Source organism: Actinomycetospora flava (genome assembly GCF_037400335.1).
In the GTDB taxonomy this organism is placed as follows: Bacteria; Actinomycetota; Actinomycetes; order Mycobacteriales; family Pseudonocardiaceae; genus Actinomycetospora; species Actinomycetospora flava.
On record NZ_JBBEGM010000007.1, the window covers coordinates 169,904 to 224,445 of the forward strand.

General features: G+C 73.2%; 60 protein-coding genes and 3 tRNA genes (1 of these 63 cut by a window edge). 20 read left to right on the top strand and 43 right to left on the bottom strand.

Annotation, left to right across the window (positions count from 1 at the left end):
• From WCD58_RS17910 to WCD58_RS17940, 7 genes are all read left to right on the top strand, one after another.
• On the top strand, window positions 1-592 hold the 3' end of the coding sequence (locus WCD58_RS17910; protein ID WP_337704409.1) for a cupin domain-containing protein. The gene continues 686 nt to the left of window position 1, outside the view; the window shows 592 of its 1,278 coding nt (coding positions 687-1,278); its start codon lies beyond the left edge, outside the window; its stop codon occupies window positions 590-592.
• Between the two features lie 66 nt (window positions 593-658).
• A complete protein-coding gene (locus WCD58_RS17915) occupies window positions 659-1,609 on the top strand; it encodes a ferredoxin family protein (protein ID WP_337704410.1) in 951 nt (316 codons plus the stop codon).
• 105 nt (window positions 1,610-1,714) lie between these two features.
• Window positions 1,715-1,984 (top strand): GlsB/YeaQ/YmgE family stress response membrane protein, encoded by a 270-nt coding sequence (locus WCD58_RS17920; protein ID WP_337704411.1) that lies wholly within the window; start codon window positions 1,715-1,717, stop codon window positions 1,982-1,984.
• A 37-nt stretch (window positions 1,985-2,021) separates the two neighbouring features.
• Entirely contained in the window at window positions 2,022-2,501 is a 480-nt protein-coding gene (locus WCD58_RS17925) for a MarR family winged helix-turn-helix transcriptional regulator (RefSeq protein WP_337704412.1), read from the top strand.
• A gap of 26 nt (window positions 2,502-2,527) precedes the next feature.
• Window positions 2,528-2,965: an OsmC family peroxiredoxin gene (locus tag WCD58_RS17930; protein ID WP_337704413.1), complete on the top strand. Its 438-nt coding sequence runs from the start codon at window positions 2,528-2,530 to the stop codon at window positions 2,963-2,965.
• Window positions 2,966-3,076: 111 nt separating this feature from the next.
• Window positions 3,077-3,277, top strand: coding sequence for a hypothetical protein (locus WCD58_RS17935; protein ID WP_337704414.1), 201 nt, complete (start codon window positions 3,077-3,079; stop codon window positions 3,275-3,277).
• Between the two features lie 12 nt (window positions 3,278-3,289).
• Entirely contained in the window at window positions 3,290-4,786 is a 1,497-nt protein-coding gene (locus tag WCD58_RS17940) for a hypothetical protein (protein WP_337704415.1), read from the top strand.
• A 4-nt stretch (window positions 4,787-4,790) separates the two neighbouring features.
• On the opposite strand, the gene WCD58_RS17945 is transcribed toward WCD58_RS17940, so the two are convergent.
• From WCD58_RS17945 to WCD58_RS17985, 9 genes are all read right to left on the bottom strand, one after another.
• On the bottom strand, window positions 4,791-5,177 hold the full coding sequence (locus WCD58_RS17945) for a trypco2 family protein (RefSeq protein ID WP_337704416.1): 387 nt from the start codon (window positions 5,175-5,177) through the stop codon (window positions 4,791-4,793).
• Between the two features lie 36 nt (window positions 5,178-5,213).
• Window positions 5,214-5,627, bottom strand: coding sequence for a hypothetical protein (locus WCD58_RS17950; protein WP_337704417.1), 414 nt, complete (start codon window positions 5,625-5,627; stop codon window positions 5,214-5,216).
• Between the two features lie 181 nt (window positions 5,628-5,808).
• Window positions 5,809-6,033 carry a hypothetical protein gene (locus WCD58_RS17955; protein WP_337704418.1) on the bottom strand — a complete coding sequence of 75 codons (225 nt, stop codon included), beginning with the start codon at window positions 6,031-6,033 and terminating at the stop codon, window positions 5,809-5,811.
• A gap of 102 nt (window positions 6,034-6,135) precedes the next feature.
• Complete coding sequence (locus tag WCD58_RS17960) at window positions 6,136-7,038, bottom strand: helix-turn-helix transcriptional regulator (protein WP_337704419.1); 903 nt, start codon at window positions 7,036-7,038, stop codon at window positions 6,136-6,138.
• 141 nt (window positions 7,039-7,179) lie between these two features.
• Complete coding sequence (locus WCD58_RS17965; RefSeq protein ID WP_337704420.1) at window positions 7,180-8,169, bottom strand: hypothetical protein; 990 nt, start codon at window positions 8,167-8,169, stop codon at window positions 7,180-7,182.
• A gap of 85 nt (window positions 8,170-8,254) precedes the next feature.
• A complete protein-coding gene (locus tag WCD58_RS17970; RefSeq protein ID WP_337704421.1) occupies window positions 8,255-8,980 on the bottom strand; it encodes a hypothetical protein in 726 nt (241 codons plus the stop codon).
• A 226-nt stretch (window positions 8,981-9,206) separates the two neighbouring features.
• Window positions 9,207-9,974 carry a GAF and ANTAR domain-containing protein gene (locus WCD58_RS17975; protein ID WP_337704422.1) on the bottom strand — a complete coding sequence of 256 codons (768 nt, stop codon included), beginning with the start codon at window positions 9,972-9,974 and terminating at the stop codon, window positions 9,207-9,209.
• A 212-nt stretch (window positions 9,975-10,186) separates the two neighbouring features.
• On the bottom strand, window positions 10,187-10,930 hold the full coding sequence (locus tag WCD58_RS17980) for an ANTAR domain-containing protein (RefSeq protein ID WP_337704423.1): 744 nt from the start codon (window positions 10,928-10,930) through the stop codon (window positions 10,187-10,189).
• 450 nt (window positions 10,931-11,380) lie between these two features.
• Entirely contained in the window at window positions 11,381-11,947 is a 567-nt protein-coding gene (locus WCD58_RS17985) for a hypothetical protein (RefSeq protein WP_337704424.1), read from the bottom strand.
• A gap of 915 nt (window positions 11,948-12,862) precedes the next feature.
• On the opposite strand from WCD58_RS17985, the gene WCD58_RS17990 reads away from it, so the two are divergent.
• Window positions 12,863-13,882, top strand: coding sequence for a hypothetical protein (locus WCD58_RS17990; RefSeq protein WP_337704426.1), 1,020 nt, complete (start codon window positions 12,863-12,865; stop codon window positions 13,880-13,882).
• A gap of 105 nt (window positions 13,883-13,987) precedes the next feature.
• A complete protein-coding gene (locus WCD58_RS17995) occupies window positions 13,988-14,644 on the top strand; it encodes a hypothetical protein (protein WP_337704427.1) in 657 nt (218 codons plus the stop codon).
• Window positions 14,645-15,143: 499 nt separating this feature from the next.
• Here the strand turns inward: WCD58_RS17995 and WCD58_RS33685 are convergent, their stop codons facing one another.
• The 8 genes from WCD58_RS33685 to mshA all read right to left on the bottom strand — a co-directional run bounded on the left by WCD58_RS33685 (window position 15,144) and on the right by mshA (window position 21,842).
• Window positions 15,144-15,842 carry a mobilome CxxCx(11)CxxC protein gene (locus WCD58_RS33685; RefSeq protein ID WP_373696240.1) on the bottom strand — a complete coding sequence of 233 codons (699 nt, stop codon included), beginning with the start codon at window positions 15,840-15,842 and terminating at the stop codon, window positions 15,144-15,146.
• A complete protein-coding gene (locus WCD58_RS18000; protein WP_337704428.1) occupies window positions 15,820-16,200 on the bottom strand; it encodes a hypothetical protein in 381 nt (126 codons plus the stop codon). The genes WCD58_RS33685 and WCD58_RS18000 overlap by 23 nt, the downstream gene beginning before the upstream one ends.
• 636 nt (window positions 16,201-16,836) lie before the next feature.
• A complete protein-coding gene (locus tag WCD58_RS18005) occupies window positions 16,837-17,388 on the bottom strand; it encodes a GNAT family N-acetyltransferase (RefSeq protein WP_337704429.1) in 552 nt (183 codons plus the stop codon).
• Window positions 17,385-17,519 (bottom strand): hypothetical protein, encoded by a 135-nt coding sequence (locus WCD58_RS18010; RefSeq protein WP_337704430.1) that lies wholly within the window; start codon window positions 17,517-17,519, stop codon window positions 17,385-17,387. The genes WCD58_RS18005 and WCD58_RS18010 overlap by 4 nt, the downstream gene beginning before the upstream one ends.
• A 40-nt stretch (window positions 17,520-17,559) precedes the next feature.
• A complete protein-coding gene (locus WCD58_RS18015) occupies window positions 17,560-17,688 on the bottom strand; it encodes a hypothetical protein (RefSeq protein ID WP_337704431.1) in 129 nt (42 codons plus the stop codon).
• 510 nt (window positions 17,689-18,198) lie between these two features.
• The gene (locus tag WCD58_RS18020; protein ID WP_337704432.1) at window positions 18,199-19,785 is read right to left on the bottom strand and encodes an AMP-binding protein; all 1,587 of its coding nucleotides are present in this window, start codon (window positions 19,783-19,785) and stop codon (window positions 18,199-18,201) included.
• Window positions 19,786-20,079: 294 nt separating this feature from the next.
• Entirely contained in the window at window positions 20,080-20,586 is a 507-nt protein-coding gene (locus WCD58_RS18025; RefSeq protein WP_373696247.1) for a type III secretion system chaperone family protein, read from the bottom strand.
• A gap of 2 nt (window positions 20,587-20,588) precedes the next feature.
• Window positions 20,589-21,842 (bottom strand): D-inositol-3-phosphate glycosyltransferase, encoded by a 1,254-nt coding sequence (gene mshA / locus WCD58_RS18030; protein WP_337704434.1) that lies wholly within the window; start codon window positions 21,840-21,842, stop codon window positions 20,589-20,591.
• A gap of 165 nt (window positions 21,843-22,007) precedes the next feature.
• On the opposite strand from mshA, the gene WCD58_RS18035 reads away from it, so the two are divergent.
• Window positions 22,008-22,781, top strand: coding sequence for an SDR family NAD(P)-dependent oxidoreductase (locus WCD58_RS18035; RefSeq protein ID WP_337704435.1), 774 nt, complete (start codon window positions 22,008-22,010; stop codon window positions 22,779-22,781).
• Between the two features lies 1 nt (window position 22,782).
• On the opposite strand, the gene WCD58_RS18040 is transcribed toward WCD58_RS18035, so the two are convergent.
• The 3 genes from WCD58_RS18040 to WCD58_RS18050 all read right to left on the bottom strand — a co-directional run bounded on the left by WCD58_RS18040 (window position 22,783) and on the right by WCD58_RS18050 (window position 26,446).
• Window positions 22,783-23,928 carry a L,D-transpeptidase gene (locus WCD58_RS18040; protein WP_337704436.1) on the bottom strand — a complete coding sequence of 382 codons (1,146 nt, stop codon included), beginning with the start codon at window positions 23,926-23,928 and terminating at the stop codon, window positions 22,783-22,785.
• A 60-nt stretch (window positions 23,929-23,988) separates the two neighbouring features.
• On the bottom strand, window positions 23,989-25,173 hold the full coding sequence (locus WCD58_RS18045; protein WP_337704437.1) for a L,D-transpeptidase: 1,185 nt from the start codon (window positions 25,171-25,173) through the stop codon (window positions 23,989-23,991).
• A 139-nt stretch (window positions 25,174-25,312) separates the two neighbouring features.
• Entirely contained in the window at window positions 25,313-26,446 is a 1,134-nt protein-coding gene (locus WCD58_RS18050; RefSeq protein WP_373696248.1) for a UDP-N-acetylmuramate dehydrogenase, read from the bottom strand.
• Here WCD58_RS18050 and WCD58_RS18055 point away from each other — a divergent pair.
• A complete protein-coding gene (locus tag WCD58_RS18055) occupies window positions 26,433-26,948 on the top strand; it encodes a DUF2505 domain-containing protein (RefSeq protein ID WP_337704439.1) in 516 nt (171 codons plus the stop codon). The genes WCD58_RS18050 and WCD58_RS18055 overlap by 14 nt on opposite strands.
• Complete coding sequence (gene purU, locus WCD58_RS18060) at window positions 26,945-27,841, top strand: formyltetrahydrofolate deformylase (RefSeq protein WP_337704440.1); 897 nt, start codon at window positions 26,945-26,947, stop codon at window positions 27,839-27,841. Before WCD58_RS18055 ends, purU begins: the two co-directional genes overlap by 4 nt.
• Here the strand turns inward: purU and WCD58_RS18065 are convergent.
• Complete coding sequence (locus WCD58_RS18065; protein ID WP_337704441.1) at window positions 27,838-28,803, bottom strand: pirin family protein; 966 nt, start codon at window positions 28,801-28,803, stop codon at window positions 27,838-27,840. The two genes, purU and WCD58_RS18065, sit on opposite strands and share 4 nt — an antisense overlap.
• A 148-nt stretch (window positions 28,804-28,951) precedes the next feature.
• Between WCD58_RS18065 and WCD58_RS18070 the strand changes: the two genes are divergently transcribed.
• Window positions 28,952-30,535 (top strand): hypothetical protein, encoded by a 1,584-nt coding sequence (locus WCD58_RS18070; RefSeq protein WP_337704442.1) that lies wholly within the window; start codon window positions 28,952-28,954, stop codon window positions 30,533-30,535.
• A 15-nt stretch (window positions 30,536-30,550) separates the two neighbouring features.
• Here the strand turns inward: WCD58_RS18070 and WCD58_RS18075 are convergent, their stop codons facing one another.
• The 4 genes from WCD58_RS18075 to WCD58_RS18090 all read right to left on the bottom strand — a co-directional run bounded on the left by WCD58_RS18075 (window position 30,551) and on the right by WCD58_RS18090 (window position 32,827).
• Entirely contained in the window at window positions 30,551-31,111 is a 561-nt protein-coding gene (locus WCD58_RS18075; RefSeq protein WP_337704443.1) for a YbaK/EbsC family protein, read from the bottom strand.
• On the bottom strand, window positions 31,108-31,407 hold the full coding sequence (locus WCD58_RS18080; protein ID WP_337704444.1) for a DUF2516 family protein: 300 nt from the start codon (window positions 31,405-31,407) through the stop codon (window positions 31,108-31,110). Before WCD58_RS18080 ends, WCD58_RS18075 begins: the two co-directional genes overlap by 4 nt.
• 152 nt (window positions 31,408-31,559) lie before the next feature.
• Complete coding sequence (locus WCD58_RS18085; RefSeq protein ID WP_337704445.1) at window positions 31,560-32,285, bottom strand: hypothetical protein; 726 nt, start codon at window positions 32,283-32,285, stop codon at window positions 31,560-31,562.
• A gap of 53 nt (window positions 32,286-32,338) precedes the next feature.
• On the bottom strand, window positions 32,339-32,827 hold the full coding sequence (locus WCD58_RS18090) for a helix-turn-helix domain-containing protein (RefSeq protein WP_373696241.1): 489 nt from the start codon (window positions 32,825-32,827) through the stop codon (window positions 32,339-32,341).
• A 206-nt stretch (window positions 32,828-33,033) separates the two neighbouring features.
• On the opposite strand from WCD58_RS18090, the gene WCD58_RS18095 reads away from it, so the two are divergent.
• The gene (locus WCD58_RS18095) at window positions 33,034-33,492 is read left to right on the top strand and encodes a fluoride efflux transporter FluC (protein WP_337704447.1); all 459 of its coding nucleotides are present in this window, start codon (window positions 33,034-33,036) and stop codon (window positions 33,490-33,492) included.
• Entirely contained in the window at window positions 33,489-33,851 is a 363-nt protein-coding gene (locus WCD58_RS18100) for a fluoride efflux transporter FluC (protein WP_337704448.1), read from the top strand. The genes WCD58_RS18095 and WCD58_RS18100 overlap by 4 nt, the downstream gene beginning before the upstream one ends.
• Window positions 33,852-33,902: 51 nt before the next feature.
• Here the strand turns inward: WCD58_RS18100 and WCD58_RS18105 are convergent, their stop codons facing one another.
• From WCD58_RS18105 to WCD58_RS18130, 6 genes are all read right to left on the bottom strand, one after another.
• Window positions 33,903-35,111, bottom strand: a complete 1,209-nt coding sequence (locus tag WCD58_RS18105) for a DUF445 domain-containing protein (protein ID WP_337704600.1) — start codon at window positions 35,109-35,111, stop codon at window positions 33,903-33,905.
• Between the two features lie 653 nt (window positions 35,112-35,764).
• Entirely contained in the window at window positions 35,765-37,621 is a 1,857-nt protein-coding gene (gene asnB, locus WCD58_RS18110) for an asparagine synthase (glutamine-hydrolyzing) (protein WP_337704449.1), read from the bottom strand.
• 83 nt (window positions 37,622-37,704) lie between these two features.
• Window positions 37,705-39,186, bottom strand: coding sequence for an ATP-binding protein (locus tag WCD58_RS18115; protein ID WP_337704450.1), 1,482 nt, complete (start codon window positions 39,184-39,186; stop codon window positions 37,705-37,707).
• Window positions 39,183-40,847: an NAD(P)/FAD-dependent oxidoreductase gene (locus tag WCD58_RS18120; RefSeq protein WP_337704451.1), complete on the bottom strand. Its 1,665-nt coding sequence runs from the start codon at window positions 40,845-40,847 to the stop codon at window positions 39,183-39,185. The genes WCD58_RS18115 and WCD58_RS18120 overlap by 4 nt, the downstream gene beginning before the upstream one ends.
• A gap of 60 nt (window positions 40,848-40,907) precedes the next feature.
• Window positions 40,908-41,825: a hypothetical protein gene (locus WCD58_RS18125; RefSeq protein WP_337704452.1), complete on the bottom strand. Its 918-nt coding sequence runs from the start codon at window positions 41,823-41,825 to the stop codon at window positions 40,908-40,910.
• Window positions 41,822-42,784 (bottom strand): hypothetical protein, encoded by a 963-nt coding sequence (locus WCD58_RS18130; protein WP_337704453.1) that lies wholly within the window; start codon window positions 42,782-42,784, stop codon window positions 41,822-41,824. The genes WCD58_RS18125 and WCD58_RS18130 overlap by 4 nt, the downstream gene beginning before the upstream one ends.
• A 288-nt stretch (window positions 42,785-43,072) precedes the next feature.
• Between WCD58_RS18130 and mycP the strand changes: the two genes are divergently transcribed.
• Both mycP and WCD58_RS18140 read left to right on the top strand, forming a co-directional pair.
• On the top strand, window positions 43,073-44,443 hold the full coding sequence (mycP, locus tag WCD58_RS18135; protein ID WP_337704454.1) for a type VII secretion-associated serine protease mycosin: 1,371 nt from the start codon (window positions 43,073-43,075) through the stop codon (window positions 44,441-44,443).
• Between the two features lie 68 nt (window positions 44,444-44,511).
• On the top strand, window positions 44,512-45,369 hold the full coding sequence (locus tag WCD58_RS18140) for a nitrilase-related carbon-nitrogen hydrolase (protein WP_337704455.1): 858 nt from the start codon (window positions 44,512-44,514) through the stop codon (window positions 45,367-45,369).
• Here WCD58_RS18140 and WCD58_RS18145 read toward each other — a convergent pair.
• Both WCD58_RS18145 and WCD58_RS18150 read right to left on the bottom strand, forming a co-directional pair.
• Window positions 45,366-46,115, bottom strand: a complete 750-nt coding sequence (locus tag WCD58_RS18145; protein ID WP_337704456.1) for a GIDE domain-containing protein — start codon at window positions 46,113-46,115, stop codon at window positions 45,366-45,368. The genes WCD58_RS18140 and WCD58_RS18145 overlap by 4 nt on opposite strands.
• Window positions 46,116-46,189: 74 nt before the next feature.
• Window positions 46,190-47,029 carry a PhzF family phenazine biosynthesis protein gene (locus WCD58_RS18150; protein ID WP_337704457.1) on the bottom strand — a complete coding sequence of 280 codons (840 nt, stop codon included), beginning with the start codon at window positions 47,027-47,029 and terminating at the stop codon, window positions 46,190-46,192.
• A gap of 258 nt (window positions 47,030-47,287) precedes the next feature.
• Here WCD58_RS18150 and WCD58_RS18155 point away from each other — a divergent pair, with 258 nt between their 5' ends.
• The 3 genes from WCD58_RS18155 (at window position 47,288) to WCD58_RS18165 (ending at window position 50,032) form a co-directional block, all read left to right on the top strand.
• Window positions 47,288-48,304 (top strand): NAD-dependent epimerase/dehydratase family protein, encoded by a 1,017-nt coding sequence (locus WCD58_RS18155; RefSeq protein WP_337704458.1) that lies wholly within the window; start codon window positions 47,288-47,290, stop codon window positions 48,302-48,304.
• 29 nt (window positions 48,305-48,333) lie between these two features.
• Window positions 48,334-49,107, top strand: a complete 774-nt coding sequence (locus tag WCD58_RS18160) for a coniferyl-alcohol dehydrogenase (RefSeq protein ID WP_337704459.1) — start codon at window positions 48,334-48,336, stop codon at window positions 49,105-49,107.
• A gap of 85 nt (window positions 49,108-49,192) precedes the next feature.
• The gene (locus WCD58_RS18165) at window positions 49,193-50,032 is read left to right on the top strand and encodes a serine protease (protein WP_337704460.1); all 840 of its coding nucleotides are present in this window, start codon (window positions 49,193-49,195) and stop codon (window positions 50,030-50,032) included.
• A 4-nt stretch (window positions 50,033-50,036) separates the two neighbouring features.
• On the opposite strand, the gene WCD58_RS18170 is transcribed toward WCD58_RS18165, so the two are convergent.
• From WCD58_RS18170 to WCD58_RS18215, 10 genes are all read right to left on the bottom strand, one after another.
• Window positions 50,037-50,228: a hypothetical protein gene (locus tag WCD58_RS18170; RefSeq protein ID WP_337704461.1), complete on the bottom strand. Its 192-nt coding sequence runs from the start codon at window positions 50,226-50,228 to the stop codon at window positions 50,037-50,039.
• A 135-nt stretch (window positions 50,229-50,363) separates the two neighbouring features.
• Window positions 50,364-50,900, bottom strand: coding sequence for a 2'-5' RNA ligase family protein (locus WCD58_RS18175; protein WP_337704462.1), 537 nt, complete (start codon window positions 50,898-50,900; stop codon window positions 50,364-50,366).
• A 19-nt stretch (window positions 50,901-50,919) separates the two neighbouring features.
• On the bottom strand, window positions 50,920-51,114 hold the full coding sequence (locus WCD58_RS18180) for a hypothetical protein (RefSeq protein WP_337704463.1): 195 nt from the start codon (window positions 51,112-51,114) through the stop codon (window positions 50,920-50,922).
• 46 nt (window positions 51,115-51,160) lie between these two features.
• Window positions 51,161-51,379 carry an ANTAR domain-containing protein gene (locus WCD58_RS18185; RefSeq protein ID WP_337704464.1) on the bottom strand — a complete coding sequence of 73 codons (219 nt, stop codon included), beginning with the start codon at window positions 51,377-51,379 and terminating at the stop codon, window positions 51,161-51,163.
• 179 nt (window positions 51,380-51,558) lie between these two features.
• Window positions 51,559-51,632, bottom strand: a tRNA-Phe gene (locus WCD58_RS18190).
• A gap of 32 nt (window positions 51,633-51,664) precedes the next feature.
• A tRNA-Asp gene (locus tag WCD58_RS18195) sits at window positions 51,665-51,738 on the bottom strand.
• A 21-nt stretch (window positions 51,739-51,759) separates the two neighbouring features.
• A tRNA-Glu gene (locus WCD58_RS18200) sits at window positions 51,760-51,832 on the bottom strand.
• Window positions 51,833-51,906: 74 nt separating this feature from the next.
• Complete coding sequence (locus WCD58_RS18205; RefSeq protein ID WP_337704465.1) at window positions 51,907-52,644, bottom strand: ScbR family autoregulator-binding transcription factor; 738 nt, start codon at window positions 52,642-52,644, stop codon at window positions 51,907-51,909.
• 99 nt (window positions 52,645-52,743) lie between these two features.
• Window positions 52,744-52,914 (bottom strand): hypothetical protein, encoded by a 171-nt coding sequence (locus WCD58_RS18210; protein WP_285648988.1) that lies wholly within the window; start codon window positions 52,912-52,914, stop codon window positions 52,744-52,746.
• A 375-nt stretch (window positions 52,915-53,289) separates the two neighbouring features.
• Complete coding sequence (locus WCD58_RS18215; RefSeq protein WP_337704466.1) at window positions 53,290-54,534, bottom strand: serine hydrolase domain-containing protein; 1,245 nt, start codon at window positions 54,532-54,534, stop codon at window positions 53,290-53,292.
• Between the last annotated feature and the right edge of the window lie 8 nt (window positions 54,535-54,542).

The window sequence follows — 54,542 nt, forward strand, 5'->3', positions numbered from 1 at the left end:
GCGCGGCTACCTGCACTCGGCGACCGCGCAGGGCGAGGTCAGCGCGCACCTGACGATCGGCGTGCACGTCCTCACCCGCTGGGCGGTCGTGGACGCGCTGGTCAACGCGCTCACCGCCGACCCCGAGCTGCGCGGGTCGCTGCCGCTGGGGATCGACGCGTCCGACCCGGCGGCGCTCGCCCCGCACGTCGAGACGATCGCCGCGCGGCTGGCCGAGACCCTCGCGACGCCGGACCCCGCGCGCGCCGAGGGCGTCGCCCGCCGCCTGCGCCGCCGCGCCTGGACGGGCAACCGCCCCGAGGCGGTCGCCCCGCTGGTCCAGGCCGCCGCGGCGACCTCGGCGGACGCGACGACCGCCGTGCGCCTGCGGCGCGGCCTGCACCACCGGCTCCGGCCGGGGGCCGACGACGAGAGCGTCGTGCTCGAGCTGGCCGACCGCACCCTGACCCTCCCCGCGGGCACCCGCGCCGCGGTCGGGCGCCTGCTCGACGGGCGCACGGCCACCGCCGGCGAGCTGCCGGGGGTCACGCCCGAGGACGGCGCGGTCGTCGTCCGCCGGCTGCTCAAGGAGGGCGTCCTCGTCCCGGAGTGAGGTCACCCTCACCTCGGTGCCCCGCGACGGGTGTCCACCGGCGCCCGCGCGGGGTATGACTTGGAGATGACCTCGACCGAGTCCGGTGGCTTCCGCTGTTCGGACGCCGCCCGGGACCGCGACGACCCGTTCGTCGCGACCGCACCGCCGGCCCGGTGCTGGCTGCTCGTCGAGCATCCCGGACCGTGGGGCCACCAGGCGCTCGGCGACGCGGGCTACGCGCCGGAGGTCGTCGACGCGATCGACGCCTTCTGCCGTGCCCGCGGCGCGCGCTTCCAGCTGATCCGCCGCCCGCGCCTGCGCGGCGAGCCGCTCGCCGACCGCGGCCGGTTCGCCGTGGTGGACACGACGCCCGGGGCGGAGTCGGTCCGCTGGGGCCGGGTCGGCTCGCCCGACGAGCTGCCGGCGGCCCTCGCGGATGTCGAGGCGGTGACCACGCCGTCGCCGGAGCCGATCTACCTCGTCTGCGCGCACGGCCGCCACGACGCGTGCTGCGCGATGCGCGGGCGCCCGGTCGCCGCGGAGCTCGCCGGCCCCTACCCGGAGCGCACCTGGGAGACCACGCACACCGGCGGCGACCGCTTCGCCGCCAACGTCGTCCTGCTCCCCCACGGCCTGGTGCTCGGCCGCGTGCCCGCCACCGAGGCGGTCGCGGTCGTCGAGCGCTACGCCGCGGGCGAGGTCGACACGGTCTGGGTTCGCGGGCGGTCGTTCCTCACCCCGCCGGCCCAGGCGGCCCAGCACCACGCCCGGTTGGTGCTCCGGGAGCCGCACATCGACGCGCTGCGCGTCCTCGGTGTCGAGGCGCGGGACGACGGCGCGACCGCGGTGCGCCTCGACGGCGGCCCGGAGCGGGGTCCGGTCACCGTGGTCGTGCGCGAGCGGTGGGTCGCCTCACCCACGCCGCTGACCTGCTCGGCCGGGCGCGCGGCGTCGATGCGCGTGTTCGACCTCGTGGATCTGACGACCGAGGCGGGCGCGGCGGCCGGTGTCCCCGTCACGGGCGCCGTCGGATGAAGAACAGGCAAACGTCGAAAACCGGCTGACGACACTGGTTGAGCCCGCGGATACCCGGGAAAGTGGCCGTCGCACGGCTCGTACTCCCGGAACGGAGCAGGACACATGATCCTCACCATCCTCGGCTGGATCGTCTTCGGACTCATCGTCGGTTTCATCGCCCGCGCGCTGGTCCCCGGCAAGGACAACATCGGCATCCTCGCCACCATCGGGCTGGGCATCCTGGGCTCGGTCGTCGGCGGCCTGGTGTTCTCGCTGTTCAGCGGCCGCATCGAGCTGTCCAACCCGCTCGGGTGGATCGGCTCGATCATCTTCGCGATCATCCTGCTGGTGATCTACAACAAGGTGACCGGCCGCAAGCAGGTCCGTCGATAAATTGTGCACGATGTGATCGTGCGCTAGGTTCAGCGTGATGAGCACCGACGAGGGCGCGCAGGACGACCTGCTCCTGTCGGAGCAGGCCTGCTTCGCGCTCTACTCGGCGTCCCGCGCGGTCACCGACGTCTACCGCCCCCTGCTCGCCGAGCTGGGGCTGACCTACCCGCAGTACCTCGTCCTCCTGATCCTCTGGGAGTCCGAGCCGCGGACGGTCCGGGACGTCGGTGCCGCGCTGGCGCTCGACTACGGCACCGTCTCGCCGCTGCTCAAGCGGCTGGAGGGTGCCGGTTTCGTCGAGCGGCGCCGCGATCCCCGCGACGAGCGCACGGTCACGGTGCACCTGACCGACACCGGTCGCGCCCTGCGCGAGCGGGTCGCCCACGTGCCCACCACGATCGGCTGCGCCCTCGGTCTCGACGACCGCGCGCGCCACGAGCTCATCGTTCTCCTCCGGACGATCACCGCCTCGACGGTCGCGTTCCGCGGCGTCGACGGGGAGTCGTCCGCCAGCTGACACCCACGCACCCTCAGGAGGCGACGATGCCGAGCCGCGACGCGACCACGCACTGGGAAGGCGGCCTGCAGGACGGGACGGGTCACGTGACCCTGGACTCGTCCAACGCCGGCCAGTTCAACGTCTCGTTCCCGACCCGCGCCGAGGACCCGAACGGCCAGACCAGCCCCGAGGAGCTCATCGCCGCGGCGCACTCCTCGTGCCTGGCCATGAACCTCTCCGGGGTGCTCGGCGGCGAGAAGCTCACCGCGAACTCCATCGACGTCAGCGCCGAGGTCACCCTGTCGCCCGCCAAGGGCGGCGGCTTCGAGATCAGCGGCATCGCGATCACGCTGCGCGCCGACGTCGACGGCCTCGACGACGCGAAGTTCCAGGAGCTGGCGAAGACCGCCGAGCAGACCTGCCCGGTCTCGAAGGCGCTCGCGGGCACCACGATCACGCTGGACGCCTCGCTCGGGAAGTGAGCCCGGGGCCGTCGGGGGCCGCGGCTACGGTGACGCCGTGCTCGTCGTCCCGTATCCGCGGTGCCCCCGCGCCGGTAGCCTGGGGACGGACGACATCCCCCGGGAGACGCCATGGCCCACGACACGGGCGACGGGACACCCCGCACCGGACGCCGCCGCATCGTCGAGCCGGGCGAGCCGGCGGGCGACCTCGCGGCGCGGCTCCACCTCGACGATCCGACGTTGCAACAGCGCTACCGGGCCGACCTCGCGCGGGTGCGTGACGCCGAGCTGCGCGCGGAGGTCGACACCGAAGGCGTCCGCCTGCACTAGGACGGCGGCGCGGTGACCTGGTCGTTCCTGTCCTGGTCGCCCGACGACTCGGCGGGCGCGGTCTACGACGTCACCGTGCCCGGTGCCTGGGACGAGCTGGTCGACTTCTACGCCGGCGCCGAGGGCAGCCGCCCGCTGCGGCGCATCGTCGCGATCGCGCGCGAGCACGGGGTGCGCAGCGTCGTGGTCGAGCAGCGCCACCTCGACCCGGACTGGCGCAGCGAGCACGGCGCGTTCCACGGGCAGCTGTTCCGCCGCCGGCCGTCGGTCTGCCACCGCTGGCACCTGTTCACCGACGACGTGCCCGAGGACCTCTCCCGGCTGCGCCAGGAGGCCTACCGCGGCTACGTCGTGCTGCGCCCGCTCCCCTCGACGCCGGTGGGGCGCACGATGATCGCGCCGCCGCGCGGTCTCGAGGACGCGATCCGCTGCGAGGCGACCGAGCGGGTGTCGCTGTTCGGGACGCCGCTGTGGATCAGCGCGATGCCCTTCCTCAGCCAGGACGCCGAGTACCTGCGCTGCGCGCACGCGACGCTCTGGATGGTCCTGCGCCACGCGCACCTCGCCCACGGCCTGCCGCGGCGGCTCACCGCCGAGGTCCACGACGCGGCGCTGGGCGGCGTCATCGTCGGGCGGCAGATCCCCAGCGAGGGGCTCTCGGTGCAGCAGATGCTCGCGGGCGCCACGCGCCTCGGGCTCTCACCGGGGCTGATGCACCTGCCGGCCACGCCCGACGAGGACGCGGCGGCCGACGAGGTCACCGCGCCGGGGACCCCCGGCCGGCGCGCCGACCCGCAGGCCGGGCGGCTGTCGCTGCGGGCGGTGCTCTGCCGCTACGTCAACAGCCAGCTCCCGCCGATCGTGATCTCCACCAGCCACGCCTGGGTCGTCGTCGGCTACCGCCGCGAGCCCGGGAACGACCGGCGCGTCACCCTGTGGCGCCACGACGACGCCCGCGGCCCCTACCTCGAGGTCGACGACCCCTTCGCCGAGCCCGAGGACGCCCACCGGCCCTGGCAGACGGCGATCCTGCCGCTCCTGCCCGCCGTCTACGTGACCGCCGAGCGCGCCGAGGCGGCCGGGCGCCTGTGGTTCGCGGGCTACCTGCGCCGCGCCGACGACGACGAGCCGGTGTCGCGGGCCGCGGCGGCGGGCGAGCTGACGTTCCGCACCTACGTCGTGCGCAGCGACGACTACCTGGAGGGCCTGGGCGCGCGGGGCGTCGACCCGGCGCTGGCCGACTTCTACCGCCTCGCCGCCCTGCCCGAGCACCTCTGGGTGGTGGAGGCCGTCGACCGCGCGGCCCGGCGCGACGCGCGCCCCGACGTGCTCGGCGAGGCCCTCGTCGACGCGACCGCCTCGACCCACCACGAGCCGCTGCAGGAGGGCCTGGTCGCGCTGCACGGCGGGCGCCTGGCCCACCGCATCGGCCCGGACCACGGCACCCGCCGCGACCTGCGCCTCGCCGAGCCCGGGCGCTACCGCACCGGACGGCCGGGACGGCGCTGAGCCCTCACGCGTCCTCGGGCAGCGCGCCCGCGATCGCCGGGCCGACCACCCCGTCGGCGGTCTCCGTGCCGCCGTCGACGTCCTCGTCCGGAGACACCGGACCGAGGGTGAGCCGGATGCGGTGGCTGTCGCTGCGCTCGCGCTCGCCGCGCCCGGAGACGTCGCCGGAGAGCACGAACCACTTCGCGCCCACCGACCCCTCCGCCGCGCGCCGGCGACGCACCTCGACCGCGAGCTCGATCTCGACCTCGCGGACGCCGAGCCCGTAGCTCTCGCCGGGACGGCCCCGCGCGGCGACGAGGTCGTGCCGCAGCGCCAGGAGCACCTCGTCGAGACCCAGGCCGTCATCCAGGCCCTCGTCCGAGCCGTCGTCCCCCGTCGTCCCCGTCATGCCCCGACCGTAGCCGGGCCCTCCGACACCGCCCCCTCAGTCGCCCTCGGCGACCGGCAGGGGCTGGGTGCCGCCGCCGCGCCCGTCCGGCCCGGCGTCGGGCTCGGCGTCCGGCTCGGGCTCCGGCCGCCACAGGGCCAGCCCCGCCACCACGACGGCCGCGAACACCAGCCCGACGCCGAGGAACACGAGGGCGGACTCGGCCCCCGCATCGCCCGCGACGAGGTAGGTCAGGCCGGCCTGGCCCGACCACGCGAGCAGGAACTGCCGCGCCCGGACGGCGCCGCTGCGCACACCGAGCAGGAGCGCGACCTGCGCGGCGGCGAGCACGACCGTCGACGCGGCCCCGGGTCCATCCGGGCCGGCGAGCAGCATGGACGCGGCGATCCCGGCGGCGGCGAGCGCCGCGGTCACCGTCACGGCGGCGACGGGCATCCGGAGCGGCTCCACGCACGCCACGGTACGAGCGCGGCGAAGCCCCGTCGGTCACGCGGGGGGAGGGCGACCGACGGGGCCCGGGCATCGACCACCGGCCGCGCCGGGCTGCGAGCGTGCTCACGGCCCGGCACCGACGGTCCTCCCCCGAACGGCACTCGTCAAGCGAGCACTTCGTGCGCTCTGCGTCTACGGGCTACTCCCCTCGCCTGTCCGCACGCAGACGGCGGCCGAACGAGTCACCCGTGAAGCGGGCGACGCGGGCGGCGGCGGCGAGCTGCTCGAGATCCCGGCCGCCGAGCCACTCCGAGAACGCCGAGCGCGTCCCGGGGTCGTCGGGCCCGTCGTGGAGGTGGTCGTCGAGGTCGTCGTCGGGGCGGGCGTCGGCGAGGACGTCCCAGAGGTCGCGTTCGAGCTGCATCGGGTCCCCCGCACAGAGACGTGACGATGTGCGGCTCGCGGGTGAACCGGCCTGTCCCCCTCGATGGTGCACCACCGGCCGCGACAGCGGGAAGAACCCGGGTCAGCGACGCAGCGTGTCGCTCGGGGAGTGGCCGTAGGCGCGCCGGTAGTCGACGGCGAACCGCCCGGCGTTCGCGAAGCCCCAGCGCGCGGCGATGCCCCCCACGGTGTCCCCGCGGGTGGGGTCGCCGACCTGCAGGTCGTGGTGCGCCCGCTCCATGCGCACCCGTCGCAGGTAGTCCAGCGGGGACTGCTCGCGGTGGCGGCGGAACGCGGCCTGCAGCCCGCGCGGACCCATCCGGGCCGCCTCGGCCACCTGGGTGAGGCTCACGTCCTCGTGCGCGTGGGCGTCCATGAACTCGACGGCGCGGCGGACCGTCGCCGGCTCCACCGCCTCGTGGTCCGGCTCGCGGTGGTGGTCGAGGGTGCTGTTGGGGAACACGGCGAGGACGCCGGCCACCAGCTGGCGCATCGCCTCGGCGTGCATCAGCGGCAGCTCCATCAGCTCGTCGTGGGCGAGCAGCGCGCGGTCGACGTGGTCGACCAGGTCGGTCCAGTACCGGGCGAGCGCTGCCGACCGCGGCGTCATCGTCCCGAACGTCACCCCGGACGGCTCGAGCCCCGAGATCTCGGCGCCGACCCGGGCGACCTCGTCGAGGTCGAGCGTCGTCATGCGCAGGTCGACGGTGTCCCACCCGGCGGAGTGCGGCGACCAGTGCGGCGCCAGCATCACCCGCGCCGCGACGTCGCGGTCCCGGTCGGCGATCCACAGGCCCCCGCCGAGCACCTCCATGACGATCAGCGTCTCGGGTGGCTCGACCCAGGCGCGGAACCGTCCGGTGTGCCGCATCCGGCTGACGCCGAACGGCCCGGCGAAGGAGGCGGCCAGCTCGAACGCGAAGCCCTCCCGCGCGATCGGCTCGTGGCGGAAGCGGGCGTAGGCGCGCTGGTGCTCCGCCGCCACCTCGGGATCGTCGGTCCGCACGTGACGCCGGGACACTGGCCTCAGGTCCACGTTCATCGTCCTGGGAACATATTCGCCTCGCGGCCGCAGCGGTATCCACTGGGCGAACCACCGAGACCAGGGGCGAACGAGTTGGGCCGTTCAGCGGTGGAGTGTGTCCTCCGGGGTCTCGCCGCCGGTGGTCATCGTGTAGGCGACGGCGAACCGGGCGAGGCTGGTGAAGCCCCAGCGCGCGGCGATCGCGGCGACCGTGTCGCCCGCGGCGGGGTCGCCGACGCACAGGTCGGCGTGCGCCCCCCGCATCCGCGCCAGCCAGAGCTCCCGCGCCAGGGTGGTGTTCCGGCGGCGCCGCAGGGCCGTGTCGACGTCGCGGGTCGGCGCGCCGGCGCGCGCGGCCACCTCGGCGGGGCGGACGGGCTCGCCCGCGTGCGCGTGCACGAAGTCCACCGCCCGCTCGGCGCTCGTCTCGCCGACGTCGCCCGCGCGGCCCCGGGGGTCGCGGAGGGCTTCGAGCGCGGTGTTGGGGAAGGTCGCCAGCACGGCCGTGGCCAGCAGACGGTGGACGCCGTCGAGCACGAGCGGCTCGTCGACGAGGTCCTCCCGGGCGAGGACCCGGTCGCGGACGTGCGCGACGGTGCGGACCCACGACGACCCGATCCGCGGCCCGACCGGCGCGAGCCCGGTGAACCGCACGGCGTCGGCGGCGATCCCGGTGCGGGCGGCGGCGTGGGCGGCGACCTCGTGGTGACTCAGCACCGTCGCGTCGAACCCCCCGGCCACGACGCCCGCGAACCGGCCCGTCGGCGCCCCGAGGACCACCTCCCCCGGTCCGGCGACGACGTCCTCGAAGTCGCTGCAGTCGACGAGCGCGACCGACCCGGACCGCGGGACGTCCACGATCAGGGCGTCACCCACGGCGTCCGGCTCGACCTCGCACCGCATCGTCCGCGTGTGGAGCAGCTGCTGGAGCGTCACCGATCCCGGCCCGGGCACCACCATGGCGTGGTGCTCGAGGGCGAACCGCTCCGGCCGGCCCGACAGGGTCAGGCGCTGGTCGACGTACATCCGCCGGATCAGGTCCTCGGCCAGCGCCGGGTCGCCGGTGCTGAAGTCGGCGCGCACGACCGCCATGCGGCGCCTCCTCGGCCCCGTTTCACCCTGCGATCAGGACGTGCGCTCAGTGTCCACCCCGCGTCGGGGCCGCACCAGCTTCGGATCAGGCCGGAGTGCCCTCGTAGACCTCGGCGGGCTCCCGGCCGCTGAGGATCGAGCCGACCCAGGCGCCGAGCATGGCCGCCTGGACCTCCGACCGGTCGAAGGCGTGCGCCTCGGAGCCGTAGAAGTTGATGGCGCCGACCGCGTGCTGGTCGGCCTGCAGGCCCACGCGGAAGGCGCTCCAGGGCACCGAGATGGACAGCGACGAGCGCACCCCGAGCATGCCGGCGGCCTCGGAGAACCGCGGCCAGAACCGCGCTCCCTCGACGCTCGCCAGGTCGTCGGCGCGCACCGACGCGACCAGGTCCATCTCCGCGGCGTCGATGCACGGGCCCTCGTCGAGCCGGTACTGCGCCGCGTCGACCGCGCCCGACTCGCCGGTGGAGGCCACCGTGCTGTACGAACACTGGTCGCCGGAGAGCTGGTCGATGCTGGTGAGGCTGACCGACCGGCAGCCGCCGTACAGCGCGGTGGCCGCCTCGAGCACGAGGGCGAGCACGTCCTCGTACCGCAGGGTGTCCGCGTGCGCGACGAGCCCGTGCGCGCTCGGCCAGGCGTTCACGGCCCGGGCGCGCTGGGCGCGGGCGCGCCGGTCGACGGTCGCGGTGTAGCCCCGCTGGGCCCGGGCGCGGTCCTCGGCGCGTCTCCTCAGGGCGCGCGAGGCGTCGACCTCCGCGCGCACCCGCGCGCGCAGAGGCGACTGCGCTGCTTCTCCACCGCGCCCCACCGGGCAACCGTAGACGCCTCAGGGGCCCCCGACCAGCGCGCCCGTCGTCCGCACGGCCGGGTCCGCAACTGACGATCCCGCCTCGGCCGCGGGGGGAGTGGCACGAGACGGGACCGCTGACCACACTCGCGAGCCGACGAGCGGCACCGTCCGCGGACCAGGGACCGGACGATCCTCGTCCGGACGAGCCGGTCAACGGCGCCGTTCGGCTCTGACGAACGGACCCTCAGACGCTGCGCAGGAGCGGCGTGGGGGGAGCCGGCTCGCCGGTCCCGAGGTCGCGCCGACGGGCGGCCATGGTGTCGCTCTCGTCGCCGAGCCACCGCGCGACCTCGCAGAGCTTCATGTTGGTCTCCTGGGACGCCTCGCGCAGTTTCGCGAAGGCCTCGTCCTGGTCGAGACCGAAGCGCTCCATGAGCACGCCCTTCGCGCGGCCGATCGTGTCGCGCGTGTCGAGCGCCTGCTGCAGCTGCGCGGTGTGGTCGGCGGCCAGCAGCAGCATGCCCGCCGACATCGCGAGCACCCCGGCGGCGTGGCGGGCCCGGTCGTCGAACGCCGCCGGCTCGGTGCCGTACAGGTTCAGGGCCAGGCGCGGGCCGCCGTCGACCTCGACCCGCACCGAGAGCATCGAGCGGCAGCCGGCGTCGAGGGCACGCGCGGCGAACTCCGGCCACCGCTCCCCGTCGTCGCCGGCGAGGTCGGTGGCGCGCACGACCCCGTCGGCGGGGGGCTCGGTGAGCACCGTCCGGGCGGGACCGTCGACCTCGCGCTGCAGTGCGTCGAGCGTGCCGACCACCGGGACCTCGGTGGCCCGCGTGAACGCCTCGTAGCGCTCGTCGAGCAGGGTCAGCCCGGCGCTGTCGGCGCCGGCGACGACGGCCAGGGCGCTGCCGTGGATGCGGGCGAGGGCCTGGACGTGGTTCCGCGCGCCGGCGCGGTGGTTGAGGTCGAACGTGGTCCGGCGCAGGTGGGCGAGCTGCATGTCTGCGGTCATGACGACCGTCTCCGTCCGCCGGGAGCGGGTGGCCGCGCGTGGTGGGTGCGGCCGTCGGGAGAATCGGAGCGGCGGCCCCCAGCAGCTCATCCGCTCCACCGAGCGATCTGTTCAGTCAACGAGCAGCTTGTACACCCAGTGACGGTTGCCACGGTCCCCCGTCGGCACGGAGCGGTCAAGAGCGCGCACCGTCGGTGACAGGCTCGGGCTGCTCATCGGCTGGAGTCCGTCGCGGCGTCGCGGCGTGTCTCCCGGCGTTGCATCGCCTCGTTCTGCAGCCAGCGGGCGACCTCGGCGAGCTTGATGTTGGTCTCCTGGGACGAGCGCACCAGCATCTGGAAGGCCTCGTCGGGGTCGACGGTGAAGCGCTCCATGAGGATGCCCTTGGCCTGGCCGATGACGTCGCGGTTGTCGACGGCGCGCTGCAGGTGGAACGCCTGCTCGCTGCCGTAGATCAACAGGGCGGCCTGCACGCCGAACAGTCCGGCGGTGGTGCGGGCGTCGGTGTCGAAGACGTGGGGCTCACCGGCGTAGAGGTTCAGGGCCGCGCGCATCCCGGGTCCCGCGTTGAGCTGCGTGGAGAGCACCGAGCGGTAGCCGGCCTCGACCGCCTGCGGGGCGAAGTCGGGCCAGCGCGCCGCGTCGCTCCCGTCGAGGTCGTCGGCGGCGATGACGCCGTCCTCGGAGGGTTCCTCGATCGCGGTGATGCACGGCCCCTGGTAGAGGTCGCTCTGCAGCGCGTCGAGCTTGGTGACGGCGTCGTTGGTCGGGCTGCGCGAGGTGACGGTGCCGTGCTCGGTCATCGAGATGCCGCCGGCGTCCGCGCCGTGCACGGTGTCCACCGCGGCGCGCACGATCCCGGCGAGGATCTGCTCGAGGTCGCGGATGTTGCGCTGGGCCACCAGGTCACGGGCGGCCCGGCGCAGGGCGGGCACCAGCGCGTCGTCGACTTCCATCGCGGGACCTCCTCCACCGCGTCGCGGCGGTCGGGGAGGCACAGGAACGGCACGACTGTCGAGTCGGTGGCAGGACCTGTGCCTGACGTACCGGACAGCAGCCGTGGGGTGGACTGTTCGGGCCTCGCCGAGCGAGGTGCAGCGGTAGTTCCCCGCGAGCGGATGGACAACACCCGCACGGGTTGTCCGGAGCCGGAGCGGGCCCCGTCGCTACGCGGGCGCCTGCTCCCGGGCGCGGAGGTCCTTGCGCAGGATCTCAGACGATCATGGCGCGCGACTCATCTACCAGCGGAGACCGCCGCTTACAGTCGCCGTGATCACTGGCGTGTTCCGTGGTGGTTCCGCAGTTGCTCCCGGGTCACCCCAGAGGCCCACCGACTGCGCCGGTCCGCGTCCAAGTCGCCGGCGGACCGCCGCGGTGCTCTCACCCCCGGAAGTCCCATGGGTATGTCACGGGTCCCGTCGAGGCCAGGCCCGGCGGAGCCAGACGCGCCAACGCCTGCGCTGCACCGCCTTACCTGCCTTCAACCTCTGGGGCTCCACCTTCCAGCGGTAATAGGGGTACTTCCGGGCTGGCCGGAGAGAGCCCCACACGCACAACCAGATCAACATGACGAGAAATACAGAGCCGAGCCAGACGAACAGGAAAGTTCTGTTGAACGCTCGCTCTTCGAGTGCGGCCGCCTCGCCGAGTCGATGGTAGGAGAACCACTGCTCCTTGACGGGAGCGGCGAGGATGATGCAGAGACAAAGACCAACGAGAGCCGAGAAGGCGCTCGCCTTCCGAACCCGCTCCCCAACGGTTCTAGGGCAAACCGGACGATAATAGCCGACCAGAACGCCGATCAAGGCCACTCCAGCAATGCTGTCGAAAGTGTCCCAGTCACTGTCCGCCAATGCGACAGCGATCATCGCTCCAAGGCTCGCCCCGATCAGTGCTGCCTGATCTGTCCGAGCGTCGTTGGGCGAGTTGTGCGCCTCACTCGGCGACGTTCCCGCTCCGTCGTCTGCGCTCATCAACCTTCCTTGGTCCGCCCGATCCATTTCGGTGGTCGGCCTAGAAGCAATGACGTCTCCTTGTCCCGGAGACGGCTGAAGAAGAGTATTCCTGACGGTCCGTTCATTGTCAGGAGCCAGCTCAGGGTCTCTCCCTCGGCGGCGCGGGCTCTGCCCTGCCGGGCCGTTCGTGCGGGTGCAAGCGCCCTTGTCGTCGATGACCGCCGGCTGTGTGGTCCGGTGGCGCTTGCAGCTGTGCGGGCGGTCTGGCAGCCCTCGGGCGCGTCGTCGTGGGTGAGGCCCCGCCCCGACCACCCCCGCACCCTCGAGCTCGTCGCTGTCGGGGGCTCTCCTGAGGTCGGTGCCCTGGTCCAGGGCGGAGCGCCTGGCCGCCGGAGGCCGAGTCTCGTGCTGCTCCCGGCGGCCGCCGAGGTCCAGGTCGTCGCTGCCGTCGTCGCGGTGGCCAGGCCCGCCCGGGTCCGCCGCCCCGCCCCCGACGCAGTCATTGGGGGTGCAGGGAGGCGTGGCCCGGCAGGGCCGGGCCACGCCGGCGCGCCAGCGCCGGCTCTGACCGTGGGTGGTGCCCGGTGAGCGGGCGGGTTCTCGGTAAAGGGGTAACAGGTCTTCGAGCCGGACGGCGCCGCCGCGAGGATGCTCCCGGCCGCCGAGGTCCGGGGCGTGGCCGTGGTGCGGGCAAGGGTGCCGAGTCCGTCGAGAAGGATCGCCAGGAGCGCTCCCAGGCCCGCCGCCGGGATCGCTGGGTCCGCCGTCGTCAGCTCCGGAAGGTGTCGCAGCTCAAGCGGGCGCAGCAGTGCGGCCACAAAGATCGGCGGCCCGGACAATGGCCCGACGCTCGGGGCGATCACGAATAGGGACGGCACCCGCTCAGCGGCGTATGGCGGGCTTAAGCACTGCGGGTCGGTGTGGAGCTGCCCGGTGTGCGCGGTCAAGGTCGCCACCCGTCGCGCTGACGATCTCGCGGCCGTGATGCGCGCGGTGCACGAGCACGGCGGATCAGCGTTCATGCTCACCCTGACGATGCGTCATGCCCGTGGAGACCGCCTCGGCCTCTCGACCACTGACCGGCGTCGGCGGGACCTGCTCGAGGAACGTCGCGCCGACCGTGAGGTCGCCGAGGCCAACGGGTGGGACGTCGACGAGCGCGCCGCCGAGGCCGAGGAGATCGAACTCGCCGAGATCAAGGGCAAGGAGGGATGCTGGGACGTCCTGGGCTACGCCTGGGCCGCGGTCACCTCCGGCTCGACCTGGGCGAAGGACTCTGCGCTGTTCGGCGGGCTGCTCGGCTGGGCGCGGGTCGTGGAGGTCACCGACGGCGCCAACGGCTGGCACGTCCACGTGCACGCGCCGCTTTCCTTCGCCGACGACGTCTCCGCCGAGCTCGTCGCCGCGGGCGTCGGAGCCCGCATGTTCGGCCGCTGGCAACGCGCGTTGGAGCGCAAGGGCTTCGACGCGTCCGATGAGCACGGCTGGGACCTGCGCAAGGCCCAGCTCGGCGAGGGGGACCTAGCCGACTACTTCACCAAGATGGCCCACGAAGTAACGGGCGCTGCCGGGAAGCACGGCCGCAGCCAGGGCGGCCGTACGCCTATGCAGCTCCTCGCGGACGCCGTCGACACCTACGAAGCCACCGCGACGACGCGCTGGTGGGAGTGGCAGGAAGCTTCGGACGGACGCCGCCAGCTCACGTGGTCGCGAGGCTGCCGGGACCTTCGAGGTTTCGCAGAGCTCGAGGAGGAGGCTACGGACCAGGAGATCGCGGAAGAGGACCAGGAAGCGGAAGGCCATCTTGGTCTGCCCAAGGATACGTGGGATTGGCTCACCGCAAGCCGCCGAGAGGTGGACCTACTCGAAGTTGCCGAACGCGGCGGTCTAGCCGACGCTCGTCGATGGCTTGAGCAACACGATCTTCGGTGCGTTGAGCAGGGTCCGCTCTAGGAACCTTGGCCGAACTGGCCCACTGACGAGCACTCCCTCTCTGGGAGCACGCGGCCCGCGACGGGCGTGCCCCGCACTCGCAGTGCATGACAAGGCGCTAGCGCCATGCCTGAGACCAGCATCTACCTCTGGCTTTATGGTAGCCAGATGACGCCGATTTGGGTGCCGCTTGTGGTGGGCGCCTTAGGTCTAGCTGGCTCGGTCTTGGGGACAATTGTTGGCGTGGCAATAACTCAGCGCCGCTCTGATCGCCGCGAAGAAGTTGCCTGGCAGAGGGAGCGACTACGCCAACAGGAACTTTGGTCCCGCGAGGACCTGCTTCGCAACTTCGATGCCAAGCGAGAAGCAACTGTCTCGTTCTACGAAGAACTGCGTGAGATGTCGCGAACCGTTTACGATCACGGCATGGGACTATCTGCAGAAACACCTTCGGGCGCCGAGAATGCGCTCCCATTCGGCTGGAACAGCATGGCCTTTCAGCGCATTGAGCGACTTCGTGTTTACACGTCGCCTGAGGTCTTGGCAAGAGCGGACGACGCCTACAATGCGTGTTGGATATGGGGTGAAAGCACCAAACGCGGCGAAGACGACGAAGTCTTCTACAGTCATAAGGAAGAATTCGACGACGCCGAGCTCTTGCTCTACGACTCGATTCGTCGAGACCTAGGGTTGTCGCCAGCTATCGAGAATGGCTATCCTATAGCCGGTAGCGGCTGGGGCCCATTCCCAGTAACACCTGGACCCGAGGACATCCCCACATGAATTTGCAATTACACTGAGTCTCGAACCAGTCGAGAAAAGAGCGACGGCGACTTAGAGATGCATCGACGGTTGATCCGAATAGAAAATGGTGACACCCTTAAGAACCACCTAAGATGTTAGCACCCAGAGAAAACCGGGGCCGCGCACGGCGATGCTTCGACTTGACGTGTAGCCGACATCGTTTTCACAGGCCGTCGTGGTTCTAGGCGCAATCTTCCAACGAGAAGATGGGGACGTTCAGCCGAGAGCGGCATAGCTCCTAGCTCAATAACCCCCGATGCAACTGTAATCTAGCTAGCGGCCACAACAAGGGCAGGCGCGGCCGGTCGGCCCGACGTCAATCTTCATCTCGTAGCCTGAGCCGAGCACCGGCCTCTGACCGGGGTTACCGATGTACTCGTTTAGAAGGTCGACGAACCTTCTTTGCTCATCTTGGCTCAGTTTGGTGTATCCACGCATCATCCTTAGGACCGCCTGACTCGGTGGTGGAGGCGGGAAGCTACCGCCACCCTGATAGCCAGTTGTTGTAGTCACCACATACTCCACACTCGGTCGGCTGCATGCTCTCAGGTATCTTCTCGCATCTAACGCATTTACGTTGCGTTCGCAGCAGCGCGGAGCGCATACCTTCCCGCTTCTGCGGCTCGGTGACGCCGGCTCGAGTGTCAAGATCGCGTTGAGCGTCGTCTCTCGCCTCGAGGGTTCGCAGTTCAATTTCGGCTGCGGCGCTGTCATGGATCGTAAGGGCGCGGGCGACTCCCTCAAATTCTCTGGTTAGTGCCTTATTGTTCACAGCCGATCTGACCGCGTGATCGTACGCTTCGACCCACGTCGCGACCAAAGACCAGAGCGCTACGACTGCTTGCGCGATTCCGATAGCGGACCCGACTATAATGATCACGGGAAGCGCGCTGAAGCCCACTCCGTACGAGAGTGCTAGACCTCCAACGACCAGAGGTACGACTAACCCCAGGAAAGAGACCAATTGAAGCTTCTTCCTGAGAGCCTGAGCACGCTTCTCGAAAATATAGCCCGTTGCCCACGCATGAAAGGCTCGATCTCGTGCGTCGTCTGCACGCTCTTTGAGATTGCTACTCAAGCTCCCTCCTGTACTCTCGTCTGCGCGGGCCAGGCTGTGCGTGGCAGGTTGGGACAAGACCCGGAAATTGCCTTCCTCAGGTGAAGTCCCAAATAACATTCGCAAGAGTTACCATGAAGAAAACCCCCGCAAGAGCGTACAGCACCACGAAGGTGCCCACGATAGGCGTGAAGTCCTCTTCCCAATCATCAACCCAACCAACGAACTTCATGAGAGAAATAAGCCCACCGAAGAATGCCACCAGAGCCCAGAACGACAGTCCGTTCAACCCGTCGTAGCCCGTCGCTCCCCACTGCGCAGCGAGAAGTATCGAGCCGACCACACCAATCGCGCCTGCGGCAGTTCCGAGGCCATTGATGAGCCTCGTGATCGGCGACCTGGCGCGATGGACGAGTGGAGGCGATCCTGAACGTGTACCTGGCCCAGTGGGCTCCGCATTCATTGTCGAGTTGCTCATTGCCCGCCTTACAAGGTCTTCTATCTCAGCCTTGAGGATGGTGGACTCGACCTGCGGTCGCCCTGTGCGTGGGTGTGGATTCGAGCGCCCGTGGCTCTGACCGCTCCCGTCTGGACCAGTGTCCGGAAAATAGAGCGGTTTGCCATCATAACTTGATATTGGGCCGCTCGCATCCTTTGCGCGGACTGGAGAGTAGCCCGATCGCAGAACGCGTCCGTAACCACCGGTGGTGGTGTCTCTCGCCTGATAGCCACCACTTCCGGACTCTTCGCACCATGCGTCGCTACCGGATTCTCGGACGTATCGGTATCCGTCCTCATCTACCAGATAATCCCGATCTGACACTGTGATGCCTCCGTCCTCCGGCGCTGCACGTGTCCAGTCGCTGTTCGGCGCTATTGCTACTCGCAGCAGTGCGGCATGCACCTAGTGCGATCAGGTGTTCGAGCGGACCTTGATCTCGTGTGTTTCGACCGCTGCTCCACTTGGTTGGTCGCCAATAGTGCTAGATGCACGATGAGTTCGTTAGCGCTTCACCCAAATGAAGAAGTATTTCGCTGATGTGGCCTAGCGCAACCGGGTTGCTCGATGCTCCGTCGCAGCCACCGGGACCGAGTGTGGCAAGACTCGCCGCCACTACGTTGTCCTTGGAGTGGGCTCCGGCGGTCGAGCATCAGCGGCACAAGCGGTCGTCTCCGGGACAGAACGCTGGAAGAGCGCCCCGGACGGTCGCCATGGCGCGTCGACCGTGCGGACGTGGGACCAGCCGTGTGCCTTGTAGTAGCGGTGCAGTCCCGTATTGGAGCGGTAACAGTCGAGGCGGACGTAGTCGTAGCCGAGCGCGCCGGCAGAGTGCTCGACCCACTGCGTCAGCTCGTCGCCGACCCTTTGGCCGCCGTGGTCCCGGGCCACGATCATGCGGTGGACGTAGAGGGCGCTACTTGGGTCGTCCTCGGGTCGCCAGAAGTCGGGGTCGGCGAACGTATCGACGGTGACGGTGGCGATGATTCGACCCTTGTCGTCCTCGCCGACGAAGACGTTGCCCTGCTCGATGTCGCCGCGGACCTGCTGGATGCGGGGTTCCCACTGCCACTGATCGATGCCCTTGTCGACGAGCCAGCGGGAGGCTTCGCGGAAGAGGTCGAGGACGGCGTCGAGGTCGTCGGGGCCGGCGCTGCGGACGATCACAGCTCGCCTTCCTTTGTGAGCTTGGTAGGACGGGTGCGCTCGAAGGCGATGAGGTGACGGTCGCCTGGCAGCACGTTGCGCACGACGCGGACGGGTCGGCCGTCGTCGGTGTAGCCGGTGACGCGGTGCATCGCGACGGGGACACCCAGACCGATCTCGAGGCGGCCGGCTTCATCGGGGGGTAGGCATGCGGACCTCGATCTCGTCGACCGCATGAGTCTGTTCGGCGCCCAGCTCGGCGAGAACCTGGTTGGCGCCGCGGCCGATGTCGGCGGGATGCATGATCTCGCTGCCCTGCACCACTCGAGCGCTACAACGACCGCCTGCGGGACCCCGACGCCCGCCCGCTCAAGCGCCGCCGCCGAGAGGCCGTCCGCCGGGTCCCGGCCCCGCCCGCGCTGGTGCTCGCCGTCGAGGCACGCGGCGTAGACCGAGAGCAGGACCTTGACCGAGTGGCCGGCCCGCTCGGCGACCTCGGTGGGCGGCACCCCCGGCGTTGAGCCAGGACGACAGCGCCGCGTGCCGGAGGTCGTACGCGGGCCGCCAGCGGTGAGGCCGCCTGCGCCGGGCTCAGGCGATCTCGCGGGCCTGCTTCCAGGTCCGGGTGTAGACCGACTCCCGGATGCGCCCGCCGCCCGCATCCAAGATCTACTCGACGGAGAGGCTTGATCGACTATGCAAGATCCGTTCCGTGACTGTTCCGTGGAAACCCGGACACAACGCCGCACCGCTGCGGAGCCTCACAGAGACTTCACATCGGACATTCGGCGTCGTCGCAGGTAAGAGGCCCGAAACAGCGGGTCAGGGACCCTACGCGTTGGCCGCTTCGCGGGCGCGGAGGTCCTTGCGCAGGATCTTCCCCGACGCCGACTTCGGGATCTGGTCGATGAACTCGACGACGCGCACCTTCTTGTGCGGGGCGATGCGGTCGGCCACGAACGCGATCACGTCGTCGCCGGAGAGGTCCGCGCCCTGCTGCAGCACGACGAACGCCTTCGGGATCTCCTCGCCCTCGGCGTCCTTGACGCCGATCACGGCGGCGTCGGCGATGCCCTCGTGGGTCAGCAGCAGCGCCTCGAGCTCGGCCGGCGGCACCTGGTAGCCCTTGTACTTGATCAGCTCCTTGACCCGGTCGACGATGTAGAAGATGCCCTCGTCGGTGACGGTGGCGACGTCGCCGGTGTGCAGGAAGCCGTCGGCGTCGAGCGTGGACGCGGTGGCCTCGGCGTTGTTGAGGTACTCGCGCATGACGTTCGGCCCGCGGACCCAGAGCTCGCCGCGCTCCACGCCCTCCTGCCCGGTGTCCGGGTCGACGAGCTTGCACTCGACGTTGGGCAGCGCGACGCCGATCGAGCCGAGGTCCATGTCGGGACGGTCGTCGGGCATGCAGTGGCTGACGGGGCTGAGCTCGGTCATGCCGTAGCCCTGCAGCACCGTGCAGTTCAGGCGGCGGGCGACGGACTGGCCCAGCTCGGCGTCGAGGGCCGCGGCGCCGGAGAAGACGATGTCGATGCAGTCGATGTCGTACTGGTCGACCATCGGGTGCTTGGCGAGGGCCACGGCGATCGGCGGCGCGATGTAGACGCGGTCGATGCGGTGCTCGGAGATGATCCGGAGGAACTCCGCGAGGTCGAACTTCGGCATCGTGACGACGGCGGCCCGGGCGTGGATCCCCTGGTTCATCATGCAGGTCATGCCGTAGATGTGGAAGAACGGCAGGACCGCGAGGATCTTCGAGTCGGCCGTGACGTGCGTGCCCATCGCCTGGACCTGCAGCAGGTTCGCGACGAGGTTGCGGTGGGTCAGCACGACGCCCTTGGCTCGCCCCGTGGTGCCCGACGAGTACGGCAGCGCGGCGACGTCGTCGCCGGACAGCGACACCGACGGCCGGTCGGCGGTCGTCGCGAGCACCTCCGACAGCGAGGTCTCGTCGATGACGCCCGAGACGCTGGGCGCCCCGTCGATCACGATGATCTCGGTGACCGCGAGGCCCTCCTCGTCGAGCGCGGCCCGCGCGCGGTCGAGGAAGGCGGACACGGTGACCAGCACCTTCGACCCCGAATCGCGCAGCTGGAAGGCGAGCTCGTCGGGCGTGTAGAGCGCGTTGACCGTCGAGACCGCGACCCCGGCGGCGAGCGCGCCGTGGAAGACGACGGGGTAATGCGGGTTGTTCGGCGCGAAGAGCGCGATCACGTCGCCCGGCCCGAGACCCCGCTCCCCGATGCCGGCGGCGAAGCGGTCGACGGCCTGCGCCAGCTCGCCGAACGTCATCTGCCGCCCCGAGGGCCCGTCGATGACCGCCACCCGGTCGGCCGCGTCGCCCAGGTCGCCGAAGAGGAACTCCGGCAGGCCCACGTCCGGGACGTCGATGTCGTCGTACGGGCTGCGAACGATCATGCGGGAGCGTCTCCTCGTCGGGCGGCGGGGTGAAGTGGCGCCAACCTAGCCTGCCGGGACGAACACCGCGCGCGTTCCCTGAGTGATCGGGGACGACCCGACGACAGGCTTCCTGTCACCCGTTCGGCGGCAGACGATGCCTTGTCCTGTGCTTTGCGTGGTGGGAGGCTTCGTAACCGGACGCCGATCCACTTTCGTCGGATCGGTCACGAGTCGGCCGCCCCGAGCGGCTCCCTTACGCCCGTCGCCGGCGTCGGATGCCCCCCGTCCCACGCCGGCGGCGTGGCCCATGCCTCAGGCCGGGTCGGGCCGGTCCTCCACGAGGTGCGCGAACGCCGACAGGTTCGCCAGCGACTCGCCCCGCGACTCCCGCCACGCCCACTCGCGGCGGATCGAGGTGACGAAGCCGAGCTCGAGCAGGGTGTTGAAGTCGCCGTCCGCGGCCTCGAGCACCTGCCCGAGGATCTTGTCGATCTCCTCGTCGGTCACGGCCACGAGGGGCACCCGGCCGACGAGGTGGATGTCACCCGCGCGGTCGATCGTGTAGTGCACGCCGTAGAGCCGGGCGTTGCGCTGGAGCAGGAAGCGGTAGACCTCCTCGAGGTTCTCGTCCGCGTGGCGGCAGACGAACGCCTCGACCAGCAGCGCGTGCGGGGTGAGCACCAGCCAGCAGTGCGTCGCGAGCTTCTTCGTGCCGGGCAGCGTGACGAACAGCCGCCCCGGCCCGCGGCGCAGGTAGGTCAGCTCGCGCTCGTCGAGCGCGGCGACCAGCACCTTCTCGAGCTCGTCCAGATCGGGCACGCTCACACCGCCACCCCCGCCGCGCGGTCGCGGGCCAGGGAGCGCGACGCCTCGGCGTAGGTTGCCAGCAGCGCGTCGGCGGTGCGGTCCCACGAGAACATCGCGGCGTGCTCGACGGCCCCGGCCGCGAGGCGCTGGCGCTCGGCCTGGTCGAGCCCGACGCGGGAGAGGGCGTCCGCCCAGTGGCCCGGGTCGTGGTCGGTGACGAGCAGCCCGGAGCGGTCGTGGGCCACCGCGGTCGGCAGGCCACCCACGGCGGCCGCGACCACGGGTGTCCCGCACGCCTGGGCCTCGAGAGCGACGAGGCCGAACGACTCGGAGTAGCTGGGGACGGCGACGACGTCGGCGGCCCGGTAGACCTGCGCGAGCTCGTCGCCGCCGCGCGGGGGCAGGAAGCGCACGACGTCGGCGATACCCAGCTCGCGCGCCAGCGACACGAGCGACTCCGGCTCGGCCAGCCCGCTGCCCGAGGGACCGCCGACGACGAGGACGGCCAGGCGCGCGCGCAGCTCGGGGCGGCGGGCCACCATCGTCGCGGCCGCCCGCAGCAGCACGTCGGGGGCCTTGAGCGGCTGGATGCGCCCGACGAACGCGAGCGTCACGGCGTCCGGCGCGATCCCCAGCGCGGCGCGGGCCTCGTCGCGGTCGCGGGCCGGCGTGAACGTGCGCAGGTCCACCCCCGGCGCGATGGTGCGGACCCGGTCCGGATCGGCGCCGTACGCGGCGATGAGGTCGTCCGCCTCGGCCTGCGTGGACGTGACCAGCCGGTCCGCCTCCGCGACGACCTGCTCCTCGCCGACCACCCGCGACAGCGGCTCGGGACGGTCGCCGTCGGCGAGCGAGGCGTTCTTGACCTTGGCGAGCGTGTGCGCGGTGTGCACCAGCGGGACGCCCCACCGGTCGCGCACGAGCCACCCGACCTGCCCGGAGAGCCAGTAGTGGCTGTGCACCACATCGTACCAGCCCGGCTCGTGGCGGGCCTCGTCGCGCAGCACCCCGGCGGTGAACGCGCACAGCTGGCTGGGCAGGTCCTCCTTGCCGAGCCCGCCGTAGGGACCGGCGGTGACGTGCCGCACCAGCACGCCGGGCGCGAGCTCGGCCACCGGCGGCAGGTCCGACGACGTGGCGCGCGTGAAGATCTCGACCTGGACGCCGCGCTGGGCCATGCGCCGCGCGGTCTCGACCACGTAGACGTTCATGCCGCCGGCGTCGCCCGTGCCGGGCTGCGCGAGCGGCGACGTGTGCAGCGAGATCACCGCGACCCGCCGGGGTCGTCCCGGTTGATGACGGAGGACCCGATTCTGGGAACGGGCCGTCGCTGCCGTCGCCGTCGTCGCCGCCGGGGTCACCCCGCCAGCTTAGGTGTGCGGCCGCCGTCCGGCCGCGTCGACGGTGATCCGGGACGTCCTAGGGTGCGGGGCGTGAGCGCGCCGAACACCGGATCCGACCGCCCCCTCGTCGTCGTCACCGGAGCCAGCTCGGGCATCGGAGCCGCCTCCGCGCGGGCCCTCGCGGCCGACGGCTGGCACCCCGTGCTCGGGGCCCGGCGCGTCGACCGCCTGCAGGAGGTCGCCGACGAGACCGGCGGGACCGCCCTGTCCCTCGACGTCACCGACGCCGACTCGGTCGCCGCGTTCGCGGCCGCGGTGCGCGACCTCGTGGCCGGCGGGCAGCCGCTGCGCGGCCTGGTGAACAACGCCGGCGGCGCCCAGGGCACCGAGAAGGTCATCGACGCCGACGAGGACAAGTGGCGCTGGATGTGGGAGTCCAACGTGCTGGGCACCGTGCGCGTCACCAAGGCGCTGCTGCCGCTGCTCATCGAGTCGGGGAACGGGCATGTCGTCACCATCACCTCGATCGCCGGGCTCGAGGTCTACGACGGCGGCTCGGGCTACACCGCCGCCAAGCACGCCGAGGGCGCGATGCACCGCACACTGCGCGGCGAGCTGCTCGGCGAGCCGGTCCGCGTCACCGAGATCGCCCCGGGCGCGGTGGAGACCGAGTTCGCGCTGGTGCGCTTCGACGGCGACGAGGCCCGCGCGGCGAAGGTGTACGAGGGGATCACCCCGCTCGTGGCGCAGGACGTCGCCGAGGTCGTCGCGTTCGCGATGAGCAGGCCGTCGCACGTCAACCTGGACACGATCGTGCTCAAGCCCCGCGACCAGGCCACGGGGATGCGCTTCCACCGCACGTGACCTAGAGCGCCGACATCGACTGCCAGCGGTCCCACGGGATCGTCCAGTCGTAGACGTCGCCGTCGCGCTCCGAGTAGTCGACGCCGGAGCCGGTGACCTCGACGGGGTCGCCGTAGAGGGCCGAGTCGAAGAAGGTCCGCGCGTCGGCGGTGGAGAGGTTGACGCACCCGTGCGTCACGTTGCTCGACCCCTGGGACCCGACCGAGCCCGGGTTGGCGTGGATGAACTCGCCGTTGTTGCTGATGCGCACGGCCCAGCCCATGACGACGTCGTAGCCGAACTGCGGGCTGACCATCCGTTTGTTGGCGAACTTCTCGGTGACGACGTGGATGCCCGAGCGCGTGGTGCGGTCCGGGTCGGAGTCGAGCCCGTAGCTCGCGGGCACGTCCATGACCTGCTGGCCGTCGCGCTCGACGACCAGCCGGAAGCTGTTCACGTCGGCCCGCACGACCTGCGCGCGCCCGATGCGGAACGACGTCGTGAGGTCCTCGCGGCCCCACGCGCCGCCGCCGAACGGGACCCCGAGCAGGTCGGCGCGCACGTCGACCTGCGTGCCCGCCTTCCAGTACTCCTTGGGTCGCCAGTGCACGCGCGAGCCGCCGTCCTGGTCGGGCAGCCAGGCCCACGAGCCCTCGGTGGGCACCGAGGTCCGCACCGACAGCGCCCGCTCGACCGCCGCCTTGTCCTCCACCGGCGCCGAGAACTGGATCGTGATCGGCGCGCCGACCCCGACCTCGCGGCCGTCGCCGATGTTCAGCGTGGCCCGCACGGTCTCGGCGGGCGCCACGGTGGTGAACGCCCCGGTGACGGGCGTGGAGCGCCCGTCCGGCGCGGTGGCGGTGCCGCCCCAGGTGTAGGTGGCGCCGTAGGTCAGCGGGCCGGCGGGCGTCCAGCGCTTGCGGTCCGGCGAGAGCGTGCCCGCGACCGGGCCGCCCGGCGCGGCCGTGAGCGTGACATCGGCGAACGTGCCGTCGGTGGTGGCCGCGACCTCGGCCCGCGGGGCGACGTCGGCGGCGTTGCCGGTGGGAGTCACCGTGACCTGCAGGGGCGGGGGCGGTGGCGCGGACGACGTGCCCGGTGCCCCCGATCCGCAGGCCGCCAGCACCAGCAACATCCCGCTCAGCACGGCGACGAACGCCCGACCCATGGCTCCCCCGATCCCGATCGGACCAAGGGTCGCAGGTCACCCCGACATCGGCAGGGTCTCTCAGGACAGCGCCGACATCCCGCGCCACTCGTCCCACCCGATGGCCCAGTCGTAGACGTCGCCGTCGGCGGCCGAGAGCTGCACCGGCGAGTTCGTGACCTCGACCGGGTCGCCGTAGAGCGCGGTGTCGTAGTACGCCCGCGCGTCGGCGGTGGAGAGGTTCACGCAGCCGTGGGTGACGTTGCTCGAGCCCTGCGCGCCCGCCGAGGCCGGGTTCGCGTGGATGAACTCGCCGTTGTTGCTCATCCGCACCGCCCAGTGCTCGACGAGGTCGTAGCCGTACTGGGCGCTGGTCATCCGCTTGTTGTCGAACTTCTCGGTGACGACGTGGACGCCCGAGCGCGTGATGCGGTTCGGGTCGCTGCCGAGCCCGTAGCTGGCGGGCACGTCCATGACCTGCTGGCCGTCACGGACGACGACCATGCGGTGGCTGGTGACGTCGGCGCGCACGATCTGCGAGCGCCCGACCGTGAAGTGGCTGGTGAGGTCCTCGCGGCCGTAGGCGCCGTCGCCCAGGCCCACGCCGTACAGGTCCGCCGAGACGTCGACGACCGTGCCGGGCTTCCAGTACTCCTTCGGGCGCCAGTGCACCCGCGAGCCCAGGGCGTCGTCCGGGAGCCAGGCCCAGGAGCCCTCGGTGGGCACGCTCGTGCGGATCGACAGCGCCCGCTCGGCGGCGGCCTTGTCGGTCACCGGCCCGTCGAACTGGATGACGACCGGCGCCGCCACCCCGACGGTCGCGTTGTCGGGCTGTGCGAACTGGGCGCGCACGACGCGCTCGGGGGCGACCGTCGAGAAACCGCCCGCGACCGGCGTCACGGCCCCGTCCGCGCCGACCGCCGTCCCGGACCACGTGTACTGCTTGCCGTAGCCCAGCGCCTCGGTGGCCGCCCAGCGGTGCCCGTCCGGGCTGACCGCGCCCGCGACCGCGCGGCCGTCGGTGCCCGTGAGCGCCACGTCGCGCAGGGCGGCGTCGGGTGCCGACACGCTGACCTCGCCGCCGGGGTCGACGTCGGCGCGTCCCGGCTGCGCGGTGGTGGTGACGGTCGGGGGTGCGGCGGTGTCCGACGGCGCGCTCCCCGGCCGGCCGGGCGTCGCCCCCGCCGAGGCACACCCCACGACGACCGCGGCGACGGCGACCAGCGCCACCACCACGGACAGCACACCCTGCACGCGACCCCGCACCGAGGAACCCCCTCCTGATCGATTCCGGACCGCACGACGCGATCGACCCGGACCCGGTTGTCAGGGAACGGGGCCGCTCACACGGGTGGCCCAGCGATCGTGAGTGGGGTCTCCCCCGGCTCTCCGGACATCGCCGGAGCTACAGGGCGCAGGCCACCAGAACGGGCTCGGGCTCGAGCACGATGCCGAACGCGACGGCCACGTGGTCGCGGACGTCGCGGGCCAGGGCGAGCAGGTCGTCGGTGGTGCCGCCGCCGCGGTGGGTCAGGGCGAGCGTGTGCTTCGTCGACACCCGCACCGGGGAGTGCACCCCGGGGTGGCCGCGCGGGATGCCGGCGCGCTCGATGAGCGCCGCCGCCGAGAGCTTGACCCGCCCGTCGGGCTGCGGCCACGCCGTGACCGGCACCTGGCCCCGCTCCTCGGTGCGGGCCGCCACCCGCGCGGCGGTCTCGGTGTCGACCACCGGGTTCGTGAAGAACGAGCCGGCGCTGCGGCTGTCGGCGTCGTCGGGGTCGAGCACCATGCCCTTGGCCCGCCGGAGGCCCAGCACCGCCTCGCGCGCGTCGGCGACCGGCACCCGCGAGCCCGGCGCCACGTCGAGGACGCGGGCGAGCTCGGCGTAGCGGATCGGCGCGGAGAGCCCGTCGGTCGTGAGGCGGAACCGCACGCCCAGCACGATCTCGCCGTCGACGTTGCGGGCGCCCTTGAGCCGGCTCGTGCGGTAGCCGAGGTCGAGGTCGGACGCCGCCGCGGGGCCGCGCCGGCCGGTGCGCCGCGCGTAGAGGTCGACGCCGACGAGCAGGTCGGCGACCTCCACCCCGTACGCGCCGACGTTCTGCACCGGCGTCGCGCCGGTCCGCCCGGGGATCCCCGAGAGGCACTCCAGCCCGCCGAGCCCGTCGGCGACGGTGTCGGCGACGAGGGCGTCCCAGTCGTGGCCGGCCGCGGCGTGCAGGACGACGGAGTCGGCGTCGCGCTCGACGACCTCGTGGCCGCGGTGGTCGAGGAGCAGCGCCGTCCCGGCGAAGCCCGCGTCGCCGACGACGAGGTTCGATCCCCCGCCGACCAGCAGCAACGGCTCGTCCGCCCCATCGGCGGCGCGGGCGCGCTCGACGACCTCGTCGGCGGTCGTCGCCCGCACGAGCCGCCGGGCGGGGCCGCCGAGGCCGAGCGTCGTGTGGGGTGCGAGCAGCGCCGTCTCGAGTGTCGCTGCCGTGGTCGGGCCGGGTGTCACGGACTCCGACGGTAACCTCCCGCCCGTGCCACGCCGCATCACCCACCGCGCCACCTGGGACGCGCCCGCCGAGGAGGTGTACGCGGAGCTGGTCGACGCCGACCACCTGCGCGAGCGCCTCGCCGAGCTCGGGGGCAACGACCCGGCGCTGCTCGAGCACGCCGTCGACGACTCCGGGGCGCGCCTGCGGCTGCGCCACTCGGTGCCCGTCGAGTTCCTGCCCTCGGTGGTCCGCCGGTTCACCGGCGACGACCTCGTGCTCGACCGCGTCGAGACCTGGACGCCCCGCGGGGGCGGGGGCTACGACGGGACGTTCGAGGTGACCGTCCGCGGGCTGCCCGGGACGATGAGCGGCACCCAGCGCCTGAGCGACGACGGCGCCGGCTCGGTCTCCGAGGTCGAGGGGCAGGCGGCGGTGAGCGTGCCGATGGTCGGCGGGAAGATCGAGGGCGTCGTGGTCGAGCAGGTCGGCAACCTGCTCGACGCCGAGGACGCGTTCACCCGCCGGCGCCTCGCCCGGGGCTCGAACGGGTCGGCGTGACGCGTCGGGTCGTCATCACCCTCGCCTGCCCCGACCGCACCGGCATCGTCGCCGCCATCACCGGGCGGCTCGCCGCCCTCGGGGCGTCGATCACCGAGGCCGCGTACCACGCCGACACCGCCGCGGGCTGGTTCGTGACCCGCCAGGTCGTCGACGGCGCGTCGGTCCCCGGCGGCGCCGACGTCCTGCGCGCGGTGGTCGGCCAGGTGGCCGCCGAGCTCGAGGTGCCCGGCGGCGAGCCGGTGCGCTGGAAGGTCCGCGACACGAGCGAGTCGCCGCGCGTGGTGCTGCTGGTCAGCCGGGAGACGCACTGCCTGCACGACCTGCTCGGCAGGGTGTGGGGCGGCGAGCTCGACATGGACGTGCGCGCGGTCGTCGGCAACCACGACGTGCTGCGCCCGGTCGCCGAGGCCCACGGCGTCCCGTTCCACCACGTGCCGTTCCCCGCGCGCGCCGACGACGACGAGCAGCGCACCGGCCGCGACGCGGCGTTCGCGCGGGTCGCCGAGATCGTCGACGAGCACGACCCGGCGGCGATCGTGCTCGCCCGGTTCATGCAGGTCCTGCCGCCCGCGCTGTGCGACCGCTGGGCGGGCCGGGCGATCAACATCCACCACAGCTTCCTGCCCTCGTTCGCCGGCGCGCGGCCGTACCACCAGGCGCACGCCCGCGGCGTGAAGCTCGTCGGGGCGACCTGCCACTACGTGACGCCCGACCTCGACGCCGGCCCGATCATCGAGCAGGACGTCAGCCGGGTCGACCACGCCGACACCCCGGAGGACATGGTCCGCCGGGGCCGCGACGTCGAGAAGCTGGTGCTGGCCCGCGGCCTGCGCGCCCACCTCGAGGACCGCGTGCAGGTGCACGCGGGCCGCACGGTCGTCTTCCGCTAGACGCGTTCCGCGGGGATCGCGCCGAGCCGCCCCGCGTGGAAGTCGACCATCGCCTCGCGGACCTCCTGCTGGGTGTTCATGACGAACGGCCCGCCCCAGGCCACCGGCTCGCGGATCGGGCGCCCGCCGAGCAGCACCACCTCGAGCTTCGGGTGCCGCGCCTCCTGGACCCGCTCGGCGGCCACCCGCAGCGACGCGCCGGGACCGAGCACGACGAGCTGCCCGGTGTGCACGCGGCGCCCCTCGGCGCCCACCGTGCCGTCGCCGGAGAGCACGTAGACCAGGGCGTTCTGCTCCAGGTCCCACGGCAGGTGCAGCTGCGCGCCGGGCTCGAGCGAGGCGTGCGCCATCGTCATCGGCGTGTACGTGGAGCCCGGGCCGGCGTGACCCGCGATCTCCCCCGCGATCACCCGCACGAGCGCGCCCGCGTCGGGCGAGGTCAGCAGTGCGGCCTGTCCCGGGCGGAGGTCCTGGTAGCGGGGCTGCACCCACTTCTGTGCCCGCGGCAGGTTCACCCAGAGCTGCAGGCCGTGGAACAGCCCGCCCGAGACCACGAGCGACTCCGGCGGCCGCTCGATGTGCAGCACCCCGCCACCTGCGGTCATCCACTGCGTGTCGCCGTCGCTGATCGACCCGCCGCCGCCGTGGCTGTCGGCGTGCTCGAAGGTGCCGTCGACGATGTAGGTGACGGTCTCGAAGCCGCGGTGCGGGTGCCAGGGCGTGCCCTTGGGCTCGCCGGGCGCGTACTCGACCTCGCCCATCTGGTCCATGTGGACGAACGGATCGAGCAGCGCGAGGTCGACGCCCGCGAACGCCCGGCGCACCGGGAAGCCCTCGCCCTCGTACCCCTGGGGCGCGGTGGTCACCGAGCGCACGCCGCGCTCGGTGACGCCGACCCGCGGGCCGTCGGGCGCGGGGATGCGGGGCAGGACCGTCAGGTCGGCGACCGTGAGCGCGGGCATGTCGGGTGAACGTCGGTCCCGACGCGTCCGATACCCGAAGTGGAGATCGTCTTTTCTGCGCCGGATGTCTCCTCACGGCCCCCTGATCGGGCTACGGTTCGCGCACAACCGGTTTCAGTGTGGCTGCGGGCGGGTGCGGGGGGCGGCTTTGGCGGGGGACGACGACGGCCGACGCGACGACCATCCGGGCGCCGAGACCGATTCCGCACCACCGACCGAGACCACCTCCGCGGAGACCACGGAGCAGGCGCCGGAGACCGAGGCGGCCACCACGGTGCACCCGACCGGCGCCGCGCCGACGGTCGTCAACGACACCACCGCTGCCAACGCCGCCACCACCCCCGCCACCGAGCCGGACAGGGCGGCCGACACCGACACCCCGCCGAGCGGCATCCCGGCCGCGCCGGAGGCCCCGGGCGGGAGCGACGGCACGCAGAAGTACGCGGTGCCGCCGCCGGCGCCGGGTCCCTGGCAGCCCGGGACGGGCACCACACCCCCGTCCTCGCCGTGGGGCACCGCACCGGGAGCGCCGGGCACCGGCCCGGGGGCCGGCGGCGCCGCGCCGCCCGGCGCGGGGCCCTGGGGCACGGCGCCGTTCGCCGGTCAGGGACAGCCCGGCTACCCGCCGCCGGGATACGGACCGCCCCCCGGTCAGCCCGGTCGACCCGGTCAGCCCGGCCCCGGCGGGTACACGGGCCCGTTCGGTCCGCCGCCCGGGGCGCCGGGCGCCGGCCCGGGCACGTCCGCTCCCCGCCGCAAGGGTCTGGTCATCGGGATCGTGGCGGCCGTCGTCGTGCTCCTGCTCGTGGCCGTGGCCGTCCTCATCGCGGTCCGTCCGGCGTCGCCGGCGACGACGCTCGAGGCGACCGTCGCCGACGTCCGGGGCTGGGAGGGCGCGACCTACAGCGGCCGGATCCCCGACGGCGACGGCACCCCGACGAACCTCGAGATGACCGTCGACCGGGCCGGCAACGCGGCCGGCACCCTCGTCCGCGACGGGGGCGGGCGCGCCGAGTTCGTGCTGGCCGGCGACGAGCAGGCGATCCGCGGCGACCGCGCCTGGTGGGCGCGCGCCGCGCCGCGTCCGGAACTCGCCGACCGGCTCGCCGACCAGTGGCTCTCCGACGCCGTCCTCGTGCTCCCGCGCGGGCTCGCCTCGTGGGAGCAGGCGCCGGCGGCGCTCGCCGACCGTCTCGCGGCGCCCGACGTCGGCGAGCGGGACGAGGTGGTCGTGGCCGGGGAGGAGGCGCGCGTGCTCACGCCCGGCACCGACGGCCGCAGCGTCACCGTCGTCGACGGCGAGCCGCCCCGGCTCGTGGGCTTCGACCTCCCGGGCTTCGGCGCGGGACGCCTGTCGCCGGTCACCGTGAACCGCGCGGCGCCGGCCGCCCTGGGCACCGTGGCGGACCTCGCGCGCCAGGCGCCGACGATGAAGAGCTACCTCCTGGCGGTCATCGAACGCCCGCGGCTCGCGCTCACCGTCGAGGGCGGCGAGAACACCTGCCGCACCCCGACCTGCACGATCACGGTGCGCCTGGTCAACCAGGGGACGATCGCGACCAGCGGCACGATCGTCGTGACGCTCAACGACGCGGAGGTCGCCCGGCACCCGTTCACCTCGGCGCCCGGGTCCAACCTGACGTTCCCCACCACGGCCCCCAACCCGGTGTACGACCAGCCGGGCGCCTCGGTCTCCGCGCTGTGGCGGGCGCGCGTGGAGGGCGGGCGCTAGGCGGTCAGCGACCCCTCAGCGACCGAGGCCCTCGAGGACCTCGGCCCCGGGCAGCTCGGCGAGCACGGCGCCGGGCACGAGCAGCTTGCTCTCGCGCAGCCCGCTGCCGACCACGACGGCGGGCGTCGCGACCACCGCGGCGTCGACGAGCACCGGCCACCCCGCGGGCACGCCGAACGGGGTGATCCCGCCGTAGGCCATGCCCGTGAGCTCGACGGCCTCGTCCATCGGCGCGAACGACGCCTTGCGGACGTCGAGGCGCTTGCGCACGACGGTGTTGACGTCGGCCCGGGTGGTCGCGAGGACCACGCAGGCGGCGAAGCGGCGCTCGCCCGAGCGCGCGCCGGCGACGACGACGCAGTTGGCCGACGCCTCGAGCGGCGAGCCGTAGGCCTCGCAGAACGCGGCGGTGTCGGCGAGCCCGGGGTCGATGGCGGCGACCAGGCAGTCGGCGGCGAGGCCGGCCGGCAGGGCGCGCAGGGCGTCGGCGACGGGCGCGGCCACGAGGTCGAGCCGGTCGAGGGCGGGCTCGGGCTCCAGCGACCCGGCGACCGCCCGGGCGGCCGCGGCCGTCACCAGCGGGGGCCCTGCTGGATCTCCACGACGCGCGGGCGCACGTCGACGATGTAGATCAGCACCGCGATGATGCCGATGAGCCAGAGGAAGCTGTACGGGCCGCTGGTGGAGATCGCGAGGATCGCGAGACCGACACCGGTGATCGCGCACCAGACCGGCTTGGTCAGCTTGTCGGCGGCGGTGAAGGCGTCGGAGCGCTGCATCAGGGCGTGCACGAACGCGTAGAGGCCCACGGGGATCCCCAGCAGCCACAGCACCAGCAGCACGTAGCCGTCGAGGTTGTAGAGGACCGACACGCCACCACGATACGTGCCCTCCTCGGAGGGGCGACAGGCGCGCGGTCAACCCCGAACGCGCGACGGCCCCGGGACGGCGGAGCGTCCCGGGGCCGTTCGGAGCAGCTGGATCAGCTGGGGTCAGCGCAGCGTCATGGCTGCGTGACCGGTGTTCAGGCCTTAGGGGCCTTCTTCTGCGCGGCCGTCGCGGTGGCGGCCGACTTGGGCGCGTTCTTCGGGCCCTGCTTCTTCGGGGCGGTGCGCGCCGCGGCCTTGCGGGTCGCGCTCCGGGTCTCGGAGGCGACCTCGTCACCGGCCTCCTTGATGTCCTCGGACAGCTCGGAACCGGCCTCGGCCACGGCCTCGGCGGCCTCGGCGCTGAAGCGCTGGGTCGCGCGGGCGGCACGCTCGCCGACCGAACGGGTCTGCTTGGTGACCTCGGCGAGAGCGCTCTCGCCGCGGACCCGGACACCCTCGACGGTGTCCTCGAGCCGGCCCTCGATCTCGGTCGAGACCTGGTCGACGGTGTCCAGCGCCTGCTTGACCTGCGGCTGGCTCTTGATGTCCTTGTAGCTCTTCTCGCCGCGCTTGACGAGGTCGGCGTAGACGCTGCGGACGGCGGCGAGGTAGCTGTCCACCAGGCGGCGGAAGTCCTCGGTCGTCAGCTTGGAGCGCAGCTCCTGCAGCTCGGCCGGCAGGTCCTCGACGCGGGCCTGCACCTCGGTGGCGCCGGCCTGCACGCGGGTGACGGCGTCACGCGCGGTCGCGACGGCGACGTCGCCGAGCCCGAGCACCGCGAGCGCCGGGTGGCGCAGCGGGTCGATGGCCTCGGAAACGACCTTGTTGGCCTGGTCGCGGGCCTCACGGACGTCGAACTTGGTCGGGAAGGTGACAGCCATGCTCGTCTCCACTCCTGGTCGGTGCTTCTTGCGGTAGGTGTGCGTCTCGAACGTCAGGACGACCGGCGGACCGTGGCGGTCTCGTCGACGGCCACAGCGGCGTCGACCACCGCCTCGACCGTGCTCACGGTGTCCTCGGTCCCGGTCGCGGCGCTGCTCGCGGGTTCGGCGACGTTGCCGCGGCGGAAGGACTCGTAGATGTCGGCGAGCACCTGCTTCTGGCGCTCCGACAGGTCCGGGTCCGCGGCCACGGCGTCCAGCACCGGTGACGACGACTCCCTCGGCTCGAGAATCCCGGCGCGGACGTACAGCGCCTCGGCGGAGATCCGCAGGCCGGTCGCGATCTGGGCCAGGATCTCGGCGGACGGCTTGCGCAGTCCGCGCTCGATCTGGCTCAGGTAGGGATTGCTGATCCCCGCGACCTTGGCGAGCTGACGGAGGGAGACCTCCGCGCCCTCGCGCTGCCGGCGGATGTAGGCCCCGATGTCCTCGACGGCCTGGCCGATCTTCTCGACCCCGTCCGTCCCCGGCACCGGAACCACCTCCTCCGAACTCGCTGACACCCACGCTAACACGAGTGCTAGCTGATGCAAGCACTGTGCTTGCGCTGGTCACGTGGCCTGTCGCACATACGAACGGGCGACGGGACTACGCTCGGGGCCGATGGCGGTGGGGCCCGCCGACAACCGCGCACCGGTGCGCCAACGGTCCCTGGAACCCGCAGTACGCGTGTGCCCAGGGAGGATCGATGACCACTCCGGACCCCGACGCCGAGGACGTCCTCGCCGGACGCCCGCCCGGCGCCGCGGTGCTGCGGGGGCAGGGCCCGGCGGTCGCCGTGGTCGCCCTCGGCGGCGTGCTCGGCTCGCTCGCGCGCTGGGCGGTGGGCCTGCTCGCCCCGGTCGCGCCCGGCGGGTTCCCGTGGGGCACGGTCGGCATCAACGTGCTCGGCAGCCTGCTGATGGGCGTGCTGGTCGTCGTGGTCACCGAGGTTCGCGCGGCGCACCCGCTCGTGCGCCCGTTCCTCGGCACCGGCGTCCTCGGCGGCTTCACGACGTTCTCGACGTTCGCCGTCGACGCCGAGACGCTCCTGGGCGGCGGGCACCGCGGCACCTCGCTCGCCTACGTGGCGGCGACGATCGTCGGCGCGGTGGGGGCGTGCGCACTCGCCGTGTCCGTCACGCGACGGGTGGGGGGCGCGCGATGACCGTCCTGCTCGTCGCCCTCGGCGCCGCGATCGGCGCGCCCACCCGCTACCTCACCGACCGCTGGCTGCAGTCCACCCACGGCACCGGCTTCCCGTGGGGCACGTTCACCGTCAACGTCGTCGCCGCGTTCGTGCTGGGCCTCGTGGTCGGCGGCCCCGCCCCGCACGCCGCCGTGGCCGCGATCGGCGTCGGCTTCTGCGGGAGCCTCTCGACCTGGTCGACGCTGGCGTACGAGACCGTCCGCCTCGCGCACGAGCGCGCCCGCACCGCGAGCGTCATGAACGTCGTCGCCTCGACCCTCGCGGGCCTCGGCGCCGCGGGCCTGGGCCTCGCCCTGGGCGGCGTGCTCTGGACCTAGCCGTGCCAGCGTGGCGGCCACGCTGACGCTCAACGTCAGGAAAGCCCCCGGCTACACCAGCAGCTCGCCCACCGAGTAGATGATCAGGCCCGCCAGCGCGCCGACGAGCGTGCCGTTGATGCGGATGAACTGGAGGTCGCGCCCGACCTGCAGCTCGACCTTCCGCGACGTCTCCGGCCCGTCCCAGCGCGCGACGGTGTCGGAGATCAGCGTGGAGATCTCGCCGGAGTAGCGGCCGACGACGTACGACGCGGCCTCGACGATCCAGCCGTCGATCTTGTCGCGGAGGTCCTGCTCGTTGTCGAGACGCTCACCGAAGCGGGCGATGCCGTCGGTGACCCGCAGGCGCAGCTGCGACGACGGGTCCTCGGCGGCGTCGAGGAGCATCGCCTTGCCGGTGGCCCACGCCCGCGAGATCAGCGCCTGGACGTCGGGGTGCTCGAGGAGCTGCTGCTTGATGGCCTCGACGCGCTCGCCGGTCTCGGGGTCGTTCTGCAGGTCGCCGGCGAAGGAGACGAGGAAGCGGTCGATGGCCTTGCGCAGCGGGTGCTCCTGGTCGGACTTCACCGCCCAGGCGAACGACAGCGCCTCCGCGTAGAGGCGGTCGGCGATGATCCCGTCGACGAACCGCGGCGACCAGCTCGGCGCCTGCTTGCTGACCAGCGCCATCACGGTCTCGTGGTTGTTGCGCACCCAGTCGTAGGCGCGGTCGCAGATCAGGTCGACGAGCCGGCGGTGCGACCCGTCGGACAGCACGCCCTCGAGCAGCCGGCCCAGCGGCGGCCCCCAGGGCTGGGCGACGACCCGGCGCGTCACGGCCTGGTCGACGACGGCCTGGATCTCGTCGTCGCGCAGCACGGTGACCGCGCCGCGCACGACGGTGGCGAGCTCGGCGGTGACGCGCTCGGCGTTGCCGGGCGTCGAGAGCCAGCCGCCGAGGCGCGCGGAGATCTGCGCCGCACGCAGCTTCTCGCCGACCACCGTGGGCGCGAGGAAGTTGCCGCCGACGAAGTCGGACAGGCTCGCCCCGAGCTGGTCCTTCTTGCGCGGGATGAGCGCCGTGTGCGGGATCTTGATGCCCAGCGGGTGGCGGAACAGCGCCGTGACCGCGAACCAGTCGGCGAGCCCGCCGACCACCCCCGCCTCGGCGGCCGCGCGCACGTAGCCCGTGAACGCCGGCCCCCCGTTGTTCTCCCAGAGCAGGAAGACGACCCAGACGACCGCGGCACCGAGCAGGAAGCCCAGCGCCACCGCCTTCATGCGGCGCAGGCGGGCGCGCTTCTCGGGGTCGTCGACGAAGCCGCTGGGCGTGAAGCTCCCCGAGGACGGCCGCGACGACCCCGACGGCGGCGGGGCGTCCTCCTCGGTTCGCACGGCGGGCACCGGCCGGACGACGGGGTCGGTCGGCGGGTCCAGCCCCGGATCGAGCTCGGACGCACTCCGGCCGGCACCACGGTCCGGTCCCTGGGCGGTCTGCACGTCCTCCAGTGTCCCACCGGCGGCGTGGGGCGCAGGCGGTGCGCGGGGCGTCGCCCATCCCCACCGTGGAGTGGTCATGAGACCTGGATCACACCCGATTCGTCCCCCGCTTCGGTGAACCCGGCCACCGCCCGGCGCGAATCGCGGACAGGACGGCGAGAGTGCGTATCGCCCGGGCGACTTCGCTCGTTGGACTGGTGCCGTTGTCGCCGCCGTTCGCGCCGGAGTCGCCGCACGGTCGTCACGGCCGTCGGTCGCCCCGGGTGACGTGGACGTCGACGGACCCGCCGACACCCGAGCCGTCCCGCTGGGGACGACCCGGTCCCCCCTGCGACCGACCGCGCCCGGCCGCAGGGGGTCTCGCGTCCCCCGGTCGCCGTGCTGCCCCACGGTGACCGGGGGGCGCCCCTACGGCCAGGGCGCGATCGCCGGGCTCAGAGCGCCAGCGTCGGGCGGTACCGGCGCAGCCACGCGTCGAGCTGCAGCACCGACTCCAGCTTCGCGCGGTCGGTGTCGATGCTCGGGCCGTCCTGCGGGGCGTCGACCGCGGAGCGCAGGGCCTCGACGTCGACGAGGTCGCGCACCGGGGCCTCGCGGTCGGACACCAGGTCGGCGATCGAGGTCCGCAGCGCCTTCTCGTAGCCCGGGTCCTGCGTCGACGGGTAGGGGCTCTTGACCCGGTCGGCGATGGACGCCGGCAGCAGGTCGCGGGTCGCCGCGCGCAGCAGGCTCTTCTCCCGGCCGTCGAAGGTCTTGAGCGCCCACGGGGTGTTGAAGACGTACTGGACGAGCCGGTGGTCGCAGAACGGCACGCGCACCTCGAGCCCGCTCGCCATGCTCATGCGGTCCTTGCGGTCGAGCAGGATCTGCACGAACCGGGTCAGGTGCAGGTAGCAGACCTCCCGCATCCGCCGTTCCTGCGCGCTCACCCCGTCGATGTGGGGCACCTCGGCCAGCGCGTCGCGGTAGGAGGCGTCGACGTAGTCGGCGAGGTGGAGCTGGTCGCGCAGATCCGGGGCGAAGTGCGAGGTCGAGTGGTCCAGCGGCCCCATCCGCGTCGCCGCCATCCACGGGAACGTGTCCGCGTCGACGGCGTCGGCGTCGTGGAACCAGCGGTAGCCGCCGAACACCTCGTCGGCCGACTCCCCCGACAGCGCCACGGTCGAGCGCCCGCGGATCGCCTTGAACAGCAGGTAGAGCGAGGTGTCCATGTCGCCGATCGACACGGGCACGTCCCGCGCGGCGAGCACGGCGGCCCGGGCGTCGGGGTCCGTGAGGTCGTCGTTGGACAGCGTGATCGCCGAGTGGTCGGCGGCGACGTGCTCGGCGAGCTCGCGGACGTAGGGCCCGTCGGGGGTGTCGCGCATGGGGTCGGCGGCGAAGGAGTCCTCGTAGCCGACGAAGTCCACCGAGAACGACCGCACCGGGCCGGCGTCCTGGGCGCGGAGCTTCTGCGCCGCGAGCGCGGTGATCGCCGAGGAGTCCAGGCCGCCGGAGAGCAGCGCGCACAGCGGCACGTCGGCGATGAGCTGGCGGTCGACGATGTCGTCGAGCAGCTCGCGGACGTGGGCGACCGTCGTCGCCCGGTCGTCGGTGTGCTCCAGGGCCTCGAGCTGCCAGTACCGGTGGACGTCGACGCCCTCGCGGCGCACGCGCACCCACGACCCGGGGCGCACCTCGTACAGGCCCCGGTAGATCCCGTGCTCGGGCGTCTTGACGTGCGCCAGGAGCTCGCGCATCCCGTCGAGATCGAGCACGGCCTCGCTGCGCGGGTGGGCGAGGATCGCCTTGGGCTCCGAGCCGAACAGCGCACCGTCCGGCGTCGGGTAGTAGTACAGCGGCTTGACGCCCATGCGGTCGCGCACCAGGAAGAGCTCCTCGCGCCGGGTGTCCCAGATCGCGAAGGCGAACATGCCGTTGAGGCGCTCGACCACCGCGGAGCCCCACTCGAGCCAGCCGACCAGCACGACCTCGGTGTCCGAGGCGGTGCGGAAGGTGTGCCCGCGGCCCTCGAGCTCCTGGCGCAGCTCGCGGAAGTTGTAGACCTCGCCGGAGAACACGAGCGTCAGCAGCGTCTCGCCACCGTGCTCGATCGTCATCGGCTGGCGTCCGCCGGGCACGTCGACCACGGCGAGCCGGCGATGACCCATGGCGGCGGGGCCGCGGTCGCCGTCGGACAGCCACAGACCCGCGTCGTCCGGACCGCGGCAGCTCATGGTCTCGACCATCGGTTCGACCTCGGCGCGGTCCACCCCACGCGCCAGGTCCACGGCTCCCGCGATGCCACACATGGCCACGACCTCCTCGTCGACGGTGACGGAGGAGGACTGCCCTGATATTTAGCTTACGTAACTAAGTAAAGCTCACTTTGATGTCACACGGTCTCGTCGACGTCCTCGGCCGGCACGTCCTCGCGGGCCGGCCCCTCGAGCGGCAGGCAGACCTCGAACGTCGTGCCCTCCGGGCCGGTGTGCACGCGGATGTCGCCGTGGTGCTTCTTGACCACGATGCGCCAGGAGATGTCCAGGCCCAGGCCGGTGCCCTCGCCGACGTCCTTGGTGGTGAAGAACGGCTCGAAGATGCGCGGGCGCACGTCCTCGGGGATGCCGGGGCCGGTGTCCCCGATCTCGACGATCGCGTGCGGGCCGTCGCGGCGGGTGCGGATGGTCAGCGTGCCGGTGCCGTCGCCGTGGGAGTGCATGGCCCCGACGGCGTTGTCGATGATGTTGGTCCACACCTGGTTCAGCTCGGCGGCGTAGGCCGGGATCTTCGGCAGGTCGGGGTCGAGCTCCTTGACCAGCCGGATGCCCTCGAGCTTGCGGTTCATCATCACCAGCGTCGACTTCAGCAGGTCGCGCAGGTCGACCTCCTGGAACGGCGCACGGTCGAGCTGCGAGTACTGACGGGCGGCGCCGACGAGGTTCGAGATGCGCGCCGTGGCGTCGGTGATCTCGCCCATGAGCGTCTCGGTCTCGACGGCGTAGGCGATCCAGCGCACCGCCGCCTCGATCGAGCCCTCGGGCACCGCGCGCTCGACCTTGTCGAGCCACTCGGCGTCCAGGCCGCCCGCGACCAGCACGGGCGCGAGGTCCCACGCGCCGCCGACGCCGCGCTCGTCGAGCCAGTCGCCGAGCTCGTCCTCGGCGTCCGAGGCCTCGAGCGCCGAGAGCTCCGGGGCGGTCTCCGCCCGGTTGACCGCGTCCTCCTGCAGCTCGACCAGCTGCGCGACGGTCGGGCCGTCGAGCTTGCCGCAGGCGAGCAGGCCGAGCTTGTGGCGCATGCCGGCGACGCGGCTGCGCAGCGACTCGGTGGCGCGCTGGGCCGCGGCGGCGGGGTTGTTGAGCTCGTGGGTCAGGCCCGCGGACAGCGAGCCGAGGGCGAGCAGGCGCTCGCGCTCGCTCTGGATCGTCGAGGTGCGGCGCATGCCGACGACGAGGCCCTCGAGCAGGTGGATCGGCAGCGGGAACCACGTGCGCAGCGCGTCGGCCCACTCGGTGGCGGGCAGGGCGAGCAGCGTCGACGCCTTCGTCGCCCGCAGCGTGGACTGGTAGGTCTGCTCGGCGCTCGGGATGTAGGCCTGCATCGATCCGCCGTAGGCGCCGCGCTGCGAGGTGCGGGTGGTCTCCACCTCGTCGCCGCGGATGGTCTGCGCCATCGAGATCTCGCCGGCCAGCAGCACCCAGAAGCAGCTCGCCGGGTCGCCCTCGCGGCACACCGTCTCGCCGGCCGGGAACGCGACCTGGTCGCCGTGCGCGGCGAGCCAGTCGAGCTGGTCGTCGTCGAGCTTCTCGAAGAGGAACAGCTCGCGCAGCTCGTCGCGGGTGACCTTCTCGGGGAGCTGCTCTGTCGTGGTCATCGGTTCTCCAGCCATCGGTGCACCAGACTCACCGCCATCGCGCCCTCACCGACCGCGGACGCGACGCGCTTGACCGAATCGGCCCGGACATCGCCGACGGCGAAGACCCCGGGCACGGACGTCTCCAGGTGGAACGGATCCCGGTCCGGTTCCCATCCCGCCGGAGCGCGTCCGTTCTCCTCGCGGGGCAGGTCGGGCCCCGTGAGGACGAACCCGCGACCGTCGCGGGCGACGACGCCGTCCAGCCAGTCGGTGCGCGGGGCGGCGCCGATGAACACGAACAGCCAGGACGCCTCGACCGTCTCCTCGGCGCCGGTGTTCCTGTCGCGCAGCGTCAGCTTCTCGAGGTGGCCGGTGCCCGCGGCCGCGCACACCTCGGTGCACGTGCGCACCTCGATGCGCGGGTTCGCCTCGATCTGCTCGATGAGGTAGTGCGACATCGACGCCGTCAGCGACGGGCCGCGCACGAGCATGACCACCTTCGCGGCGTGGCGGGAGAAGTTCATCGCCGCCTGGCCCGCGGAGTTCGCCCCGCCCACGACGTAGACGTCCTGCGCGGCGCACGAGGCGGCCTCGGTGGCCGCGGCGCCGTAGAAGACGCCCTGCCCGGTGTGGTCCTCGAGGCCCGGGCAGTCGAGCATCCGGTACGAGACGCCGGTGGCCAGCACGACGGCGTGCGCGGTGATCTCCGAGCCGTCGTCGAAGCGGACCACGCGCGCCCGCCCGCGGGGCTCCAGGGCGGTGACCGTGCGCGTGGTGAGTACCTCGGTGCCGAACTTCTCGGCCTGCAGCCGCGCGCGCGTCGTCAGCTGGTCGCCGGAGACGCCGTTGGGGAAGCCGAGGTAGTTCTCGATGCGGCTCGACGTGCCCGCCTGGCCGCCGGTGGCGCGGGACTCGACGAGCACGGTGCGCAGGCCCTCGGAGCCGCCGTAGACGCTCGCGCCCAGGCCCGCGGGCCCGCCGCCGACCACCACGAGGTCGTAGACGTCCTCCGACGCCGTGGTCGCGAGGCCGGCCGCCTCGGCGACCTGGGCGTCGGTGGGCTGCACGAGCGCGCGCCCGTCCTCGGTGATGACCACGGGCAGCAGGTCGGGATCGGCGCCGGCCGCCTCGAGCAGCCGCGCGCCCTCGGGCGCCTCGGCCAGGTAGAAGTCGTAGGACACCTGGTTGCGCGCCGCGAGGTCGCGGAGCTCGTAGGAGCGCGCCGACCAGCGGTTGCCGACGATGCGGATGGTCGCCGAGGGACGGTCCGAGGAGTCGCGCCAGGCGGCGAGCAGCGAGTCGACGACCGGGTAGAGCTTCTCCTCCGGCGGGTCCCACGGCTTGAGCAGGTAGTGGTCGAGGTCGACGACGTTGATCGCGGTGATCGCCGCGTCGGTGTCGGCGTACGCCGTGAGCAGGACGCGGCGGGCGCGCGGGAACAGGTCCATGGCCTGCTCGAGGAACTCGACGCCGGACATCCGGGGCATCCGCTGGTCGGCGAGGATCACCGCGACCTGCTCGCCCCGCAGCGCGATCTCGCGCAGCGCGTCCAGGGCCGCGGGCCCGGACTCCGCGCGCACGATGCGGTGGTGCTCGCCGTACTCGCGCCGCAGGTCGCGGGCGACGGCACGGGACACCGCGGGGTCGTCGTCGACGGTCAGGATCACCGGGCGGGCCACGGCGTCCAGCCTAGGCCGTCACCGGTCGCTTCTCGATCGATTGAGCGGAGGGCGAACCCCTCAGTCACTGCTGGTGCCGCCGCTGTCGCCGCCCGTGTCCGTGCCCGTGTCCGACGAGCCCGTGTCCCACCACGTCGAGTCGCTCCCGCCGTCCGTGCCGCCGCCGGTGAGCGGGGCGTCGCGCGCGGCCCGGATCTTGCCGTCGAGCTCGGCGACGAACCAGACGACGAACGCGGCCGCGGCGGGCGAGAGGCGCTCGGGCACGCGGCCCGACGGGTGGACCCGCCCGCGCCGGGCGCGGCCGACCTGCACGAGCCACGCCTTCCCGTCGTCGTCGACGAGCGTGCGGCGCGGCACCGGGAACGAGCCCCGCACCGCGCAGCGCAGCCGGATCCCCTCGACGGTGATCTCCCAGTGCCGCTGCCCCGCTCGGCCGGAGCGGCGCGCGACGAGGACGGGGCCGGTCGACTCGCTCGCCGTCATGAGCCCCGACCGCGCCCGCAGCCGCAGGCGCCGCTCCCCGTCGTCGAGCCACGAGGAGGGCCCGCCGCGCCCCTGGCGGTCGCGGACGACCACGGCACCGGGGACGTGGTCGACGTCGACGAACCAGCGCACCCGGTCGTCACTGCCACCCGGCGAGGCCGGGTCGGGCGGCCGCACGGCGACGGGCTGGCCGACGCCGTACTCGCGGACGTCGTCGCGCACGCGGCGGCGCACGGCCGAGACGAGCTGGTGGACCAGGCCCCACAGGAGGATCGGGGTGATCACGATGACCGCGGTCAGCACGTTCACCGCACCGTCGTCGGCGATGCCGGGCGCCGGGTCCGGGTCGGACGTCACCGCGACGGCCGCGACGACGCCGGCGAGCACGAGCGCGCCGAGCCACCACAGGTAGCGGTGGTGGCCCAGCCGCCGCGGTGACCACCGGGGCGCGGGGCCCCCGTGGGCGGGGCGCGCGGGGTCGAGCGTCGCGGTCACGGGCGGGCCTCCTGCATCGGGACGTGGACGTCGGCCGGCGGGTGGCCGGCCCAGGCGTCGGCGACGGGCTCGGGCCCGCGCGGGGCGTCGTGCTCCTGGCCGTAGCGGCGGGTCCGGTCCAGGTGTGCCTCGAGCTCGCAGAACAGCCACAGGCAGAAGGCGACGGCGTCCGGGTCGAGGTCCTCGGGCAGGCGGCCGTGCGGGCGCAGGCGCGCGGCGCGCCCGCCGCGCAGCTGGTCGAGCAGCGAGGGCGTGCCCGTGTGCACGAGCCACGCCGTGCCGTCCGGCTCGAGCAGGGTGCGCCGGGGCACCGGCGGCAGGCCGCCGACCTCGCAGCTCAGGCGGCGGCCGTCGAGGTCGACGTCCCAGCGGGCCCGGTAGCGGCCGGGGCGGGCGACGCGCGTGGCGCGGTGGCGGATGCGGCCCCCGCGCTCCGTGGCGGTGAGCGTGCCGCGGCCGCTCTGCAGCCGCAGGACCTCGTCGCCGCCCTCGACGTAGCGGTGCCGGCCGTGGCGCACGGCGCGCTCGACGACCCGGGCGGCGTCCGGGACGTGGTCGACGTCGACGTGCAGGAGCACCTCCTCGGGGGCCCGCTGCCACGACAGCTCGCCGGGCACCGACGCGGGCGCGGCGCCGCGGACGGCCTGCCCGGTGCCGTAGACCCGGACGTCGTCGCGCACCCGGCGGCGCACGGCCGTGACGACCTCGTGGACCGTCATCCACACCAGCACCGGCGCCGTCAGGCACACCACCACCATCACCGTGAGCGCGCCGCCGTCGGTGAGGCCGGGACCGGGCGAGGTGTCGAGCGCGATCGCGATGCCCATGGCGACGGCGGCGAGCAGCAGCGCGCCGGCCCACCCGAGGTAGCGGTGGTGTCCGAGGCGTCGCGGCGACCAGCGGGGCGCCGGCCCTCCGCCGGGCAGCCCACCGTCACGCGTCGTCGTCGTCGCGGTCATCGTTCCTCCCTGATCAGCGTGGATGCTACGGAGAGAGACGACAAGACGGACAACTAGACCATCAGGGTGAAGCTCTGGACGAGATGCCCGCGAACCGTGCCACCGAGAGCCACCGATGCCCAGGGCGCCGTGCGGGAGCGAGGGACACCCTGGGTGCGCGGGTCGCGAGCGAGGGACGCCCTGGGTGCGTGCCACGCAGCGAGGGAGTCCCTCGCTACCCCACCCCGGCGCCGCCCGAGTCCCGCGAAAGCCCCACCCCCGGGGCGCGCACCTCCTACTGTGCGAACGGTGATCCTCGGGGGGCGGGCGGCCCGCACGGTCGTCGTGGTGGTCGCCGCCGCGCTGCTCGTCGCCACCCCCGGCGCCGCGCACGCCGACGCCCCCGTGCCGCCCCCGCCCGATCCCGCGGCGCTCGTCCGCCTCGACCCGGACCCCCGCCCGCTGCCCGGCTCGCAGGCGCGTGTGCCGTGCGTGCGCTCCGACGGCGGCGGGGTGATCGCGGGCGCGCCCTGGTCCCAGCAGCGCCTGCGCTTCACCGACGCCTGGCGGTTCACGCGCGGGGCGGGCCAGACGGTCGCGGTGATCGACACCGGCGTCAGCAGGCACCCCCGCCTCGCGGGCCGCCTCGTCGACGGCGGCGACTTCGTCGGCTCCGCGGGCGGCCTGGTCGACTGCGACGGCCACGGCACGCTCGTCGCCGGGATCATCGCCGCGGCGCCGGACCCGGGCACCGGCTTCGTCGGCGTCGCCCCGGACGCCCGCGTGCTCTCGATCCGCCAGTCCAGCGCCACCGTGTCCACCACCGCGCCGGACGGCTCGACCACCACCGGCGGGGGCAACGTCGACACCCTCGCCGAGGCGGTGCTGCGCGCGACGGCCCTCGGCGCGACCGTCATCAACATCTCGGAGGCCGCCTGCGTCCCCGCCGGTGACGCGGGCCGCGGCCTCGCCGGTCTGCGGGCCGCCGTGCGCGCCGCGGTCGACGCGAACGTGGTCGTGGTCGCGGCCGCGGGCAACGCCGGGTCGGGCGCCTGCGTGCAGAACCCGGACGGCCAGAGCTCCGGGCAGGTGGTCGCGCCTGCGTGGTTCGGCGACGACGTCCTGTCGGTCGGCTACACGCGCCGCGACGGCCTGCCCGCACCCCAGAGCATCCGGGGCCCGTGGGTGTCGCTCGCCGCGCCCGGCTCGGAGATCGTCTCGCTGGACCCGGCCGGGTCGGGGCTGGTCGACACGATCACCCCGATCGGCGCCGGCCGCCCGATCGCGATCGAGGGCACGAGCTTCGCCGCCCCCTACGTCAGCGGGGTGGTCGCGCTCGTCCGCGCCCGCTACCCCGGCCTCGACGCCCGCCAGGTCATGGCGCGCGTGACCTCCTCGGCCGACCGCGGCGGCCAGGCCGGGGGCCGCGACGACGCGGTCGGCGCCGGCGTCGTCGACCCCGTGGCGGCGGTCGCCGACGTCCGTCCGGACGAGTTCACCGGGCCCGGACCGGCGTCGGTCTCGCCCGCGGGGGCGGGTCGGGTCGACCTGACGGATGCACGGGATGCACACTCCGGATCGCGCACCGTGGCGCTGGTCGGGTCGGCGGCAGCGATGGCGCTGCTGGGTGGCGCCGGCCTGATCGTCCTCGTCGCGCGACGGGCACGTCGGTCGCGCTGAGGCGGCCGGGGTGGCCCGGAGTCGTCCGTCCTCTTCGCCGCCCGCGGCACCGACCCCGAGGAGCCCGCGTGCGCATCACGCTCGCCCAGACCGACGCCGCGCTCGGCGACCTCGACGGCAACCTCAAGCGCGCCGAGCGGGTGGTCGCGGAGGCCGTCGACAACGACTCCGACCTCGTCGTCTTCCCGGAGCTGTCGCTGTCGGGCTACCAGATCGGGGACGTGCCCCAGGACCTCTCGCTCTCCCCCGACGACCCGCGCCTGCTGCGCATCTCGCAGCGCGCCGGCGGCGCCGGGGTGCTGCTCGGGTTCCCCGAGGCCGGCGGGCACGGCCTGCACACCTACAACAGCGCCGGCTACTACGAGGGCGGGCAGCTCGTCCACACCCACCGCAAGCTCTACCTGCCGACGTACTCGACGTTCGAGGAGCGCAAGCACTTCCTGCCCGGCCAGCACTCCCGCGCGTACGGGGTGCGGGGCGGGCGCCACCGCGCGGCGACGCTGATCTGCAACGACGCCTGGCAGCCGCAGGTGGCCTTCCTGTCGGTCCAGGACGGGGCGCACCTGCTGCTCGTGCCGGCGAACTCGGCGCAGTCGATGTCGCCGGAGCGCTACGACTCCAAGGAGTACTGGCGCAACATCACCACGTTCTACGGGCGGCTGTACCAGCTGTTCGTCGTGTTCGTGAACCGGGTCGGCGTCGAGGGCGGGCTGACGTTCTGGGGCGGCAGCCACGTCGTCGACCCGTGGGGCGAGGTCGTCGGCGAGTGCGGCGAGGGCCCGGAGGCCGAGGAGACCTGCACGATCGACATCGACCTCGCCGACGTGCGCCGGCGCCGCCGCGACATCCCGCTCGTCCGCGAGGCCCGGCTGGGGCTGCTGCGCCGCGAGATCGACCGGCTCCTCGACGAGGGTGGGGATCTCTAGAGCAGCCCGACCACGACGAGCACGAGCCCCAGCACCGCGAGGGCCGTGCCGCCCCACGCGAACCAGCGCTGCGAGCCCACCGCGCTGTCCCGGATCTCCTGCTCGGAGCGTGTCGAGACGATGAAGTGGTCCGACGACGACTCCGGCTTGCCGATCACGAGCGGGCCGATCCGGTCGTGCACCTCGCCGAGGACGTAGAGGCGCTGACCGGGCCGGATGACCCACTCGGTGTAGGTCATGCCCAGCGTCTCGCTGCCGCGATTCCAGAACCCGCCGCCACCGCCGCCGGGCTCGAACCGCTCGTGGATCTTCTCGGGGCGGTCGGGCGCGGTGCCGTTCGGGTCGACGCCGATGATCCCGGTGTCGTCGACGAGGGCGTAGCCCTGGCGGGAGGTGTCGTCGAGGACGGTGTCGTTGCGCTCGCGGCGGTGCCAGTCGCCGTCGGAGTCGCGGTACGACTCGCTGATCTTGTGCACGACGGTCTGGCGGTACCAGACGCACTCGACGCCGCTCTGGGGCGCGCGCAGCGGGCCGTCGGGGTGCGGGTGCGCGGCGCCGACGACCTCGCAGACCTTGCGGAAGCCGCCGGTCGTCCCGAGGTCGGACAGGGTGCGCCGGTGCTCCTCGAGCTCGGCGATCGGCAGGGTCTCGGCCGCGATCATCGCGTGGCGGCGCTTGCGGGTGCTCTGCGCGGCGAAGAAGCCGGCGACACCGAGCGCGACCAGCACGAGGCCGACGATCCACATGATGGGTGACTCCCTGTGCCGATCAACGGACGAACGCTACAGAGAGTAGGCGAGAACCGGACAGGTGACCAGCCTCAGATCTTCGTGGCCGCCGGGAGCAGCTCGCCGCGACTGACGGTGACCGCGTCGCCGCGCAGGTACACGCGCTCGCCGGCCAGCTCGACCCCGACCTCGCCGCCGCGCGGGGAGAGCTGGGCCCCGACGAGGCGCTCGCGCCCGAGCCGCCTGGCCCAGTACGGCGCGAGGCAGCAGTGCGCCGACCCCGTCACGGGGTCCTCGTCGATGCCGACGGCGGGGGCGAAGAACCGCGAGACGAAGTCCGGCGCGCCGGGGCTCGGGTCGTCACCCGCCCGCGCGGTGACGATCACCCCGCGCCCGCTGGCCGCCTTGAGCACCGACAGGTCCGGCTCGAGTCCCCGCACCTCCTCGGCCGACGGGATCTCGACGAGGACGTCGTAGCGGCAGCGCGCGAGCTCGACGACCGCGGCGCCGAGGGCGTCGGCGAACTCGTCGGCCAGGTGGCCGTCGGGCAGTGCCGACACCGGCTCGTCGACCGGGAAGTCGAGCTGGATGCCGCCGCCGGCCAGCGCCTCGGCGAGCAGCACGCCGGAGGCGGTGCGGAAGGCGATGGGCGACGTCGCGAGGCCCTGCTCGAAGAGCACGTGCGCGCTGGCCAGCGTCGCGTGCCCGCAGATCTCCACCTCGACGGTCGGCGTGAACCAGCGCAGGCCCACCTCGCCCGTGCCCGCGAGCGTCGAGAGGTCGACGAACGCCGTCTCGGAGACGTTGACCTCCGCCGCGACCGCCTGCATCCAGGCGGCGTCGTCGGCGTCGGTGAGACACACCCCGGCCGGGTTGCCGGTGAAGGGCGAGGACGTGAACGCATCGACGAGGTGGAGCTGCACGACGCCCATGGTGCCGTGTGCGACCCGTCGAAGTCAGGCCGTCGGCCCACTGATCGACGGGCAGCTGGTCCGTCCCGGGGCGTGGGCCGCCCCACCACGCCCCGGGAACGGGATCCGGCGGGGACGCCGGGAGGTCCGCTGATCGCGTTTCGCCACTGACGGTCACATTGTTGGCAACCGTCAGCCAAGTACCTCCACCCTGACGGCCGAAGATCACCACCGCCGGCGATCGGCGTGTCACCGTCCGCGGGCGGGGTAGCCGCGTCGATGCGACTGCTGGTGCTGGGCGGCGGCGGGTTCCTCGGCTACCACGTGGCGGACGCGGCGCGCGTCGCCGGCCACGAGGTCACCGTCGCGAGCCGGTCGGGCACCGCCCCGCTCGACGGGGTGGAGGCGCTGACCGTCGACCGGCACGGCGACCTCTCCGCCCTCGACGGCCGCGCCTTCGACGCCGCGCTCGACACGTTCTCCGACCCCGACGCCGTCCGGGCGACCGCGCGGCGGCTGCGCGGGGCCGTCGGCGCGCTCGGCTACGTGTCGGGCATGAGCGTCTACCACCCGCGCGGCCCGGCGGTGCCGGACGAGGACGCCCCGGTGCGCCGGCCCGGCGACGCGGCGTGCGACGACCCGCTCCAGGAGCGCTCGCTGGCCAAGCTCGCCGCCGAGGACGCGGTCGCCGGCGCGTTCGACGGCCCGGTGACCGTGCTGCGCGTCGGCGTCATGGTCGGGCCGCGCGACCCGTCCGACCGCTTCACGTGGTGGCCGGTGCGCCTCGCGCGCGCGCTGGCCGGGCAGGCGTCGCGGACCGTCCTCGCGCCGGGCGACCCCACACGCGCCGTGCAGTACAGCGACGCCCGCGACATCGCCGCCTTCGCGGTACACGCGCTCGGCGAGGGGCGTGCCGGCGTGTTCGACACCGTCGGCCCCGGGCGCGCCCAGCCCTTGTCCGCGGTGCTCGACGCCTGTCTGGAGGCGGCCGGCGGGCGTCCCGGCGACGTCACGTGGGCCTGGGCCGGCGAGGACGCCCTGCGCGCGGCACTGCGCGACGTCGACGAGGAGCAGCGGCCGCTGTGGTTCCCCGAGGACCAGATCCCGCAGGACGCGATCGACTCCTCCGCGGCCCTGACCGCCGGCCTCCGGTTCCGTCCGGCGCTCGACACCGCCCGCGACGTCCTCGCCTGGCAGCGGGAGCGCGGCGACCCCGGGCTCGCCGCCGGATTCGGGGCCACCCGGGAGGCGGAGCTGGTGCAGCGCTGCGCAACAGGGGCTGCCCCGACGGGGTGACGGGTGGGCCTCGCTACTGTGATCCCGCCATGAGCACGGTCTTCCTGGTCAGCGGAGCCTCCTCCGGGGTGGGGCGCGCGCTCGCACAGTTCCTCACGCGGCACGGCGTGTCCGTCGTCGGCCTCGACCGGCGCGAGCCGCCCGACCGCGAGATCGCGCACGTCACCTGCGACCTCGCCGACCCGGGCTCGATCGACACCGCGGTCGACCGCCTCGACGGGCAGGTCGACGCGCTCGCCAACGTCGCCGGTGTCCCGGGCACCGCGCCCGCGGAGACGGTGCTGTCCGTGAACTTCCTCGGCATGCGCCACCTCACCGAGAGCCTGGTCGGGCGCATCCGCCGCGGGGGGTCCGTGGTCAACGTGTCGTCCTCGGAGGGCCGGCACTGGGTCGCCCACCTCGCGGAGCTCCGCCCGCTGCTCGCCACCCGCACCTTCGCCGAGGGCCTGCGCTGGTGCCGCGAGCAGCGCCCCGACCGCTCGGTCTACGACGTGTCGAAGGAGGCCGTGCTCGCGTACACGACGGCGTCGTCGACGCTGACGTGGAGCGACGGCGTCCGCATGAACGCGGTCGCGCCCGGCACGGTCCGCACGCCCTCGCTGCCCGAGGTGGAGCGCTCGACCGACCCGCGCCGCCTCGCCCGCCAGCGCACGGCCGCCGGCCGCGACGCCGAGGCATCGGAGATCGCGTCCGTCGTCGCGTTCCTCATGTCGAACGAGAGCCGGTGGGTCAACGGCCAGACCCTGGCGGCCGACGGCGGCGTCGCCGCGGCGACCACCTGGGCCGCGCTCCAGTCCCGCTGAGGACCAATTCCGAACCGATCGTCACCCGATCGTGATCTGTCCGTTGGACGAGTCGGATGTGCACTCGGCTCGCGGGAGATCACGCATGGGAGCAGGACGCTCGGGGCAGCGGACGGGGCGCCGCACGATGGCCGCGCTGGTGACCGGGGTGGCGGTCGCCGCCGTCGCCTGGCTGGGCGCCGCGCCGGCCGTCGCCGCACCCGGCGATCCCGGCGGGGAGGGACCGACCCCGACCGCGCCCGGCGTGCACCCCGGCGTGCAGACCCGCACCGACGGCGCGCAGTGCACCGCCAACTTCCTGTTCACCGACGGGACGGACACCTTCATCGGCCAGGCCGCCCACTGCTCGGGCACCGGAGCCTCGACCGAGACCAACGGCTGCGACTCCGCGTCCCTGCCGCTCGGCACCGAGGTCGAGGTCGGCGGCGCGAGCAGGCCGGGCGAGCTCGTCTACAACTCCTGGCTCGCGATGCAGGAGGCGGGCGAGACCGACCAGGACGCCTGCAACCACAACGACTTCGCGCTCGTGAAGCTCGCCCCCGAGGACGCGGCGACCGCGTCCGGGGCGGTCCCCTTCTTCGGTGGGCCCACCGGGGTGGACACCGACGGCGCGCGCGTCGGCGAGGTCGTGCGCAGCTACGGCAACTCCGAACTGCGCGGCGGCGTCACCCTGCTCAGCCCGAAGATCGGGACGGTCGCCGCCGAGACCGGCAACGGCTGGAGCCACGACGTCCTCACCGTCACCCCGGGCATCCCCGGCGACTCCGGCAGCGCGTTCCTCTCGGCCGACGGGCGCGCGCTCGGCGTGCTCTCGACGCTGCAGTTCGCGCCGCTGCCCGCGAGCAACGGCATCAGCGACCTGGACAAGATGCTGGGCTACGCCCGCGACCACGGCGCCGGCGACGTCGTGCTCGTCACCGGCTGACCCGTCAGGGCTGGAGGACCTTGCGCGTCCGTCCGCTCGTCGGGCTCGACGAGTGGGCGGACGCCGCGCGCCGGCGGGCCTCCGCGGCCTTGCGGTCGGACCGCCCGCTCCAGGACCTCATCGCGAGGTACAGCGGCACCCCGATCACCAGGACCGACACCACCGCGAACACCACCAACGCCACGATCCACTCCACGCCTGAACCCCCTGCGCGCGCACCGACACCCGCGGGGACGTCGCTCGATCGGGTGACCTCGTTACGTCGGGGCCGGCGTTGATTCCCGAACGGTCCGGGCTGCTCGCCGTCCGGCGCGTCGGGCGGGCCGAGCGGTCAGTCCAGCGGCGCCTCCGCGATCACCCGCCACCGTCCCTCGGCGGACCCGGCGAGCAGATGGACGCGGTCGATCTCCGCGCCGACGGGGAGCCGCGGCGCGAGCTCCTCGGCGGCGCGCTGGAGGGCCTGGAGCGAGGAGTGCCGCCGGTAGCCGACGGTCAGGTGCGGCACGGGTTCGTGCTCGCCCTCGTAGGGCGGGTGGTCGGGGAAGGCGCGGTGGACGCGCTCGGTCAGCGCGGCGAACGTCGCCTCCGGGGTGGGCGCCAGCCAGACGAAGTCGTCGCCGAACCAGCGGACGGCGTCGAAGGTGCAGCGGAAGCGCCCGGTGCCCGCGACGGCGCGGCGCAGCCGGTCGACGGTCGCGTCGTCGACGTCCGCGGCCGGGACGAACGGGAAGAGCACCGTGACGTGCGCGGGCACGCCCTGCGGGGCCGACGGGTCGAGGCGCTCGCGCAGCGCCCCGACCACCGGCTCGGCCTCGGGGACGAGGACGAGCGCGGCGGTGTGGGTGGCGTCAGCGGGGACCTCGACCATGCCGAGATCGTGGCGCGCCTCAGGCGTGGCTGCGCGCCGGCGCCGTCCAGTCGAGCACCTGCTCGGGCGGCGCGTCCGTGGGCGGCTGCGAGAGGTCGAGGTCGAGGGTGTCGCGGAGGTACTCCCGGAACTCGACGTCGAACGGCTCCTCCGACGTCGCGATCATCTGGAGCGCCCGGCCCGGGTCGTCGGCCTCCATCACCATGATCTCCATCGGGCCGGACGGGGTCTGCGCGACGAAGACCCCCGGGCGGTCGCGCTCAGCAGCTGCCCCAGGGATCCAGCGCGTGGTGGGACCAGACGCCGGTGAGCACCTCGGCGGCGATCTCCACCATCGTCATCGCGCGGGTAGCCGCCTCGTGGCGCAGCATCTCCGCCGCGGCCTCGATGTCCACGCCGAGCCGCTCGGCCACGACGCCCTCGGCGCGGTAGACGTCGGCGGGGACCATCGCGCGATCGTTGTCGGCCGGAAGCATCATGCGCTGCTCCTCGGAAGTCCTCGACGAGACCTCCGCTGCAGCCGTGCGGTCGACCACCGGGAAGGGCTGTAGCAAGCAGTACCCGTCCGACCACGAACTGTCTATCGGGCACGCGGCGGAACGGCCTGCAACACCCGCTGCACGAGAAAGCCCACCGGACGACTCCGATGGGCTTGGTGTGGCCAGGGGCGGGGTCGAACCGCCGACCTATCGCTTTTCAGGCGATCGCTCGTACCGACTGAGCTACCTGGCCGAGAGGTCGAGGGCGAACCTCGACCGATGGAGCGACCCAGACGGGACTCGAACCCGCGACCTTCGCCGTGACAGGGCGACGCGCTAACCAACTGCGCCACTGGGCCTTGATCGTGCTTGTCCTACCGTACCCCCAACGGGATTCGAACCCGCGTTGCCGCCTTGAAAGGGCGGAGTCCTAGGCCGCTGAACGATGGGGGCGCGACCCTCTGGCTGAGGACCTTACCCGCCAACGGCGTACCCGTTGGGAGCACGCCAAGCATAGGTGACGGGTCTCAGACCCCTGGCACCCACCCCCTGCCCTCGGCGACGCCCGGGACGAGGTGCGGCCCGAGCACGGCGCGCATGCCCCCGTCGGCGGTCCAAGCCCGCAGCCAGGCGGGCTCCGCGGCGGCGCCGAGGAGCAGCTCCCAGTTCTCGCAGACGCGCTGGGCGAGGTCGGTGAGGTCGCTGACCGCCAGCGACACGGCGAAGGCTCCGGCGGAGACGTCGACGATCGTGCGGGCGAACGAGGAGGGGTCGACCGACGGGACGAGCAGCTCGGTGGCCACCGCGCGCTCGAAGACATCGGTGAAGACGTCCTGCCAGAAGCTGTAGGGCCACCCCGGGCGGTCCGGGCCGGCGTGCCCCTCGGCGCAGAGCCGCTGGCCGGCGCGCAGCACGGGACCCTCGAGGGCGTCCTGCATCTCCCGGGCGATCCGGGCGGCCGTGCGCAGCGGGTCGAGCCCCTGGGCCTCGGCCCGCTCGAGCACGGCGCGGCAGATGACCTCCATCTCGTCGACCACCGCGGTCGCGATGCTCTCCTTCGAGACGAAGTGGAAGTACAGCGCGCCCTTGGTGACCTTGCTGCGCTCGAGGATCCGCGACAGCGACGCCTCGTGGTAAGAGCGCGCCGCGAACTCCTCCGCGGCCGCGGTGAGGATCGCGGTGCGTGTCGCCACCGCGCGCGCCTGGCGTGGGGGATCGCCCCGCGCCTCCGGCGGGTGGCGCGGGGGATCAGCGGTGTCGGACATCGGCGGCCACGGTAGCGGGAGCGCCTTTCACCCACGTGCGCCCACACCGCGATCGACCGGAGTCGGACGATCGGGTGCGGGCCACGAGTGGACGACCGGTCAGCGCCGGACGGGTGGCGGGTCGCCTCCCTCGCCGATCAGGCCGAGCATGTCGAGCAGCTCCCGGCAGTCGTCGGAGTCGAGCGAGTTGCGGGCCACGGCGATGCGCGCGCGGTGCACCTGCTCGTCGCTGACCCCGTAGACGTCCGCGGCGGTGCGCTGCGCGGGCACCGATGGCTCCTCCGCCGCCGTCCGCTCAGGATGAGGTCCGTTCGGTCGTCGCCGAGGTCCTGACGTCGCATTCATGCTGGCTCCCGGTGGCCGCCTGGTCCCGACCCGCTGCATCACCTCGCGCGGCGGGATCACCCGGACCAGCGACACCGTCGGTCACGCTTCGTGCCCGCCGCCGTCCCTCGTCCGAGTCGAGGCGACGCTACCCACACGGCCGCGCTGATGCAGCCCCCTTCCCGAGTGACGGCTGTGCCGTTCGCGCACCGCTCGCTTCGTCGCCACACGGTCACGGAGCGCGACGATGATCGTCCGAGACGGTCGCCGCGGGGCGACTCCGGCGCCCGTGTCCGGTCCGACGCCTACGGAGCGAACGGCTCAGTCGACGAGGGCCTGGTAGACGAGCCCGCGCAGCTGTGTGCGGATCGGGTGAGCGCTCGACGGGAGCAGCTGGGTGAAGAACATCGCGGTGATGCGCTCCGCCGGGTCGACCCAGAACGCGGTGCTCGCGGCCCCGCCCCACGACATCTCGCCGACGCTCGCGTGCGTGCGGTACCGGACGGGATCGGTCACCACGGCCACCCCGAGCCCGAACCCCACGCCGTCGAAGGGCATCTCGGCGAACAGGGGCCGCCCGACCTGCTCGAGGTCGAGGCCGCCGGGGAGGTGGTTGCGGCCCATGTAGTCGACCGTGCGGCTGCCGAGCAGACGGACGCCGTCGACCTCACCCCGGCCGGCCAGCATCTGGGTGAACCGGTGGTAGTCCGCGGCCGTCGACACGAGCCCGCCCCCGCCGCCGAGCCACGTCGGCTCCAGCACCTCGCGGGCCATCGCGCCCATGCCGGCGGCCTCGGCGGCCAGGAAGCGCCCGGTGGCCGGGTTCTGGACGTAGAGCCGGGCGAGCCGCTCGGGGTCGTCGACCACGAAGCCGGTGGCGGTCATGCCGAGCGGCTCGAGGACGTTCTCCGCGAGGAAGGTGTCCAGCGCCTGCCCGGAGACGACCTCGATCAGCCGGCCCAGCACGTCGGTGGCGTGGCTGTAGTTCCACTCCGTCCCCGGCTGGAACACCAGCGGCAGCCGCGCCCACGCCTCGACGATGCCGGCGAGGTCGAGCCCGGTGGGCGCCGACCACTCGAAGCCCGCCGCGCGGTAGAGCTCGTCGACGGGGTGGGCGTGGTGGAAGCCGTAGGTCAGCCCGGCAGTGTGCGTGAGCAGGTGCCAGACGCGGATGGGCTCGGTGGCCGCCTCCAGCAGCGGCTTGCCCGACGACCCCTTGACGTAGACGCGCGGCTCGGCGAACTCCGGGAGCCAGCGGCTGATCGGGTCGGTGAGCTCGAGGGCGCCCCGCTCCCACAGCATGAGCGCCGCCACCGACGTGATCGGCTTCGTCATCGAGTAGATCCGCCAGCGCGTGTCGTCGGTGACGGGCAGGCCCGCCTCGGCGTCGCGCTGTCCCACGGTGGACGAGTGGACGACCTTCCCGTCGCGGGCGACCACCGCGTGCCATCCGGCCAGGCGACCGTCGTCGACGTAGCGGGCGAAGTGGTCGTCGATGCGCGCCAGTCGCGCCGGGTCGAAGCCCAGCTCCGCGGGGTCGGCCTCGATCTTCAAGGGGCTGCTCACTTCCGCCA

What these genes read in the sequence shown, in the direction of transcription:
- WCD58_RS18085 (WP_337704445.1), bottom strand. Translation starts at nt 32,285, where the DNA reads ATGGCTGTCACCTTCCCGACCAAGTTCGACGTCCGTGAGGCCCGCGAC.
- WCD58_RS17985 (WP_337704424.1), bottom strand. Translation starts at nt 11,947, where the DNA reads ATGAGCGCAGACGACGGAGCGGGAACGTCGCCGAGTGAGGCGCACAAC.
- asnB (WP_337704449.1), bottom strand. Translation starts at nt 37,621, where the DNA reads ATGTGTGGCATCGCGGGAGCCGTGGACCTGGCGCGTGGGGTGGACCGC.
- WCD58_RS18175 (WP_337704462.1), bottom strand. Translation starts at nt 50,900, where the DNA reads ATGGTCGAGGTCCCCGCTGACGCCACCCACACCGCCGCGCTCGTCCTC.
- WCD58_RS18205 (WP_337704465.1), bottom strand. Translation starts at nt 52,644, where the DNA reads ATGTCCGACACCGCTGATCCCCCGCGCCACCCGCCGGAGGCGCGGGGC.
- WCD58_RS17925 (WP_337704412.1), top strand. Translation starts at nt 2,022, where the DNA reads ATGAGCACCGACGAGGGCGCGCAGGACGACCTGCTCCTGTCGGAGCAG.
- WCD58_RS17945 (WP_337704416.1), bottom strand. Translation starts at nt 5,177, where the DNA reads ATGACGGGGACGACGGGGGACGACGGCTCGGACGAGGGCCTGGATGAC.
- WCD58_RS18130 (WP_337704453.1), bottom strand. Translation starts at nt 42,784, where the DNA reads ATGACCGCGACGACGACGACGCGTGACGGTGGGCTGCCCGGCGGAGGG.
- WCD58_RS17915 (WP_337704410.1), top strand. Translation starts at nt 659, where the DNA reads ATGACCTCGACCGAGTCCGGTGGCTTCCGCTGTTCGGACGCCGCCCGG.
- WCD58_RS18095 (WP_337704447.1), top strand. Translation starts at nt 33,034, where the DNA reads ATGACCACTCCGGACCCCGACGCCGAGGACGTCCTCGCCGGACGCCCG.
- WCD58_RS18155 (WP_337704458.1), top strand. Translation starts at nt 47,288, where the DNA reads ATGCGACTGCTGGTGCTGGGCGGCGGCGGGTTCCTCGGCTACCACGTG.
- WCD58_RS17965 (WP_337704420.1), bottom strand. Translation starts at nt 8,169, where the DNA reads ATGGCGGTCGTGCGCGCCGACTTCAGCACCGGCGACCCGGCGCTGGCC.
- WCD58_RS18100 (WP_337704448.1), top strand. Translation starts at nt 33,489, where the DNA reads ATGACCGTCCTGCTCGTCGCCCTCGGCGCCGCGATCGGCGCGCCCACC.
- WCD58_RS33685 (WP_373696240.1), bottom strand. Translation starts at nt 15,842, where the DNA reads ATGTTATTTGGGACTTCACCTGAGGAAGGCAATTTCCGGGTCTTGTCC.
- WCD58_RS17975 (WP_337704422.1), bottom strand. Translation starts at nt 9,974, where the DNA reads ATGACCGCAGACATGCAGCTCGCCCACCTGCGCCGGACCACGTTCGAC.
- WCD58_RS17935 (WP_337704414.1), top strand. Translation starts at nt 3,077, where the DNA reads ATGGCCCACGACACGGGCGACGGGACACCCCGCACCGGACGCCGCCGC.
- WCD58_RS18020 (WP_337704432.1), bottom strand. Translation starts at nt 19,785, where the DNA reads ATGATCGTTCGCAGCCCGTACGACGACATCGACGTCCCGGACGTGGGC.
- WCD58_RS17995 (WP_337704427.1), top strand. Translation starts at nt 13,988, where the DNA reads ATGCCTGAGACCAGCATCTACCTCTGGCTTTATGGTAGCCAGATGACG.
- WCD58_RS18115 (WP_337704450.1), bottom strand. Translation starts at nt 39,186, where the DNA reads ATGACCACGACAGAGCAGCTCCCCGAGAAGGTCACCCGCGACGAGCTG.
- WCD58_RS17980 (WP_337704423.1), bottom strand. Translation starts at nt 10,930, where the DNA reads ATGGAAGTCGACGACGCGCTGGTGCCCGCCCTGCGCCGGGCCGCCCGT.
- WCD58_RS18160 (WP_337704459.1), top strand. Translation starts at nt 48,334, where the DNA reads ATGAGCACGGTCTTCCTGGTCAGCGGAGCCTCCTCCGGGGTGGGGCGC.
- WCD58_RS18145 (WP_337704456.1), bottom strand. Translation starts at nt 46,115, where the DNA reads ATGTGGATCGTCGGCCTCGTGCTGGTCGCGCTCGGTGTCGCCGGCTTC.
- WCD58_RS18040 (WP_337704436.1), bottom strand. Translation starts at nt 23,928, where the DNA reads ATGGGTCGGGCGTTCGTCGCCGTGCTGAGCGGGATGTTGCTGGTGCTG.
- WCD58_RS18180 (WP_337704463.1), bottom strand. Translation starts at nt 51,114, where the DNA reads ATGGAGATCATGGTGATGGAGGCCGACGACCCGGGCCGGGCGCTCCAG.
- WCD58_RS17920 (WP_337704411.1), top strand. Translation starts at nt 1,715, where the DNA reads ATGATCCTCACCATCCTCGGCTGGATCGTCTTCGGACTCATCGTCGGT.
- WCD58_RS17955 (WP_337704418.1), bottom strand. Translation starts at nt 6,033, where the DNA reads ATGCAGCTCGAACGCGACCTCTGGGACGTCCTCGCCGACGCCCGCCCC.
- WCD58_RS18165 (WP_337704460.1), top strand. Translation starts at nt 49,193, where the DNA reads ATGGGAGCAGGACGCTCGGGGCAGCGGACGGGGCGCCGCACGATGGCC.
- WCD58_RS18065 (WP_337704441.1), bottom strand. Translation starts at nt 28,803, where the DNA reads ATGCCCGCGCTCACGGTCGCCGACCTGACGGTCCTGCCCCGCATCCCC.
- WCD58_RS18105 (WP_337704600.1), bottom strand. Translation starts at nt 35,111, where the DNA reads ATGAAGGCGGTGGCGCTGGGCTTCCTGCTCGGTGCCGCGGTCGTCTGG.
- WCD58_RS18010 (WP_337704430.1), bottom strand. Translation starts at nt 17,519, where the DNA reads ATGCACCGCGTCACCGGCTACACCGACGACGGCCGACCCGTCCGCGTC.
- WCD58_RS18185 (WP_337704464.1), bottom strand. Translation starts at nt 51,379, where the DNA reads ATGATGCTTCCGGCCGACAACGATCGCGCGATGGTCCCCGCCGACGTC.
- WCD58_RS17930 (WP_337704413.1), top strand. Translation starts at nt 2,528, where the DNA reads ATGCCGAGCCGCGACGCGACCACGCACTGGGAAGGCGGCCTGCAGGAC.
- WCD58_RS18000 (WP_337704428.1), bottom strand. Translation starts at nt 16,200, where the DNA reads ATGAGCAACTCGACAATGAATGCGGAGCCCACTGGGCCAGGTACACGT.
- WCD58_RS18050 (WP_373696248.1), bottom strand. Translation starts at nt 26,446, where the DNA reads ATGCGGCGTGGCACGGGCGGGAGGTTACCGTCGGAGTCCGTGACACCC.
- WCD58_RS18150 (WP_337704457.1), bottom strand. Translation starts at nt 47,029, where the DNA reads ATGGGCGTCGTGCAGCTCCACCTCGTCGATGCGTTCACGTCCTCGCCC.